This window comes from Streptomyces sp. NPDC091682 (assembly GCF_044756625.1).
GTDB lineage: Bacteria > Actinomycetota > Actinomycetes > Streptomycetales > Streptomycetaceae > Streptomyces.
The window spans coordinates 55,803-98,794 of record NZ_JBIVTH010000026.1; the positions used below are offsets into that span (position 1 = coordinate 55,803).

General features: G+C 72.2%; 33 protein-coding genes and 1 pseudogene (1 of these 34 only partly in view). 19 read left to right on the plus strand and 15 right to left on the minus strand.

The genetic code is table 11. From position 1 onward, the window contains the following. Window positions 1-557, minus strand: the beginning of a protein-coding gene (locus tag ACIQK6_RS37175; protein WP_329101816.1) for an acyl-CoA dehydrogenase family protein. Its footprint begins 601 nt before the window's first position; the window shows 557 of its 1,158 coding nt (coding positions 1-557); it begins with the start codon at window positions 555-557; its stop codon lies beyond the left edge, outside the window. A 314-nt stretch (window positions 558-871) separates the two neighbouring features. On the opposite strand from ACIQK6_RS37175, the gene ACIQK6_RS37180 reads away from it, so the two are divergent. After that, a complete protein-coding gene (locus tag ACIQK6_RS37180; RefSeq protein WP_329101818.1) occupies window positions 872-1,795 on the plus strand; it encodes a hypothetical protein in 924 nt (307 codons plus the stop codon). Here ACIQK6_RS37180 and ACIQK6_RS37185 read toward each other — a convergent pair. Then, a complete protein-coding gene (locus ACIQK6_RS37185) occupies window positions 1,783-3,249 on the minus strand; it encodes a helix-turn-helix domain-containing protein (protein WP_402696876.1) in 1,467 nt (488 codons plus the stop codon). The genes ACIQK6_RS37180 and ACIQK6_RS37185 overlap by 13 nt on opposite strands. Before the next feature lie 116 nt (window positions 3,250-3,365). On the opposite strand from ACIQK6_RS37185, the gene speB reads away from it, so the two are divergent. The 5 genes from speB to ACIQK6_RS37210 all read left to right on the plus strand — a co-directional run bounded on the left by speB (window position 3,366) and on the right by ACIQK6_RS37210 (window position 9,332). Beyond that, window positions 3,366-4,328: an agmatinase gene (speB, locus tag ACIQK6_RS37190; protein ID WP_030013156.1), complete on the plus strand. Its 963-nt coding sequence runs from the start codon at window positions 3,366-3,368 to the stop codon at window positions 4,326-4,328. Window positions 4,329-4,333: 5 nt separating this feature from the next. Then, entirely contained in the window at window positions 4,334-6,001 is a 1,668-nt protein-coding gene (locus ACIQK6_RS37195) for a thiamine pyrophosphate-binding protein (protein WP_402696878.1), read from the plus strand. 64 nt (window positions 6,002-6,065) lie between these two features. Continuing rightward, complete coding sequence (locus tag ACIQK6_RS37200; RefSeq protein WP_329101825.1) at window positions 6,066-6,503, plus strand: hypothetical protein; 438 nt, start codon at window positions 6,066-6,068, stop codon at window positions 6,501-6,503. Window positions 6,504-6,532: 29 nt separating this feature from the next. Continuing rightward, window positions 6,533-8,680: a hypothetical protein gene (locus ACIQK6_RS37205; RefSeq protein WP_402696880.1), complete on the plus strand. Its 2,148-nt coding sequence runs from the start codon at window positions 6,533-6,535 to the stop codon at window positions 8,678-8,680. A gap of 1 nt (window position 8,681) precedes the next feature. Continuing rightward, entirely contained in the window at window positions 8,682-9,332 is a 651-nt protein-coding gene (locus tag ACIQK6_RS37210; protein ID WP_402696882.1) for a hypothetical protein, read from the plus strand. 25 nt (window positions 9,333-9,357) lie between these two features. Here ACIQK6_RS37210 and ACIQK6_RS37215 read toward each other — a convergent pair whose 3' ends face one another. Continuing rightward, window positions 9,358-9,708: a hypothetical protein gene (locus ACIQK6_RS37215; protein ID WP_329101831.1), complete on the minus strand. Its 351-nt coding sequence runs from the start codon at window positions 9,706-9,708 to the stop codon at window positions 9,358-9,360. Between the two features lie 148 nt (window positions 9,709-9,856). Here ACIQK6_RS37215 and ACIQK6_RS37220 point away from each other — a divergent pair, with 148 nt between their 5' ends. Continuing rightward, window positions 9,857-13,720 carry an ABC transporter ATP-binding protein gene (locus ACIQK6_RS37220; protein ID WP_402696884.1) on the plus strand — a complete coding sequence of 1,288 codons (3,864 nt, stop codon included), beginning with the start codon at window positions 9,857-9,859 and terminating at the stop codon, window positions 13,718-13,720. Between the two features lie 43 nt (window positions 13,721-13,763). Here ACIQK6_RS37220 and ACIQK6_RS37225 read toward each other — a convergent pair whose 3' ends face one another. Next, entirely contained in the window at window positions 13,764-14,318 is a 555-nt protein-coding gene (locus ACIQK6_RS37225; protein ID WP_402696886.1) for an EF-hand domain-containing protein, read from the minus strand. 301 nt (window positions 14,319-14,619) lie between these two features. On the opposite strand from ACIQK6_RS37225, the gene ACIQK6_RS37230 reads away from it, so the two are divergent. Together ACIQK6_RS37230 and ACIQK6_RS37235 are read left to right on the plus strand one after the other, a co-directional pair. After that, window positions 14,620-14,964 carry a hypothetical protein gene (locus tag ACIQK6_RS37230; protein WP_402696888.1) on the plus strand — a complete coding sequence of 115 codons (345 nt, stop codon included), beginning with the start codon at window positions 14,620-14,622 and terminating at the stop codon, window positions 14,962-14,964. 84 nt (window positions 14,965-15,048) lie between these two features. Then, window positions 15,049-16,482 carry an aminopeptidase gene (locus ACIQK6_RS37235; protein WP_329101838.1) on the plus strand — a complete coding sequence of 478 codons (1,434 nt, stop codon included), beginning with the start codon at window positions 15,049-15,051 and terminating at the stop codon, window positions 16,480-16,482. 44 nt (window positions 16,483-16,526) lie between these two features. Here the strand turns inward: ACIQK6_RS37235 and ACIQK6_RS37240 are convergent, their stop codons facing one another. Both ACIQK6_RS37240 and ACIQK6_RS37245 read right to left on the minus strand, forming a co-directional pair. Continuing rightward, window positions 16,527-18,278: a glycoside hydrolase family 3 N-terminal domain-containing protein gene (locus ACIQK6_RS37240; RefSeq protein ID WP_402696907.1), complete on the minus strand. Its 1,752-nt coding sequence runs from the start codon at window positions 18,276-18,278 to the stop codon at window positions 16,527-16,529. Window positions 18,279-18,576: 298 nt separating this feature from the next. After that, complete coding sequence (locus ACIQK6_RS37245; protein WP_329101840.1) at window positions 18,577-19,476, minus strand: LysR substrate-binding domain-containing protein; 900 nt, start codon at window positions 19,474-19,476, stop codon at window positions 18,577-18,579. A 100-nt stretch (window positions 19,477-19,576) separates the two neighbouring features. Here ACIQK6_RS37245 and ACIQK6_RS37250 point away from each other — a divergent pair, with 100 nt between their 5' ends. Beyond that, window positions 19,577-20,557, plus strand: a complete 981-nt coding sequence (locus ACIQK6_RS37250; RefSeq protein WP_329101842.1) for an EamA family transporter — start codon at window positions 19,577-19,579, stop codon at window positions 20,555-20,557. Here the strand turns inward: ACIQK6_RS37250 and ACIQK6_RS37255 are convergent. Further along, window positions 20,463-20,975 (minus strand): annotated as a pseudogene (locus tag ACIQK6_RS37255) (GNAT family N-acetyltransferase); the annotation flags it as partial. The gene ACIQK6_RS37250 and the pseudogene ACIQK6_RS37255 overlap by 95 nt on opposite strands. Before the next feature lie 56 nt (window positions 20,976-21,031). Beyond that, the gene (locus ACIQK6_RS37260) at window positions 21,032-21,601 is read right to left on the minus strand and encodes a DUF937 domain-containing protein (protein WP_329101844.1); all 570 of its coding nucleotides are present in this window, start codon (window positions 21,599-21,601) and stop codon (window positions 21,032-21,034) included. A 306-nt stretch (window positions 21,602-21,907) separates the two neighbouring features. Here ACIQK6_RS37260 and ACIQK6_RS37265 point away from each other — a divergent pair, with 306 nt between their 5' ends. Together ACIQK6_RS37265 and ACIQK6_RS37270 are read left to right on the plus strand one after the other, a co-directional pair. Continuing rightward, window positions 21,908-24,166 carry an ATP-dependent RecD-like DNA helicase gene (locus ACIQK6_RS37265; RefSeq protein ID WP_329101846.1) on the plus strand — a complete coding sequence of 753 codons (2,259 nt, stop codon included), beginning with the start codon at window positions 21,908-21,910 and terminating at the stop codon, window positions 24,164-24,166. A 182-nt stretch (window positions 24,167-24,348) separates the two neighbouring features. Further along, window positions 24,349-25,638 carry a citrate synthase gene (locus tag ACIQK6_RS37270; RefSeq protein ID WP_328790364.1) on the plus strand — a complete coding sequence of 430 codons (1,290 nt, stop codon included), beginning with the start codon at window positions 24,349-24,351 and terminating at the stop codon, window positions 25,636-25,638. Between the two features lie 413 nt (window positions 25,639-26,051). On the opposite strand, the gene ACIQK6_RS37275 is transcribed toward ACIQK6_RS37270, so the two are convergent. Further along, the gene (locus ACIQK6_RS37275; RefSeq protein WP_402696891.1) at window positions 26,052-28,340 is read right to left on the minus strand and encodes a heavy metal translocating P-type ATPase; all 2,289 of its coding nucleotides are present in this window, start codon (window positions 28,338-28,340) and stop codon (window positions 26,052-26,054) included. 113 nt (window positions 28,341-28,453) lie between these two features. Beyond that, window positions 28,454-28,687 (minus strand): heavy-metal-associated domain-containing protein, encoded by a 234-nt coding sequence (locus tag ACIQK6_RS37280; protein WP_402696893.1) that lies wholly within the window; start codon window positions 28,685-28,687, stop codon window positions 28,454-28,456. A gap of 182 nt (window positions 28,688-28,869) precedes the next feature. On the opposite strand from ACIQK6_RS37280, the gene ACIQK6_RS37285 reads away from it, so the two are divergent. After that, window positions 28,870-30,000 (plus strand): cation:proton antiporter, encoded by a 1,131-nt coding sequence (locus tag ACIQK6_RS37285; protein ID WP_402696895.1) that lies wholly within the window; start codon window positions 28,870-28,872, stop codon window positions 29,998-30,000. Here ACIQK6_RS37285 and ACIQK6_RS37290 read toward each other — a convergent pair. Then, on the minus strand, window positions 29,978-30,772 hold the full coding sequence (locus ACIQK6_RS37290; protein WP_329101853.1) for a TetR/AcrR family transcriptional regulator: 795 nt from the start codon (window positions 30,770-30,772) through the stop codon (window positions 29,978-29,980). The genes ACIQK6_RS37285 and ACIQK6_RS37290 overlap by 23 nt on opposite strands. 146 nt (window positions 30,773-30,918) lie before the next feature. Here ACIQK6_RS37290 and ACIQK6_RS37295 point away from each other — a divergent pair, with 146 nt between their 5' ends. Beyond that, window positions 30,919-33,159, plus strand: a complete 2,241-nt coding sequence (locus ACIQK6_RS37295) for an MMPL family transporter (RefSeq protein ID WP_402696897.1) — start codon at window positions 30,919-30,921, stop codon at window positions 33,157-33,159. Window positions 33,160-33,250: 91 nt separating this feature from the next. Here ACIQK6_RS37295 and ACIQK6_RS37300 read toward each other — a convergent pair whose 3' ends face one another. From ACIQK6_RS37300 to ACIQK6_RS37310, 3 genes are all read right to left on the minus strand, one after another. Further along, window positions 33,251-33,451: an AlpA family transcriptional regulator gene (locus ACIQK6_RS37300; protein WP_030655426.1), complete on the minus strand. Its 201-nt coding sequence runs from the start codon at window positions 33,449-33,451 to the stop codon at window positions 33,251-33,253. A 232-nt stretch (window positions 33,452-33,683) separates the two neighbouring features. Next, complete coding sequence (locus tag ACIQK6_RS37305; RefSeq protein WP_329101859.1) at window positions 33,684-34,694, minus strand: Gfo/Idh/MocA family oxidoreductase; 1,011 nt, start codon at window positions 34,692-34,694, stop codon at window positions 33,684-33,686. 26 nt (window positions 34,695-34,720) lie between these two features. Next, window positions 34,721-35,635 (minus strand): sugar phosphate isomerase/epimerase family protein, encoded by a 915-nt coding sequence (locus ACIQK6_RS37310; RefSeq protein ID WP_402696900.1) that lies wholly within the window; start codon window positions 35,633-35,635, stop codon window positions 34,721-34,723. 26 nt (window positions 35,636-35,661) lie between these two features. Between ACIQK6_RS37310 and iolC the strand changes: the two genes are divergently transcribed. The 5 genes from iolC (at window position 35,662) to ACIQK6_RS37335 (ending at window position 41,739) form a co-directional block, all read left to right on the plus strand. Beyond that, complete coding sequence (iolC, locus tag ACIQK6_RS37315; RefSeq protein ID WP_329101862.1) at window positions 35,662-36,642, plus strand: 5-dehydro-2-deoxygluconokinase; 981 nt, start codon at window positions 35,662-35,664, stop codon at window positions 36,640-36,642. A gap of 7 nt (window positions 36,643-36,649) precedes the next feature. After that, window positions 36,650-37,516, plus strand: a complete 867-nt coding sequence (gene iolB / locus ACIQK6_RS37320) for a 5-deoxy-glucuronate isomerase (RefSeq protein ID WP_402696902.1) — start codon at window positions 36,650-36,652, stop codon at window positions 37,514-37,516. After that, a complete protein-coding gene (gene iolD / locus ACIQK6_RS37325; protein ID WP_329101866.1) occupies window positions 37,513-39,387 on the plus strand; it encodes a 3D-(3,5/4)-trihydroxycyclohexane-1,2-dione acylhydrolase (decyclizing) in 1,875 nt (624 codons plus the stop codon). Before iolB ends, iolD begins: the two co-directional genes overlap by 4 nt. A 12-nt stretch (window positions 39,388-39,399) precedes the next feature. Beyond that, window positions 39,400-40,899, plus strand: coding sequence for a CoA-acylating methylmalonate-semialdehyde dehydrogenase (locus ACIQK6_RS37330; RefSeq protein ID WP_329101868.1), 1,500 nt, complete (start codon window positions 39,400-39,402; stop codon window positions 40,897-40,899). A gap of 90 nt (window positions 40,900-40,989) precedes the next feature. Next, complete coding sequence (locus tag ACIQK6_RS37335; protein ID WP_329101870.1) at window positions 40,990-41,739, plus strand: hypothetical protein; 750 nt, start codon at window positions 40,990-40,992, stop codon at window positions 41,737-41,739. A gap of 37 nt (window positions 41,740-41,776) precedes the next feature. Here ACIQK6_RS37335 and ACIQK6_RS37340 read toward each other — a convergent pair whose 3' ends face one another. Then, the gene (locus ACIQK6_RS37340) at window positions 41,777-42,844 is read right to left on the minus strand and encodes a WxL protein peptidoglycan domain-containing protein (RefSeq protein WP_329101872.1); all 1,068 of its coding nucleotides are present in this window, start codon (window positions 42,842-42,844) and stop codon (window positions 41,777-41,779) included. Window positions 42,845-42,992: the final 148 nt, after the last annotated feature.

The window sequence follows — 42,992 nt, forward strand, 5'->3', positions numbered from 1 at the left end:
CCGAAGCGGCGGTCCTCGGCCGACGGGGCGGAGGTACGGGCGCAGACGATCACGCGGTCGGCGTGGACGCCACCGGTGATGAAGGTCTTGGAGCCGTTGAGGACGTAGTGCGTGCCGTCCTCGGAGAGCTTGGCGGTGGTCTTCATGCCCGCGACGTCGGAGCCGGTGCCCGGCTCGGTCATCGCGAGGGCCCACATCTCCTCGCCGGAGACGAACTTCGGCAGGAAGCGCTTCTTCTGCTCGATGTCGGCCAGCATCTTGATGTAGGGGAGCGCGAGCAGCACGTGCACGCCGGAGCCGCCGAAGTTGACGCCCGCGCGCGAGGTCTCTTCGTAGAGGACGGCCTCGAACTTGTGGGTGTCCAGGCCCGCGCCGCCGAACTCCTCGGGCACGTTGATCCCAAAGACGCCCAGCTCGCCGAGCTTGTAGTAGAAGTCGCGCGGCGCCTGACCGGCTGCGAACCACTCGTCGTAGACCGGGACGACCTCGGCCTCGATGAAGGCGCGGATGGTCTCGCGGAATGCTTCGTGGTCCTCGTTGAAAACGGTACGGCGCACAGCCGGCTCCCTTCGGTCGCGGCGGTCCGCCGCCATGCCTAAGCGCTTGCTCAGGCTAAGTTACCGGCCAGTCAAACTGGCTGTCCAGAGTGGAGGCGCCAAAGAAAGGGTGGGGTGGCTCACCCCCGGCCCCCCGGCGACGGCCCCGGCGGATGGGGTTCGTCCGCCGCCATGGTGGCCGGAATGCGCTCAAGAATGCCTCGTTCGTGGTCTCACGTACCGATTCGCTCTGCCCTAATCTGCCCGGCATGCCACTTTTCCGGAGAGCGAAAAAGGCCGGCGCGGATGTGGGCGGGGGACCGGAGTCATCGCCGGTGCCACCGTGGTGCGCGTGGTTTAGCCCCGCCGACTGGCACGTCTTTGAGGCACTGCTGAGCGATGTCTTCCTGGACGGGAACACGAGCGGGCCGCCCATGCGCTTCGGGGAGCACCGCCACCTCTCGCTCGCCGCCGAGGGCCGGGCCGGCGCACCGCTGGACCTCGCGGAGATAGCCGAGCTGGTCCGCGCGCTGCCGCACGCGAAGTGGCGGTCGGCCACCGTCTCCTTCCTGAACCAGAAGCAGCGGCTCGCCGAGCGCCGGCGCGAACTGGAACGCGCGGGCTTCGCCGAGGTCCGCAACCTGCTCATGCCGAGGCTGGTGACCGTCGGCGCGGTGACGGAGCGCAACGCGCTGGCGGTCGCCCTCACCGAGGAGCTCGCGGCCGTCGTGGTGATCCAGGTGGGCGGCTCCCTCTCCGCACCCGTCCTGCCGGAGCAGTTCGACTCCTGGCAGGTGGACGGCTCCGAGGTCTGGGCCGCGGCCATGGCCAACCTCGCCGCCGCGCCGGTCTCGCTCCAGTACAACGACGACGAGAACCCGCTGGTGAACGTAGAGGCCGACGGCGGATGGACCTCCACCCACCTGCTGCGGGCCGCCGACCTGATCGACCGCCCGGCCCCGCTCGGCATCCTCGCGATGGTCCCCTTCCACGGTCACCTGATGCTGTGGGCCGTGGAAGGCCCGGAACTGCACACCTGCGTGATCGCCTACGGCCCGCTCGTGCGGCAGATGTGGGAGGACGCCCCGGAGGAGTACCGGCTGAGCTCGCGCCTGCTGTGGATCGGGGAGGACGGGATCGAGTCGATCGGGGTCGAGCCGGCCCCGCCCCGCAGCAAGCAGCCCGGGGTGATCACCGGTTCCGCCCGCTTCCTGCAGATGCTCGCCTCTTTCCGCCCGCCGGACGACTACCCGGGCTGAGCGGGCCCGCGGTCGGTGGTCCGCAGCGCGAACCACAGCTCCATCCGTACGTCCGGGTCGTCCAGGTCCCGGTCCAGCAGCTCTGCGGCGCGGCCGACGCGCTGACGGACGGTGTTGCGGTGGACGCCGAGGGCCGCGGCCGTGCGGTCCCAGTTGCCGTGGTGGGCCAGCCAGCCGCGCAGGGTCTGCCGCAGGGCGGGGGAGAGCGGTTCCAGCAGGGCCTCGGCATGGGCGCGCGCCTCGGCCTCGCCGACCAGGCCCGCGAAGCCGGGGTCGGTGTGGTGCGCCAGCGGGGTACGGGCCGCCTCCGCGCGCTGCAGGGCCCGCGCGGCCTGGGCGCCGGCCGTGGCCAGGGCGTCGGGCACGGACGGCGCGGCCGGTGCGCTCACCCCGAGCCGCCAACCCGGCTGTGCGGCGGGCTCCCGGTCCGTGAGCAGCCGTGCGCCGTCCTCGTGCGGGTCCAGCAGTACGGTGCCCAGCGCGGCCGCGAGGGCCTGCGGGTCCCCGGATCCGCGGGCGTGGACGGCGTACCAGGGCCCGGCCGCCAGGGCCGCGGCCGGATTCCCGTCGAGGAGCAGCCGGGTCAGGGCCGCCGCCTCCGCCCCGGCGGGCCGCTCGGCGGTGAGCAGCGTCAGCAGTACGGCGGCCACCGATGCCACGGTGTGGTCGCCGGGTGCGCGGGTCGGGGTCGCCGTGCCCAGGGCCGCCCGGCCGGCCAGGGCGTAGGCGGCCAGGTGGTGGCCGCCCGCCCGGTCCGTGGCGGTGGCGGGCCCGCCCTCGCGGCCGACCCGGGTCAGCAGCGCGGCCAGGGCCTCCCGCGCCGGAGCCGGCAGCTCCGGGCCGGCAGCCCGGCCGCCCGGCCACAGGGCCACCGACCCGCCCAGGCTCGCCGCGAGCCGGGCCAGCACCGCCGGGACCGGGTCGGGTCGGGCCGCCGCCGCGGCCAGGGCCTGCTGGGCCTCGGTGACCCGGCGCAGCTCTCGGGTCCGGGCCTCCGCCATCAACCGCCCCACCGCGCGGGCGACCGCCGAGAAGGGGGTCCGCGGCGGTACCTCCAGCAGCGGCAGCCCGTGCCGCGCACAGGCCTCGGCCAGCGCGGTCGGGACCTCCTCGTGCACCGGGGCCACGCCGAAGCCGAGGGCCGCCGCCCCGGCCCCGGCCAGCCGGGCCACGTAGCCGTCGGGGTCGTCGGCGGGACCCGCCCCGGCGGTCAGCAGCAGCTCGCCGCCGAGCAGGTACGGGGAGGGGTCGGGCATCTCGGAGGCGTGCACCCCGTGCACCCCGGCCGTGGCCGGCCCGGCCAGGTGGCGCAGGCCCAGTTCCCGATCGCCGAGCAGCGCGGCGAGGGGCACCGGCGGGGTGAGCGGCTCCCCGGCGGGGCCGTTGCCGTACTCCGGATCGCGGGGATCGCGGGGATCGCGGAGATCACGGGGATCACGGGGAGGGCCGGGCATGGATGCTCCGTACATTTCGACTCCATCAGATGGATGGAACGTACACTCCCCACCCCTGGGTCGCCCGCTTACGCTCGAAGTACCGCACACGTCAGGCCAGAGAAAGAGGCACAGCCATGAGCACGCAGCCGCGCGGCCCCGTCGACTCCTCCCGCATCCCGCGCTACGCGGGCCCGGCGACCTTCGCCCGTCTGCCCCGCCTCGACGAGGTCGGCTCCGCCGACGTCGCCGTCGTCGGCGTGCCCTTCGACTCCGGCGTGTCCTACCGCCCCGGCGCCCGCTTCGGCGGCAACGCCATCCGCGAGGCCTCGCGCCTGCTGCGCCCGTACAACCCGGCCCAGGACGCCTCCCCGTTCGCGCTCGCCCAGGTCGCCGACGCCGGTGACATCGCCGTGAACCCCTTCAACATCAACGAGGCCGTCGAGACGGTCGAGGCCGCCGCCGACGAGCTGCTCGGCGCCGGCTCCCGCCTGATGACCCTGGGCGGCGACCACACCATCGCCCTGCCGCTGCTCCGCTCCGTCGCGAAGAAGCACGGCCCGGTCGCGCTGCTCCACTTCGACGCGCACCTGGACACCTGGGACACGTACTTCGGCGCCGAGTACACCCACGGCACCCCGTTCCGCCGCGCCGTCGAGGAGGGCATCCTCGACACCGAGGCGCTCTCCCACGTCGGTACCCGCGGCCCGCTGTACGGCAAGCAGGACCTCGACGACGACGCCAAGATGGGCTTCGGCATCGTCACCTCGGCCGACGTCTACCGCCGCGGCGCCGACGAGGTCGCCGACCAGCTGCGCCAGCGCATCGGCGACCGCCCGCTGTACATCTCCATCGACATCGACGTGCTCGACCCGGCGCACGCGCCCGGCACCGGCACCCCGGAGGCGGGCGGCATGACCTCCCGCGAGCTGCTGGAGATCATCCGCGGTCTGTCCTCCTGCAACCTCGTTTCCGCCGACGTCGTCGAGGTCGCCCCGGCGTACGATCACGCCGAGATCACCTCGGTCGCGGCCTCGCACACCGCGTACGAGCTGACCACGATCATGTCGCGACAGATCGCGCAGGCGAAGGGCAAGTAAGCGAAGTGACGCACGACCACGACCTGGTACTCCGTCCCACCGAAGCCCAGAAGACGGCCGCGCTCGCGCCGCCGCCGGGCCGGACGGGCGGGGACCTGGTCGTGGAAACGCTGCGCTCGCTCGGCGCGAACACCGTCTTCGGCCTGCCCGGCCAGCACGCGCTCGCCCTCTTCGACGCGGTCGGCCGCTCCGACCTGCGCCTCGTGGGGCTGCGTACCGAGAACAACGCGGGCTTCGCGGCCGACGCCTACGGCCGGATCACGGGCGAGGCGGTGCCGCTGCTGCTCTCCACCGGACCGGGCGCGCTGATGGCGCTGCCCGCCCTGGCGGAGGCGGCGGCCGCCTCCGCCCCGGTCCTCGCGATCTCCTCCCAGGTCCCGGTGGCGGGCCTCGGCGGCGGGCGGCGCGGGCACCTGCACGAGCTGCGGGACCAGTCGGCGTCCTTCCGGGACGTGGTGAAGTCCGTCCACACGGTCCGCACCCCCTCCCAGATCCCCTCCGTGATCGCCGAGGCCTGGGAATCGGCCCTGACCGCCCCGCACGGCCCGGTGTTCGTCGAGATCCCCGAGGACGTGCTGCGGGCGGAGACGGTCATCCCGCAGGTCACGGGCGTGGACGCGACCCCGCACGAGCTCGCGCCGCGGCCCGAGCTCACCGCGCTCGCCGCCCACTGGCTGGAGAACGCCACCCGCCCGGTGATCATCGCGGGCGGCGGGGTCGTCCGCTCCGACGCGGCGGGCAAGCTGAAGCAGCTCGCCGAACGGCTGAACGCGCCCGTCGTCACCACCTTCGGCGGCAAGGGCGCCTTCCCCTGGACCCATCCGCTCTCCCTCCAGTCCTGGCTGGAGGACCGCCACATGACGGACTTCCTGGAGGACGCGGACGTCCTGCTGGTGGTCGGCTCGGGCCTCGGCGAGCTCTCGTCGAACTACCACACCTTCTTCCCGACGGGCCGGGTCGTCCAGATCGAGGCGGACCTCGGCAAGCTGGAGTCCAACCACGCCGGCCTCGGCATCCACGCGGACGCCCGCCTCGCGCTGCAGGCCCTGCTGGAGACGGTGTCCGAGCGCGCGGACCCCTCCGCCCCGGAGCGCGTGCGCCTGGTCCTCGCGGACATCGCGGCCCGCCTCGACACCCAGGACGTGGCCCTCGAACAGGAACTCCTCGGCTCGATCCGGGCCGCGCTCCCGGCCCGCTCCCCGTCCTTCTGGGACATGACGATCCTGTCCTACTGGGCCTGGTCCGCCTTCGACCCCAAGCACCCCAACACCATGCACTCGGCCCAGGGTGCGGGCGGCCTCGGCTACGCCTTCCCGGCAGCCCTCGGTGCGTGCGTGGCGGAACCGGACACCCCGGTGCTGGCGGTGTCCGGCGACGGCGGCGCGATGTACTCCGTCGCGGACCTGGCCACGGCGAAGCAGCACGACCTCGACGTCACCTGGCTGATCGTGGACGACGGCGGCTACGGCATCCTGCGCGAGTACGGTTGCGAGGCCGGCACCGAGCTGGCCGGCCCCGACTTCGTGGCCCTGGCCCGGTCCTTCGGAGTTCCGGCCTCCACCACCACCCCGGAGTCCTTGAAGGACGACCTGAAGAACGCCCTCGGCACTCCGGGGCCGTCGGTACTCCTGCTTTCGGCCAAGCTCAAGATGTTCGCCCCGACTCACCTCTAGGCCCCGCCCGGGCGACTCGTAGGGTGTGGAAGATCAGGTCCGAGGTGGGTAACGAGGGGGAACGGTGTCATTCGAGCAGGAATGGGCCCAGCAGAAGCAGGCCACGGCCGCCGACTCGTCGCCGCAGATGCGACTGAACCAGGTCCCCACCGACCCCGGAGGCTCCACGCCGCCCGGGTACGGCGTGCTGGCGACGGCGCCGCCCGAGAAGAAGAAGGCGGCCAACACCATCGAGAACGTCCTGCAGCCCGGCACCACGAAGGCGGCGGACGCGGCCGACGAGCCGACGAAGAGCGCGGTCAAGGCCTTCAGCGGCTGGGACACGGCGACGGGCCTGTCGAAGGCGCACACGCACTGGGACGACCAGGTGAAGCGCCTGATGGCACGGCTGGACTCGGAGAAGACGGGCCTGCGCGGGGCTTCGACGCTCCTGTCCGGAACCGATCAGCTGACGGGCAGCAGCTTCCAGCCGGTGCAGTCCAAGGTCACCGGACTCCGCTAACAGGTCACACGGCTCTACCAGGGGGAGACATGCCGAACTACGCCGAGGTCATGCAGACGGACCTCTCCGCGCTCACCACCGCCGCCGACGGCTGGAAGGCCATGGCGACGCAGCTCAAGACCATGGAGGACGTCTACAAGGACGAGGTCCAGAGCGTCTCCGCGGGCAACGGCTGGCTGGGCTCCAGCCAGCAGGCCGCCGCCACCCAGTCCGCCATGACGCGCCAGGAGTACGGAGCCGCGCAGAAGGAAGCCCTGGCCATGGAGTCGCTGCTCCGCGACGCGCACGCCCGGTTCACGGACCTCAAGGCCCGCGTGGTGTCGGCCGTCGCGGAAGCCAAGGAAGCCGGGATGAAGGTCTCGGAGCACGGCGTCGCGAGCTACGACTTCTCCAAGGCCGACCCGGCCAGCGTGAACGCCATCCGCCACGATCCCGACCTCCCGGAGATCGAGCGGTCCTGGACGAGCCGGATCGGTGACTCGGTCAAGGCGATCACGGAGTTCGACCAGGACGTCAAGACGGCCCTGCTGAACGCGTCGGGGGCCGACGGGACCGCGATGTTCGGCTTCAACTCCAAGCCCGTGAACGACGTCGAAGCCGTGGAGGCGCTGGCCCTCACCCAGAAGATCCGCGACGGCAAGGCCTCGCCGGAGGAGCTGCGGCACTACAACGACGTCCTCAAGCAGAACTCCGGGGACCCGCACTTCGGCGAGGCGTACCTGCACGCGTTGGGTGCGAAGGACACCCTGCTGCTGGCGGACCAGATGAACCTGGCGTCCAACGAGCGTGGCACGTCGGCTGCCGACAAGAAGCTCTACGAGTCGATCAATTCCGGCCTCGCGGGGACGATCGCCTCGGGCACCAAGGACCCGGACAGCTACGCCTACAAGCCGTTCGTCAACGGGCTCAAGGAGCAGGGCCCCGAGCTGGTCGCCAAGGGCCTGCGGCCCACGTACGGCTACCAGGCCCTCGTCACGGTGATGGCGAACGGCAGCGGCTACGGCAAGCAGTTCCTCAACGACCTCGGCGACGGCATGATCGAGGCCGAGAAGTCGAAGCCGCACATGTACGACCACGCATGGGACTCCCAGCGCCCGAACCTGGTCTCCGACCCGCTGGACGGCCTGCTGGGCATCATGGCCAAGGACCCGGAGTCGGCGACGTACTTCCTCGACCCCGAGGCGCCGGGCAACAAGAACGAGCACCTGAAGTACATGCTCAGCGACCGCGACATGCCCGACCCCTGGATCTCGACCGGCGTCGGACAGCCGATCGAGATGGACGGCGACAAGACGGCGGGCCTGGGTGCGGCCATCCAGGCGGCGGCCACGGGCCACACGGACGGCGAGAAGCTGGGCCCGCCGGGACCCCACACCGAGGGCCAGGCGCGCGTGATGCACGAGGCGATCCAGCTGCTCGACGCCGATATGAAGGGCGACGAGTTCAAGGAGGACCTTCAGGGCCTGCAACAGCCGATGGCGAAGGCGCTGGTCGACTACGTGGCCGACACCCACGAGATCCTCGGCGGCCAGAACTCCGACCTGGGCATGATCGGTGGTAGCGACTCGATCCACGGTTCGGGCGACAAGGCCCAGATCGCGGTCGGCCAAGGCAGCCTGATCCGCGTGATGCGCGGCATCGCCGACGACGGCCCGTCCTACGCCCTGCTGGTCGAGGCGGAGCGGGCGTACTCGGCCGAGCAGCTCGCGACCGCCGCCCCGTACAAGGGCGACCTGCACGGTGTGAGCGCTGACTGGGACAACCGTGCCCATGGCATCGGCGCGGCCAGCGGCGCGCTCAACGGCATCGGGGCCGACGTCTACAAGGACAAGGAAGACGACCAGACCCAGTGGGCGGAAGGTACGTCCGAACACACGGCTGCCGTTGCGAACGGGCTCATCGGCGAGATTCCGGTCGTGGGGACGGTCGGTGGCTCACTGATCGACTCGCTCAAGTACGAGTGGGTCGAAGGCGTCAAGGACGAGGCCGAGGAGCAGAGCAAGAAGGAGTCCAGCAAGAACTACGCAGCGGGCGTGGAGGGGACCAACGAAATGTTCGATGTGTGGGGTCGCCAGCGGAATGTCGGCGGTGACCCCGCGTTCACTCACGCCAAGAACGAAGCCGGCGAGGGGTTCACCTCGGGACGGGATGCAGCTCGTGCACACCTCATGCCGTGACGTGATCAAGACCCTCGGACGTTCGGCGGCCGCGCTCGTCTGTGTGGCGGCGCTGGCTTCGTGCGCCTCGGGCGAGTCCGAGGCGGAGGCTGACCTGTGCGGGATCAGCGCCTCTTCGGAGGAAGAAGCGCTCGTGCGGGAGATCCTCGGCACCGCGGACTTCGAGACGAAGACCTACAAGTCCAAGAGCGTGCTGGCGGACAAGGTGAAACGGGCATTGCCGGGCATGCGGCCGGGCAAGAATTCGTACTTCAACGCCGCATGCCGCTACCGGGTGGAAGACGAGCATCGCGCCGTCAGTGCGACCTTCTCCTTCGGCTGGTCCCCTCGGGTGCCCCCCGGGCCCCCTTCCGACGGAGTGTCCTACGAACTGAACGGCGCGAGCGGTGTCACGAGCGGGTCCAACTCCACGCTGCTCGTCCAGTGCGATCTGCCTGGTGAACTCGGAGCGCAGTCGCGGAACGTGTGGTTCTCGGCGGACGCCCATTTCTCATTCACCCCGGCCACCGGGACGGATGTGGTGGACCAGGCGGGTAAGGACCGGCGAATGACCCTCACCTACCTCATGGCCCGCCGGGTCACCGACGCGCTCGGTTGCGAGAACGAGCCGCTGGAGAAGCCCCCCGTGGTGAAGCCGCTGCCCGCCCCCTGACCGCCGCCGCGGCCCGGGGCTCCGGTCACGGCCCGGGCCGCTCGTCGTCGTTCTCGTAGGGGTGGAGCAGGAGGCTGATCACGGCCGCCCCGACCGCAGTCGCCAGCCGGGTTCCCCCGCTGTCGGTCACCAGGCTCACGACCTTCGCCGCGACCAGCGCGATGAGGAAGGCGGTGACGAACGGGACGACGGTACGGGCGGTCCGCTGCACGAAGGTGTGGTCGGTCGGTTGCTCGGGGGTGCTCATGGCCCTGGTCCCTTCGGTCCCGCCGCCCCGGTCGGCGGTCGGCATCGGCTCTGCTTCCAGCATCGGGAGCGCGGCCCGGAACGCCCAGATCCGGAAGGTCGGGACTTGACAGGTGTCGGCAGCTCCCATTCACCTCCGCCGCGCCGCCGCCCCCACCCCGGTCGGACGCGGTCCGCGCGCCCCCGCCGTACGGCAGTGCGATTGTTGCGGCGGGATGAAATCCGCCGGTCGGGGCGTTGCCGCTTCCGGCAGGACTGGACGAACGGGGAGGCTTCACGTGGCGGCGGCAGAGACAGCGACCGGGGAGAAACAGGGCTGGGGCAGGCGGCTGGCGGCCTACACCTGGCGGTACAGGACCAATGTGCTGCTCGCGCTCGGCTCCTCGCTGGCCGGCATGGCCGTCATGGCGGTCGTCCCGCTGGTCACCAAGGTGATCATCGATGACGTCATCGGGGACGAGACCAAGCCCATGGCGCCCTGGGCCGGCATGCTCATAGCCGCGGCCCTGCTGGTGTACGTACTGACCTACATACGCAGGTACTACGGCGGGCGGCTCGCCCTCGACGTGCAGCACGACCTGCGCACCGACATGTACAGCACCATCGCCCGCCTCGACGGGCGGCGGCAGGACGAGCTGAACACCGGCCAGGTCGTCGGTCGCGCCACCAGCGACCTCCAGCTGATCCAGGGCCTGCTCTTCATGCTGCCCATGACGATCGGGAACTTCCTGCTCTTCGGGATGTCCCTCGGGATCATGCTCTGGCTCTCGCCGCTGCTGACCCTCGTTGCCCTGCTCATGGCCCCCGCCCTGTGGTTCATCGCCAAGCGCAGCCGCACGAAGCTGTTCCCCGCCACTTGGTGGGCCCAGGGCCAGGCCGCCGCCGTGGCGACCGTCGTCGACGGGGCCGTGACCGGTGTCCGCGTCGTCAAGGGCTTCGGCCAGGAGGAGCAGGAGACCGGCAAGCTGCGCGAAGCCGGCCGCCGGCTGTTCGCCGGGCGGATGCGGACCATCCGGCTCAACTCGCGCTACACCCCCGCCCTCCAGGCCGTCCCCGCCCTCGCCCAGGTCGCCATGCTGGCCCTCGGTGGCTGGATGGCCACCAACGGTCAGGTCACCCTCGGCACCTTCGTCGCCTTCTCCACCTACCTCGCCCAGCTCGTCGGACCCGTCCGCATGCTGGCCATGGTCCTCACCGTCGGACAGCAGGCCCGGGCCGGCGTGGAGCGCGTGTTCGAGCTCATCGACACCGAGCCCGAGATCCACGAGGGCACCCACGAGCTGCCCGCCGGCGCGCCCGCCACGGTCGAGTTCGACGACGTCCGCTTCGGCTACGACCCCGAGCGGCCCGTCCTCGACGGGTTCTCGCTCTCCGTGGCGCAGGGCGAGACCGTCGCCGTCGTCGGCTCCTCGGGCAGCGGCAAGTCCACCGTCGCGCTCCTGCTGCCCCGGTTCTACGACGCCGACGGCGGCGCCGTCCGCGTCGGCGGCCACGACGTGCGCGAGCTGACGTACGACTCCCTGCGCGGCGCGATAGGCCTGGTCCCCGAGGACTCCTTCCTCTTCTCCGACACCATCCGCGCCAACATCGCCTACGGACACCCCGGCGCCACCGAGGAACAGATCGAGGCCGCCGCCCGCGCAGCCCAGGCCGACGGGTTCGTCCGGGACCTGCCCGCCGGGTACGACACCAAGGTCGGCGAGCAGGGGCTCACCCTCTCCGGCGGCCAGCGCCAGCGCATCGCCCTCGCCCGCGCCATCCTCACCGACCCCCGGCTGCTGCTCCTCGACGACGCCACCTCCGCCGTCGACGCCCGCGTCGAGCACGAGATCCACGAGGCCCTGCGCTCCGTCATGGCGGGCCGGACCACCCTGCTGATCGCCCACCGCCGCTCCACGCTCGCGCTGGCCGACCGGATCGCCGTACTCGACCGCGGGCGGCTCGCCGACATCGGCACGCACGAGCAGCTCGAGGGCCGGTCCGCGCTCTACCGCAGGCTGCTCACCGACCCGGACGCGCTCGGCGCCGCCTCGCCGCGGACCCCGGACGCCCGGGTGATGACCGAGTTCGAGCGCGAGCTCGACCGGGACCTCGAACGCGGCATCGAGCTCGAGGCCGAGATCGACTCGGAGCCCGTCAACGCCAAGCGCCGGGTCGCCGGCGGGGTCACCCCCGAGCTCTGGCGCCGCCAGGACGAGCCCGACACCGCCCCCGGCGTCCCCGTTCCCGGCGCCGCACCCGCCGCGGGCGGCGCGCCCGGAGCCGGGCATTCCATGGCCGGGTCCGTCTCCGGCATGCCCGCCACCCCCGAACTGCTCGCGCAGGTCGCCGCGCTGCCGCCCGCCGACGACCTGCCCGAGGTGGACGAGACCCGCGCCGCGGCCGCCGAGGAGAGCTACGGCCTGCGCCGCCTGCTCCGCGGGTTCTGGGCGCCGCTCGCCATCAGCCTCGGCCTCGTCGCCGCGGACGCGGGGGCCGGACTGCTGCTGCCGATCCTGATCCGGCACGGCATCGACCAGGGCGTGGAGCAGGCCGTGCTCGGCGCCGTATGGGCGGCCGCCGGGCTCGCCCTCGCCGTCGTCGTCGCGCAGTGGGCCGCTCAGTTCGCCGAGACCCGCATGACGGGCCGGACCGGCGAGCGCGTGCTGTACGCCCTGCGCGTCAAGATCTTCGCCCAGCTCCAGCGCCTCGGACTCGACTACTACGAGCGCGAGCTGACCGGCAAGATCATGACCCGGATGACCACCGACGTGGACTCGCTGAGCTCCTTCCTGCAGACCGGGCTCGTCACCGCCGTGGTCTCCGTCTTCACCTTCTTCGGCATCCTCATCGCGCTGCTGGTCCTGGACGTCGAGCTCGCGCTGATCGTCTTCGCGACCCTGCCCGTCCTGGTCGTCGGCACGATCGTGTTCCGCCGTAGGTCGGTCGCCGCCTACGAGCTCGCCCGCGACCGGGTCAGCCTGGTCAACGCCGACCTCCAGGAGTCCGTCTCGGGCCTGCGCATCGTCCAGGCCTTCCGCCGCGAGGGCTCGGGCGCCAAGCGCTTCGCCGAGCGCAGCCACTCGTACCGCGAGGCCCGGGTCCGCGGCCAGTGGCTGATATCCGTCTACTTCCCCTTCGTGCAGCTGCTGTCCTCGGGCGCCGCGGCCGCCGTGCTGATCGTCGGCGCGGGCCGGGTGGAGGCCGGGACGCTCACCACCGGCGCGCTGGTCGCGTACCTGCTCTACATCGACCTGTTCTTCGCGCCCGTCCAGCAGCTCTCCCAGGTCTTCGACGGCTACCAGCAGGCCACGGTCGCCCTCGGCCGCATCCAGGGGCTGCTGCGCGAGCCCACCACCACCCCGCTGCCCGAGCGGCCGCGCGCACTGGAATCCCTGCGCGGGGAGATCACCTTCGAGGACGTCCGCTTCCAGTACGGGACGGCCGAGGAGCGGGGCGAGAAGGGTGAGGCCCTGGCCGGCATCAACCTGCGGATACCCGCCGGGCAGACCGTCGCCTTCGTCGGCGAGACCGGAGCCGGGAAGTCCACCCTGGTCAAGATGGTGGCCCGGTTCTACGACCCGACCTCCGGCCGGGTCACCGCCGACGGCGCGGACATAAGGGAGCTGGACCTGACGGCGTACCGCCACCGGCTGGGTGTCGTCCCCCAGGAGGCCTACCTCTTCCCGGGGACCGTCCGCGACGCCATCGCCTACGGGAGCCCCGCGGCGAGCGACGCCGAGGTGGAGGCCGCCGCCCGCGCGGTCGGCGCCCACGACATGATCGCCACCCTCGACGGCGGCTACCTGCACACCGTCGCCGAGCGCGGCCGCAACCTCTCCGCGGGCCAGCGCCAGCTGATCGCACTGGCCCGGGCCGAGCTGGTCGACCCGGACGTGCTGCTGCTCGACGAGGCCACCGCCGCCCTTGACCTGGCCACCGAAGCCCAGGTCAACCAGGCCACCGACCGGCTCGCGGGCAAGCGCACCACCCTGGTGGTCGCGCACCGGCTGACCACCGCGGCGCGCGCCGACCGGGTCGTGGTCATGGACCGCGGCCGGGTGGTGGAGGACGGCACCCACACCGAACTCCTCGCGCGCGGTGGCCGCTACGCCGAGCTGTGGCGCACCTTCGTCGGCGAGGACGAGCGCGCCGCGGCCTGAGCCGACCGCCCGTCGGAGACCGCCTTTCGGGGACGCCCCGGGATCAGAACTCGCCGAAGAGCAAGTTCCCCGGGGCGTCCTCGTCGGTGCCGGTGTAGTACTCGCGTACCGCGGCGAGCAGTTCGTCGACGGTGAGGCGGCCGTCCCCGTTCGCGTCGATGCGGCGGAAGAGCGCCTCGGTGTCGGCGGGGCTCAGCCGCGTGTCGAACACCTCCTGCGCCCGGTGGAACTCCTGCGGGCTGATGAGCCCGTCTCCGTCGGTGTCGACGATCGTCAGGATCGCGCTCATCATCGGGCGGAACGAGCGGTCGTAGGCGGGCCCGCCCTGTGCGTACAGGCGGGTCATGCCCCGCTTGTACTCCTCGGGCGTGACCTTGCCGTCCCGGTCGACGTCCAGCTCGGTGAACAGGTCCTGCCAGAAGTCGGCGAGGCCGCCCATCACGCGCTCCGCCTTGGGCGAGTCGGTCGGCTCCGCGAGGGCCGTCAGCAGCCGGGAGCCGAGCGCGATGATGTCGTCGGCGTCGATCACGCCGCTCCGGTCGGCGTCCAGGTGCGTGAAGGCGCGCGCCAGCTTGCGGTCGAGCAGGTCGTTCGTCATCTCAGGGCCTTTCACGGCTGCCGCCACCACCGGTGCGGTCACGGCGAGCGGGATATGAATCACCTAGCGTAATCGCCCGCTCGGGTGCGAACTCCCGCTGCCTTCCCGGGGGATGGTGGATGCACCCGTACGAGGGAGGTGGCCGGTGTCGGCGGGTAGGGCCCTTGCGCGCGGCAACCATCCGGAGGGTTCAGACGTCGTACGTGCGTGCGTGCATCGTGCGTACGACCGATCGGGGGACAGGGTGTTGCAGGGGTGGAGGAGGCGCGGCCGCCGGGTCGCGTCCCTGGGGGTGTTCGCAGTGGCGCTGTGGCTCTGCGCGGGCGGACTGTGCACGTCATCGGCGGCGCAGGCCGCGACGGAGGGCTGTGGGGGTCGGTTGGCCCGGACGGTGGCGTTCGAGACGGGTGAGGTGCGGGTCTACAAGAGCCGCAACCAGGCCTGCGCGATGACCGTGGCGCGGATCTCCGGCGAGCGGCGCCGGATGGCGGTGAGCATTCAGCCGCGCGGCGGCGCCCCGGTGCGCGAGGCCGGGCGGTTCGCCCGATATGCCGGGCCCGTCACCGTGGGCGCGATCAACCGCTGCGTGTATGTAAAGGGGAGCGTCGGGGCCGGATCTGCGGATTCCGGCTGGATCCTGTGCTGACGGACAGGCCCAACTGGGTCTGGTCAGTGAAGCGTTGACCCGACTAGGTTCACGGCGACCGAAGTGAACTCAAGGGGAGGGTGAATGCGCAAGACGCTCGGATGGCTGCTGTCGCTCGTGGTGCTCATCGGCACCATGGGTGCGGCCGGCTCCACGGCGCAAGCGGCCACCGCCGCACAGCCGGCGGCCGCCACGGACATCAAGGACCAGATCCTCGGCATTCCCGGGATGAGCCTGATCGAGGAGAAGCCGTACCCCGGCTACCGCTTCTTCGTACTGAACTACGAGCAGCCGGTGGATCACCGGCAGCCGTGGAAGGGCACCTTCAAACAGCGCCTGACCCTGTTGCACAAGGACGTCTCGCGGCCGTCGGTGTTCTACACCTCCGGCTACAACGTCAGCACCAATCCGCGCCGCAGCGAGCCGACGACCATCATCGACGGCAACCAGGTGTCCATGGAGTATCGATTCTTCACTCCCTCCCGGCCCGACCCGGCCAACTGGTCGAACCTGGACATCTGGCAGGCCGCCAGTGACCAGCACCGCATCTTCACCGCCCTGAAGAAGATCTACAAGAAGAACTGGCTGGCCACGGGCGCCAGCAAGGGCGGCATGACGGCGACGTACTACGAGCGCTTCTACCCGCGCGACATGGACGGTGTCGTCGCGTACGTCGCGCCCAACGACGTCGTCAACCACGAGGACTCCGCCTACGACCGGTTCTTCGCCAAGGTCGGCACCAAGGAGTGCCGCGACAAGCTGAACGCCGTCCAGCGCGAGGCACTGGTGCGCCGCGAGCCGCTGGAGGCCAAGTACGCGGTCGCCGCCGCCGAGAACGGCTGGACCTTCACCACCATCGGCGACCTCGACAAGGCCTACGAGGCCGTCGTGCTCGACTACGTGTGGGCCTTCTGGCAGTACAGCCTGCTCGCCGACTGCGCCTCGATCCCGGCCGCCGCCACCGCGAGCGACCAGCAGATCTGGGACACGATCGACGCGATCTCCGGCTTCTCGGCCTACACCGACCAGGGCCTGGAGACGTACACGCCGTACTACTACCAGGCTGGTACCCAGCTCGGCTCCCCGGACATCAAGCAGCCGCACCTGAAGGGCCTGAGCCGCTACGGCTACCAGCCGCCGCGCAACTTCGTGCCCCGCGACATCCCCATGACCTTCCAGCCGGGGGCGATGGCTGACGTGGACAAGTGGGTGCGCGACAACGCCCACCAGATGCTCTTCGTGTACGGGCAGAACGACCCGTGGGGCGCCGAGCAGTTCCGCCTCGGCTACGGGGTGCGCGACAGCTACGTGATGATCGCGCCGGGCGCCAACCACGGGGCGAACGTCGCCAAGCTGATGGACGGCGAGAAGGCCCTCGCCACCTCGAAGATCCTGCAGTGGGCCGGGGTGGCCCCGGCCGCCGCGCTCGCTGACGCGGGGAAGGCCGCGCCGCTGGCGGCGCCGGACGCGCAGCTCGACCAGCGCGACCTGGAGCGCGAGCCGCAGCTGCGGCCGTAACCGGGGATCCGAGACCCGCGGTCCGCGGGCCGGCGCCTGAGGGATCAGCGCGTCAGCCCGTGGCCCAGCGGGTAGCGGCCCGGGACCGGGACGGGGAGGCGGCCGGCCGGCCGCAGCGCCCCCGTGAGCACCCGGGCCGCCGCCCGCATCTCCACGTCCGTCCAGGAGTACGTCGCCAGCTCCGCCGCGCACTGCGACAGCCGGGCCGGGTCGTACGGGTTGCGGACCGCCAGCGAGACGACCGGCACGCCGGAGGCGACGAGGTCCGCGACCAGCGTGCGCTGCGCACTCTCGCCCTCCGGGACGTTGTACGTGCACACCAACACCGCCGCGTGACCGGCCGCAGCGGCCACGGCGCGGGCCGGCGGCACCGCCGTGGCCCGGCAGCCCAATGCGGTCAGCTCCCGGGCCAGTACGACCGTAGGGGGTCCGGTCGTACCCGTGGGGGAGACCGGGTCGGCCCCGGTGACCAGCAGGCGTGGTCCGGCCGTCGCATCGAAGGGCACCAGCCCTCGGGGATTGGCCAGCAGGGTCGTCGTGGCGGCCGCGATCGCGTCGGCGGCGTCGAGGTGCTTCTGGACGCCCACCACGGCCGCCACCTCCCGGCCCGTGGGGTACGCCTCGTCCAACAGTCCCCGCCGGGACTTCAGTTCCAGGATCCGCAGCACCGACTCCTCGAGGCGCGCCTGCGTCAGCTCGCCCGACTCGACGGCCGCCCGCACGCCGCGCTGCGCGAGGCCCAGGTCCGGCGGGTTCAACAGCTGGTCGCAGCCGGCCAGCAGGGCCAGTACCGGGACGCGGTCGTCCCCGTACTTCTGGCGGACCCCGGCCATGTCCAGGGCGTCGGTGACCACCACCCCCTCGAAGCCGAGGCGTTCGCGCAGCAGACCGGTGACGATCGGCCGGGAGAGGGTCGCCGGGTCCCCCGAGGGATCGAGCGCGGGGAAGACGATGTGCGCCGTCATGATGGCGTCCACGCCCGCCTCCACCGCCGCCCGGAAGGGCGGCTCGTCCAACTCCTCCCAGGAGGCCCGGGTGTGCCGCATCACCGGCAGCCCGACGTGGCTGTCGGTCTCGGTGTCCCCGTGGCCCGGGAAGTGCTTGGCGGTCGCGGCCACCCCGGCCCCCTGGTAGCCGCGGACCTGGGCGGCCACCAGCTCCGCCACGGCGTGCGGGTCGGAGCCGAAGGACCGGACGCCGATCACCGGATTGGCCGGGTTGACGTTGACGTCGGCCACCGGTGCGTAGTCCTGCCGGATGCCCATGGCGGCCAGCTCGGAGCCCGCGATGCGCGCGGCCCGCAGGGCGTGGGCGGTGGAGCCGGCCGCACCGAGCGCCATCGCCCCCGGGAGCAGGGTCGCGGGCTTGCCGATCCGGGCGACGGCGCCGTGCTCCTGGTCGGTGGAGAGCAGCAGGGGGATCCGGGGACCGGTGGTGAGGGCGGCCTGCTGGAGGCCGACCGAGAGCGCGGCGATCTGCTGCGGGCCGCGGGTGTTGTGGGCCCAGGCGAAGTAGATGATCCCGCCGAGGTGGTAGCGGGAGACCAGTTCGGCGGCGGTGCGCACCCCGAACGCCGCCAGGTTCTGCTCGGCGTCCGCCGGATCGGGGTCGGTCGCCGAATGCCCGTAGGCCCGTGAGACGAAGAGCTGCCCGACCTTCTCGTCGAGGCTCATCCGGTCCACGAGGGCGCGCAGCCGCGCCCGGCCGGGGCGGCGGCCCGGGGGCCGCGCGTCGTCGGGGGCGTGAGGGGGGCGCACCGCGGCGGAAGCCGCCCCGGCGGCCGTGACGGCGACCATGGCGGCTGCGGCGAGCAGGTTCCGGCGGGAGGCGTGGTACGGCACGCGCCGGACCCTACCGCTGCCGCTCGGACGGGGCCGGGCGTGTCGGCTGCGTGTCGCCCCTCCGGGGCGGGGGGCCTACCGGCCGGGGTCTGCGGGTGGGGTCGGCCGGCCGGGGTCTGCGACCGGGGCCCGGCGGCGCGGGCCGACGGGGCCGGCCGCGCGCCGGGGTGTCGCCTCGGGTGCCGAACGCGGCGGGGCGGCGTGCCGCGCGGGGCGGTTGCGTTCGGCGCCCTGCGGGGACACCCCGTCGGGGCTAGGCAGTCGCCCAGTGCTCCTGAAGGCTCCGTACGGCCTCGGTGATCGCGGGGCGCCGGGCGGCCCCGGTCCGCCACAGGGCGTACAACCGGCGTACGGGGCCCGGCTCCAGCGGTACGGCCACGGCCCCCGACGGCAGCGCGCCGGTGCCCAGCCGGGGTACGACGGCCACCCCGAGCCCGGCCGCGACCAGGGCGACGATGGTGTGGTTCTCCTCCGCGACGTGCGCGATGTCAGGTTCGAACCCGGCGGTGCGCAGGGTCCGCACCAGCCAGTCGTGGCAGACCCGGCCGGGCGGCTGGCAGACCCAGCGTTCGCCGCCGAGGTCGGAGCGCCGGATGACCCGGCGCGTGGTGAAGGGATGCCCGGCCGGTACGACCAGGTCGCAGAGGTCGTCCCCGATCACCGCCTGCTCGATGCCCTCCGGCGCGGGCAGCGGGGCGATGTCCCAGTCGTGGGCCACCGCCAGATCGGTGACCCCCCGGGCCACCAGTTCCACGGACAGGTGCGGGTCCACTTCGGTGAGCCGGACGTCCAGCGCCGGATGCCGGCGGGCCAGGTCGGCCAGCACCTGCGGCAGCAGCCCGCGCGCCGCCGAGGCGAACGCGGCCACCGTCAGCAGCCCGCCGGGCTGCCCCCGCCGCTCTTCCAGGGTGGTCTCGGTGCGCTCCACGATCGCCAGCAACTCCTGCGCGGCGTCGGCCAGATGGCGGGCCTCCTCGGTGAGCGCGACCCCGCGCCCGCGCCGCTCCAGCAGGGTGGTGCGGGTCTCGCGTTCCAGCTTGGAGATCTGCTGGGAGACCGCCGATGGGGTGTAGCCGAGGGCGGCCGCCGCGCCGGCGACCGAGCCGTGGACGGAGACGGCGTGCAGGGCGCGCAGCCGGGCGAGATCGAGCATGCCCCCATCGTGGCACCACCCGTATTCGTAAGCAATGCTTCATCCATCCCGGAAGGAATCCGCGCTGGTGCTACATGGTCGGGCGGTCGATGCTCGAAGCATGCGTCCCGTACACACCGCCCTCGCCGTGCTCGTCGCCGCCGTCTGGGGCTTCAACTTCGTGGTCATCCAGATCGGCCTCGACCACTTCCCGCCCCTGCTCCTGTCCGCCCTGCGCTTCCTCGTCGCCGCCCTGCCCGCCGTGTTCTTCGTCGGGCGGCCCAAGGCCGCCTGGAAGTGGATCGTCGGCGTCGGGATCGCCCTCGGCGTGGCCAAGTTCGGCCTGCTCTTCACCGGCATGGACGCCGGCATGCCGGCCGGGCTGTCCTCGCTCGTGCTCCAGGTCCAGTCCGTCTTCACCGCCGTCCTCGCCGCCGTCGTGCTGCGCGAGCGGCCGGGCCGGGTGCGGATGCTCGGGATGGCCGTGGCGCTCGCCGGGATCGCGGTCGCCGCAGTGGACGGCGGGAGCTCCGGGCCGGTGCTCGGCTTCACGCTGGTCGTGGCGGCCGCCGCCTGCTGGGGCGTGTCCAACGTCCTGACCCGCAAGGCAGCCCCGCCCGACGCCCTGAACTTCATGGTGTGGGTTTGCACGGTTCCGGTCCTGCCGCTGCTCGCGCTCTCGCTGCTGCTGGAGGGCCCCGAGCGGGACCTGGCCGCGCTGCGGGCCCTGGACTGGTCCGGGGCGGCCGTCATCGGATATGTCGCCTGGGTGTCCACCGTCTTCGGGTTCGCCGCCTGGAGCTACCTGCTGCGCCGCTACCCGGCCTCCGCGGTGGCCCCGTTCTCGCTGCTGGTCCCGGTCTTCGGGATGTCCTCCGCGGCCCTGGTCCTCGGGGAGTCCGTCTCGGGACTGCGCTGGCTGGCGGCCGTACTGCTGGTGGGCGGGGTGGCGCTGACCTCGCTGGCCCCGGCGCGCGCCGTGAACCGTACGGGGGTCGGTTCGGGCGTCAGCGCGGGGAGCCCTCCCGCAACGGCAGCCGCCAGTCCTGCCCCGTCAGGCTCGCTCCGTACGAGCGGTGCGGCCGCTCCGCGATCAGGGTGAACCCGGCCTTCAGGTAGAGCTCGCGGGCGTCGGTCAGCACGTCGTTGGTCCACAGCACCAGCTCGCGGTAGCCGACCGAGCGGGCGAAGGCCACGACGGTGTCGACGAGCAGGCTGCCGACGCCGCGGCCGCGGCCCTCGGGGTCGACCAGGAGCAGCCGTAGTCGGGCGGTGCCGGGTGCGCCCTCCTCCCGTACGCACATCACCGAGCCGACGGGCCGGCCGTCCAGCTCCGCGATCCACACCCGTTCCAGGTGGGGGTCGTGGTCCTGGGCGAAGTCCCCGACGATCCGGGCGACCAGGCCCTCGAAGTCGCTGTTCCAGCCGTACTCGGCGGCGTACAGAGCGCCGTGGCGCTGCACGATCCACCCCAGGTCCCCCGGTTCCGGGTCGCGCAGCCGTACGCCTTCAGCCATGGGGCAACTCTAGGGGGAGGGTGCGCCGGTGGGACCCCGAAGGGGCCATTTCTTGCCGCCTATTTCTTGCCACCGCCGAGGATTTCGCCGAGCAGGTCGCCGAGGCCGCCGCTCGTTCCCGAGCCCGCTCCCGGGCTCGCTCCCGCGCCCGCTCCGGGGGTCGCGCCGGCCGCCCCGGTACTGGCCGGCCCGGTGCCGGCCGCCCTGCCGGAGGCACGCTTGGCGAGGACCGCCAGGACGACCGGGATCAGCATCTCGATGACCCTGCTGATGGTGGCCGCGGGGATGCCGGTCCGCTTCGAGACGGCGGCGGCCACGGGCCTGCTCACCTTGGCGAGCACGCCGGCCATCATGCCGCCGCTGAGCAGGCCGCCGAGGCCGCCGAACGTGGCCACGCCCTCCAGCGGTGGTTCGGCCTCGGTCACCTCGACGATGGCCCGGCGCACCTCCACGCCGTCGGCGTCGTCCGCGTCGGCCTTCTGTCGGAGGCCGCCGGTCATGGCGCCGACGGTCTCCGCGACGGTCTCCCGGGCGCCGGAGTCGTCCGTGCCGAGCAAGCCGGCGATCTCGGTCAGCTTGTCGTCGCCGAGTTCGCCCAGCACGTCGTCCTGGAATGAGGATTCGCTCATGCCTGAAACGCTACTTCCGTGCCGTTTTGCCGGCACCTTGAGTAGGCGCTGGGTAACGGAAACGCAAAGCTGTGGCTCCGGATGCAACCCTGCGGGCGCATCGCGGGTCGTATGTTGCGTCGGCGCTTCCGGGGAGGGATCTGGGGGGATCGGGAAGTCCGACACGGGAGGGGTAACCGTGAGGGGGTCCGGCCGCGAGGCGGGACCCCCTTTGCGTCGCCCCGCCGCACCACCCCCTCGCACTGCTCCCTTCGTCGTTGTCCACAGGCCTGACGCGCTGTCGGCGCCGCCCGGTAGTTTCGGGTCATGGCAGCAGCAGACGGGGTTCCGCGGGCGGTGCAACTGGCAGTGGTCGACGGCGTGCTCGAACGCATCACCTACGCCAACGAGGAGAACGGGTACACGGTCGCCCGCGTGGACACCGGCCGGGGCAGCGGCGATCTGCTCACGGTCGTCGGCTCGCTGCTGGGCGCCCAGCCCGGCGAGTCCCTGCGGATGGAGGGCCGCTGGGGCTCCCACCCGCAGTACGGCAAGCAGTTCACCGTGGAGAACTACCAGACCGTGCTCCCGGCGACCATCCAGGGCATCCGCCGCTACCTCGGCTCCGGCCTGATCAAGGGCATCGGCCCGAAGATCGCCGACCGGATCGTGGAGCACTTCGGCACCGACACCCTCGACGTCATCGAGGGCGAGCCGAAGCGCCTGATCGAGGTACCCGGGCTCGGCCCCAAGCGGACGAAGATGATCGGTGCGGCCTGGGAAGAGCAGAAGGCCATCAAGGAGGTCATGGTCTTCCTCCAGGGCGTCGGCGTCTCCACCTCCATCGCCGTGCGCATCTACAAGAAGTACGCCGACGCCTCCATTTCCGTGGTGAAGAACCAGCCCTACCGGCTCGCCGCCGACGTGTGGGGCATCGGCTTCCTCACCGCCGACCGCATCGCCCAGGCCGTCGGCATCCCGCACGACAGCCCCGAACGGGTCAAGGCCGGCCTCCAGTACGCCCTGTCCCAGTCCACCGACCAGGGACACTGCTTCCTGCCCGAGGACCGGCTCATCGCCGACGGGGTCAAGCTGCTCCAGGTGGACACGGGGTTGGTGATCGACTGCCTGGCCGAACTCGCCGCCGACCCGGAAGGGGTCGTACGGGAGCCCGTACCGGATCCGCAGGGCGGGCCGGACCCGCTGACCGCCGTGTACCTGGTGCCCTTCCACCGGGCCGAGCTGTCCCTGGTGGGGCAGGTGCGCCGGCTGCTGCAGGCCGAGGACGACCGGATGCCGGGCTTCCAGGACGTGGACTGGGAGAAGGCCCTGGGCTGGCTCGCCGGACGGACGGGGGCCACGCTCGCCCCCGAGCAGCGGGACGCCGTGAAGCTGGCGCTGACCCGCCGGGTCGCCGTCCTCACGGGCGGGCCCGGCTGCGGGAAGTCCTTCACCGTTCGCTCGATCGTCGAGCTGGCCCGGGCGAAGAAGGCCAAGGTGGTGCTGGCCGCGCCCACCGGCCGGGCGGCGAAGCGGCTGGCCGAGCTCACCGGGGCCGAGGCCTCCACGGTGCACCGGCTGCTGGAGCTCAAACCGGGCGGAGACGCGGCGTACGACCGGGACCGGCCGTTGGACGCCGACCTGGTCGTCGTCGACGAGGCCTCGATGCTGGACCTGCTGCTGGCCAACAAGCTGGTCAAGGCGGTGGCGCCGGGGGCGCACCTGCTGCTGGTCGGCGACGTGGACCAGCTGCCGTCGGTCGGCGCCGGGGAGGTGCTGCGGGACCTGCTGGCCGAGGGCGGCCCGGTGCCCGCGGTGCGGCTGACCCGGATCTTCCGGCAGGCCCAGCAGTCCGGCGTGGTCACCAACGCCCACCGGATCAACACCGGGTTGCCGCCGATCACGGACGGGCTGCCGGACTTCTTCCTGTTCCCGGAGGAGGACACCGAAGCGGCCGGGGTGCTGGCCGTGGACGTGGCCGCACGAAGGATTCCGGCCAGATTCGGGCTCGACCCGCGGCGGGACGTCCAGGTGCTCGCGCCGATGCACCGCGGCCCGGCCGGCGCCGGGAACCTCAACGGACTGCTCCAACAAGCGATGACACCGGCCCGGCCGAACCTGCCGGAGAAGAGGTTCGGCGGCCGGGTCTTCCGGGTGGGCGACAAGGTGACCCAGATCCGGAACAACTACGAGAAGGGCGCCAACGGCGTCTTCAACGGCACGCTCGGCGTGGTCACCGGTCTGGACGTGGACGAACAGCGCCTGACGGTAAGGACGGAGGAGGACGAGGAGATCGTGTACGAATTCGGTGAGCTCGACGAGCTGGCCCACGCGTACGCCGTCACCATTCACCGTTCACAGGGGAGTGAATATCCGGCGGTGGTGATCCCCGTCACCACCGGGGCCTGGATGATGCTCCAGCGCAACCTGCTCTACACGGCGGTGACCAGGGCGAAGAAACTGGTCGTCCTCGTTGGGTCCCGCAAGGCCCTCGGTCAGGCGGTGCGTACCGTTTCCGCAGGCAGGAGGTACACGGCGGTCGCCGCCAGGCTGTCCGGCCGGATACCGGTGGGAAACATCACCTAGATGATCGATCATTTGGGGTTCCCGCACCGGTGCGGAGGGGGCAGGATGAGCAGGTTGGCGGCACTGAGTGCCGCCAGAAGCACCAAAGGCCGACCCCGAGTGCACTCTCCTGCGCCAAATGGGGGAAGGTAGAGGAAGTCAGGGCACCTCGAAGAAGAGGCACTACGTCGGTGAGGGATGACGTGAGCGACAACTCTGTAGTACTCCGGTACGCGGACGGTGAATACACCTACCCGGTGGTCGAAAGCACCGTCGGTGACCAGGGCTTCGACATCTCGAAGCTGCGGGCCCAGACCGGGCTCGTCACCTTGGACAGCGGCTACGGCAACACCGCGGCCTACAAGTCCGCGATCACCTACCTCGACGGTGAGCAGGGCATCCTGCGCTACCGCGGCTACCCGATCGAGCAGCTGGCCGAGCGGTCGTCGTTCATCGAGGTGGCGTACCTGCTGATCAACGGTGAGCTGCCGACCGTCGACCAGCTCGCGTCGTTCCGCAACGAGATCACCCAGCACACGCTGCTCCACGAGGACGTGAAGCGCTTCTACGACGGCTTCCCGCGGGACGCGCACCCGATGGCGATGCTGTCCTCCGTGGTCAGCGCGCTGTCGACGTTCTACCAGGACAGCCACAACCCGTTCGACGAGAAGCAGCGCCACCTCTCGACGATCCGGCTGCTGGCCAAGCTCCCGACGATCGCGGCCTACGCGTACAAGAAGTCGGTCGGCCACCCGGTGGTCTACCCGCGCAACGACCTCGGCTACGTCGAGAACTTCCTGCGCATGACCTTCTCCGTGCCGGCCCAGGAGTACGACCTGGACCCGGTCGTGGTCTCCGCGCTCGACAAGCTGCTGATCCTGCACGCGGACCACGAGCAGAACTGCTCCACCTCCACCGTGCGCCTGGTCGGCTCCTCGCAGGCGAACATGTTCGCCTCGATCTCCGCCGGCATCTCGGCCCTGTGGGGCCCGCTGCACGGCGGCGCCAACCAGTCCGTCCTCGAGATGCTGGAAGGCATCAAGAACGACGGCGGTGACGTCGACGCCTTCATCCGCAAGGTGAAGAACAAGGAGGACGGCGTCCGCCTCATGGGCTTCGGACACCGTGTCTACAAGAGCTTCGACCCCCGGGCGAAGATCATCAAGGCGGCGGCGCACGACGTCCTCTCGGCGCTCGGCAAGAGCGACGAGCTGCTGGACATCGCGCTCAAGCTGGAAGAGCACGCGCTGGCCGACTCGTACTTCGTCGAGCGCAACCTCTACCCGAACGTGGACTTCTACACCGGTCTGATCTACCGGGCGATGGGCTTCCCCACCGAGATGTTCACCGTGCTCTTCGCGCTCGGCCGCCTCCCGGGCTGGATCGCCCAGTGGCAGGAAATGATCAAGGAGCCGGGTTCCCGCATCGGTCGCCCGCGCCAGATCTACACCGGCGAGGTCCTGCGCGACTTCGTTCCCGTGGAAGCCCGCTGACCCGAGGCCTTCCTCCGCGCGGCGTGCGGCCGTGCGGAGCGCACCGCAGGCAATGCGGAGCGCACCGCAGAAAACCCTGAGCATGCGAGAAGCGCCCCGCCGTCGATCCCCCCACGGGTCGACGGTCGGGGCGCTTCCCTTTTCCCCGAAACGGATTCCCCCCACGGGACCCGAGTCGGGGCGTCGGTGTGCCGGGACCCGTTCGTTCGGGAGGGCCGCTCAAAGCCTCCCGCGGGTACGCGTCCCGGCCGGCTGATGCCCACGGAAACCTCCCCAGGTTTCCGAGGAACGTCCCCCAAGACGTTCTTGGCACCGCCCCATTAGACCCATGACGACCCCGGATGGTTACGTTGCGGTCACTGTGATCTGCGTCTCCCGTGAAGGAAGTGTGGGGACCGTGAGGAGGAGGGCCACTAGCGGAAGGACCGCAACCGGAGGCTGTTGGTCACCACGAAGACCGACGAGAAGGCCATGGCGGCCCCCGCGATCATCGGATTGAGCAGACCGGCGGCCGCCAGCGGTAGGGCCGCCACGTTGTACCCGAAGGCCCAGAACAGGTTGCCCTTGATCGTGGCCAGGGTCCGGCGCGAGAGCCGGATCGCGTCCGCCGCGACCCGCAGGTCGCCCCGTACGAGGGTCAGGTCTCCCGCCTCGATGGCCGCGTCCGTGCCGGTGCCCATGGCCAGCCCCAGGTCCGCCTGGGCCAGTGCGGCGGCGTCGTTGACCCCGTCGCCGACCATCGCGACCGTACGGCCCTCGGACTGCAGGCGGCGTACGACGTCCACCTTGTCCTGCGGGAGGACCTCGGCGATCACCTCGTCGATGCCCACCTCGCGGGCCACCGTCGCGGCGACGGCCTTGTTGTCGCCCGTCAGCAGGACCGGGGTGAGGCCCAGTGCCCGCAGCCGGGAGACCGCCTCGGCGCTGGTCTCCTTGACCGCGTCCGCCACGGTCAGGACCCCGCGCGCCGCGCCGTCCCAGGCCACCAGGACGGCGGTGCTGCCCGCGGCCTCGGCGGCCGCCTTGGCCCCGGCCAGTGGGGCCGGCAGCTCGATCGACCAGTCGGCCAGCAGCTGCTCGCGGCCCACCAGGACGGCGTGTCCGTCGACCACGCCCTGGACGCCGAGCCCCGCGACGTTCTCGAAGGACTCCGGAACGGGCAGGGAGCCGGCCCGCTCCGCCGCCCCGGCGGCGACGGCGCGGGCGATCGGGTGCTCCGAGGCGTGCTCCAGGGACCCGGCGAGGCGCAGGAGTTCGTGCTCGTCGACGCCCGCGGCGGGGAAGACGCCGTCGAGGGTCATCCGGCCGGTGGTGACGGTGCCGGTCTTGTCCAGGACGACGGTGTCCACGCGGCGGGTGGATTCCAAGACCTCGGGGCCCTTGATCAGGATGCCGAGTTGCGCGCCCCGCCCGGTGCCGACCATCAGCGCGGTCGGGGTGGCCAGGCCCAGGGCGCACGGGCAGGCGATGATCAGGACGGCCACGGCGGCGGTGAAGGCGGCGGTGGGGTCGTTGGTGATCAGCAGCCAGGTGATCCAGGTGCCGATGGCGAGCACGAGGACGACGGGGACGAAGATCCCGGAGATCTGGTCGGCGAGGCGCTGCACTTCGGCCTTGCCGTTCTGTGCGTCCTCCACCATCTTCGCCATCCGGGCGAGTTGGGTGTCGGCGCCGATCCGGGTGGCTTCGACGACCAGGCGTCCGGAGGTGTTGACGGTGGCTCCGGTGACGGAGTCGCCCACGGCGACGTCGACCGGGACGGACTCGCCGGTCAGCATGGAGGCGTCCACGGCGGAGCTGCCCTCGACGACGGTGCCGTCGGTGGCGATCTTCTCGCCGGGGCGGACGACGAACCGGTCGCCCACCGCGAGCGCGCCCACCGGGATCCGGACCTCACGGCCCGCGCGCAGCACGACGACGTCCTTGGCGCCCAGCTCCAGCAGGGCCTTCAGGGCCGCGCCCGCCTTCCGCTTGGAGCGGGCCTCCAAGTAGCGGCCCAGGAGGATGAAGGAGACGACGCCGGCCGCGACTTCCAGGTAGATGGCGGAGGAGCCGTCGGTGCGGGAGATGCTGAGGTCGAAGCCGTGCCGCATGCCGGGCATGCCGGCGTGGCCGAAGAACAGGGCCCACAGCGACCAGGCGAAGGCGGCCAGCGTGCCGACCGAGACGAGGGTGTCCATGGTGGCGGCGCCGTGCCGGGCGTTGGTCCAGGCGGCCTTGTGGAAGGGGAACCCGCCCCAGACGACGACCGGGGCCGCGAGGGTCAGGGAGAGCCACTGCCAGTTGTCGAACTGGAGGGCGGGGACCATCGCGAGCAGGACGACGGGCAGGGCGAGCGCGACGGAGACCAGCAGGCGCTGCCGCAGTGCGGCGAGCGCCGGGTCGGGGACCTCGGTCCGCACCCCTTCGCTCTCCTCGGGGGCGTCGGCGTCGGCGGCGTCGGCGGCTTCCGGGGCGGGCGGCGGCGGGGGCTCCTCGGCGGTGTAGCCGGTCTTGACGACGGTCGCGATCAGATCGGCGACCTGCACGTCACCGGTGTAGGAGACGCGGGCCTTCTCGGTGGCGTAGTTCACCGTGGCCTCGACGCCGTCCATCCGGTTGAGCTTCTTCTCGATGCGGGCGGCGCAGGAGGCGCAGGTCATCCCGCCGATCGAGAGTTCGACCGCCGTTATCGGTCCGTCGTGCACTGTGCTGCTGCTCATGTTCCGGCTCCAGGGGGATGGCCGGGCCGTACGGGACCAGTATGAGCTGGCCGGCACGGCCCGGCAGGGTGCCGCGGGGCTGCCGCGGGTGCCGTGCGGGTCTTGCGCGCCGCTCAGACCTGTCCGGCGAACTCGTAGCCGGCCTCGTCCACGGCGGCACGGACGTCCTCGTCCGCGAGCGGGGCGGCGGAGACCACGGTGACCTCACCGGTCGCGGCGACGGCCTTGACCGTGCTGACGCCCGGCAGGGCGGAGATCTCGGCGGTCACCGCACCCTCGCAGTGTCCGCAGGTCATGCCGGTCACCCGGTAGACGGTGGTGGTCTGGGTGTCCGTCTCGGCGGTCATGTCGTTCTCCTCTTCAATGGCGTGTGCCGGTCACCGGGAGGGCGGCCGATGGCTCCACCGTGCTCCCGACCCTTCGAGACTATACCCCTGGGGGGTATCAAGGCGAGCATCTGCGGCTCCCAGTCTCTCGATCCTGGTGGGAAAACTGGCCGGTATGGGCGAACTGCGTGTAAATGGCTGATATGGATCACTCGGGAAGCCTCGTCCTGATCATGGCTGCCGCCGTACTGGCCCCCCTGCTCGCGTACGGGGCGGCGCGCTGGATCTCGGCCCCCCTGGTGATCTTCGAAATCTTGCTCGGCATCCTGATCGGACCGGACGTGCTCGGCTGGGCCGCGACGGGTGAGGTGATCGACGTGCTGAGCCGGCTCGGGCTGGCCATGCTGATCTTCCTCGCCGGGGGCGGCGGCTTCGGTCGGGGCGTGTACGTGGGCACCGCGCTCACCAGTACGGCGCTGGGCGCCATCCTGCCCATCCTCAGGGACACCGGGGACCTTCAGGGCCGGTTCGGGGCCGTGATGATGGCGATGGGCGCGGTGGGCGAGTTCGGGCCGATCATCGCCATGTCGCTGCTGCTGAGCGGGCGGGCGCCGGCCGGCTCGGCGGCGCTGCTGGCGGCCTTCGCGCTGCTGACGGCGGGGGCGCTGCTCTGGGCACTGCGGCCCAAGCCGCCCTGGCTCTCCCGGGGCATCGCCAAGACCCTGCACAGCAGCGCGCAGTTCGCCGTGCGCTTGGTCCTCCTGCTGCTGGTGGCGATGCTGGCGCTGTCCGAGGTGCTCGGTCTCGACATGCTGCTCGGCGCCTTTGCGGCCGGACTGATCACCAGGCTGGTCCTGCAGGGGGCCGCGCCGGAGAGCGGCCCGGTGGTGCTGTCGAAGGTGGAGGCCATGGGTTTTGGCTTCCTGGTGCCGCTGTTCTTCGTGGTCACGGGGATCGAGTTCGACTTGGAGGCGCTGTTGTCGGGCGGGCGGGAACTGGCGCTGCTGCCGGTGTTCCTGGTGCTGTTCCTCGTGGTGCGCGGGCTGCCGATCCGGCTACTGGCGCCGCGCGACCTGGGGCGGGACGAACGGTCGGCCCTGGTGCTGTTCGGGTCCACCGCGCTGCCGCTGGTGGTGGCCATCACGACGCTGGGCGTGGAGGACGGGATGATGACGTCGGGCGAGGCGGCGGCGCTGGTGGGGGCCGGGATGGTGTCCGTCCTGGTGTTCCCGCTGCTGGGGCTGCGGCTGCTGGCCCGCGCGCGGGGCCCGGAGGGCGCCGAGGTGGTGCGGGCCGGCCGGGCCGGACGGGTCAGTGAAGGGGAGTCTTGGTGAGCATCGGCTCCAAGTAGCGCAGCAGGACGGTCTTGAGCTCGGCGGTGTACGCGGCGCGCTCGTCGCCCTCGTGGGCCAGGATCAGGTCGAGGGACGACTTGAAGATGCCCAAGATCATGTTCGAGATGAGGGCGAGCTCGTCGGGCGTGGTGGTGGGGCAGCGGTCGCGCAGCACGGCCTCGATCCGGGTGAGCAGTCCTTCGTGCAGTTCCTCGTGCTCCTGGGCGATGCCGGGCACGCCGGTGCCGTGCATGAGCGCCCAGAAGGCCGGGTTCTCACAGTTGAAGGCGATGACCGGGTCGAGGACGGCGTCGAGCAGCTCGGGCAGGGGGCGCTGGAGGTTCTCGGCGCGGAAGGCCTGTCCGTGCGCCTCGTGCGCGCGCTGGAGCAGTTGGCCGCCGAGCTCCATCGCGATGGCCTCTTTGTTGGGGAAGTACTGGTAGAGGGTGCCCGGCGACACGCCCGCCTCGCGCGCGATGGCGTTGGTGCTGGCCGAGGCGTAGCCGGTGCGGCAGAACACCCCGGCGGCGGCGGCCAGTAGCTGGGAGATCCGGCGCTCGCCGCGGGCCTGGCGGCGGCGCGGGGTGGGGGTGGTGGCACCCGTGTCGGCGGCGGACGTCGCGGCGCCGGTCGTTGCGGCGCCGGTCGTTGCGGCGGCGGCCTTCGCGTCGGCGGCCTTCGCGGCGGCGCTGCCCTTCAGGTCGGCGCTGCCCTTCGGGTCGGCGGCGTCGATGGTGGAGCTCTTGATCCCCTTTTCGGTGTTTTTGCCCATGCGTGTCCCCGGCATGTCCAATCCCCTGCTTCCCGTGGGCGATTGACAAACGCGAGTGATCGCTCGCATTCTTGAGAAACGCGAGCGACTGCTCGTGTTTGCCAGTCTATGTGGCCTGGCAATCACGGTGAAGGGGACACCGAGTCATGTCCGAAGTCAAGAAACCGCCGTCCTCCGGGGCGGACGCGGGGTGGACCCGGTTCGTCACGGCCCGGCCGCGGCTCACGCTGCTGCTGGCCCTGCTGGTCACGGCCCTGTCCGTGGTCGCGGGCGGCGGCGTCGCCGACCGGCTGGGAAGTGGCGGCTGGGAGGACCCGGGCGCCCAGTCCACCTACGCCACGCGGGCCCTGGAACGGGAGTTCCCGCACTCCGAGCCCAATCTGCTCCTGCTCGTCGACGCCGCGGCGGGCACCACCGGGGTCGACGACCCCGCCGTGGCCGCCGAAGCCGAACGGCTCACGACCGCACTCGCCGCCGAACGGGGGGTCGTCGGCGTCGGTTCGTACTGGCGCACCCAGCTGCCCACGCTGCGCTCCGAGGACGGCCGGCAGGCGCTCATCGTCGGCCGCGTCCAGGGCGACGAGAAGACGGCCACCGCCGCACTGGAACGCATGGCACCGCGCTTCGAGGGCGAGCGCGGCCCGGTGCGGGTGTCCCTCGGCGGCCCGGCCGCGGTGCAGCGCGAGGTCACCGAGACCATCCAGGAAGACCTGCTGCGCGCCGAGCTGATCGCCCTGCCGGTCACCCTCGTCCTGCTCGTCCTCGTCTTCGGCAGCGCGGTCGCAGCTCTGCTCCCCCTCGCCGTCGGCATCGTGGCCATCCTCGGCACCAATGCCGTACTGCGCGGACTCACCGAGTTCACGGACGTCTCCGTCTTCGCCCAGAACCTGACCACCGCGCTCGGCCTCGGACTCGCCATCGACTACGCCCTGTTCATCGTCCGCCGGTTCCGCGAGGAACTCGCCGCCGGGCGCGATCCGGTCGGAGCGGTCGGGGCCACCCTGCGCACCGCCGGGCGCACCGTGCTCTTCTCGGCGCTCGCCGTCGCGGTCTCGCTCTCGGCCATGCTCTTCTTCCCCATGTACTTCCTGCGCTCCTTCGCCTACGCCGGTGTCGCGGTCGTACTGCTCGCGGCCGCGGCCGCGCTGATCCTGCTGCCGGCCGCCCTGGTGCTCCTCGGCGAGCGGGTCAACGCCCTGGACCTGCGCCGGCTGTGGCGGCGGCGGGGTCGGCCGGAGACGGCCGCGACCGGGCCCGCGGAGACGGGCCGGGGCTGGGGGCGGGCGGCCGCTCTCGTGATGCGGCGCGCCCCGGTCTTCGCCGTGGCCACCACCGTGGGCCTGCTGCTCCTCGGGTTGCCCTTCGCGGGAGTCAAGTTCGGCACGGTCGACGACCGGCAGCTCCCGAAGGACGCCCCCTCGCACGTGGTGCAGGAGCAGATCCGCGACGGCTTCCCGAACAGCCCCGGTGGCGGTATCACCGTGCTCGCCGAGGGAGCCCCCAGCACCGAGCGCCTCGCGGCCTACCGGGACCGACTGGCCGCCCTGCCCGGGGTGACCCGGGTCGACGGGCCGATCGGCTCCGCGGCGGGAAGCGAGTACACCACCTTCTCGGTGTCCGTCGAGGGCGAGGCCGTGGGGCAGACTGCTCGGGACCTGGTCGACGAGGTCCGCGCCGTGGACGCCGGCTTCAAGACCTCGGTGACCGGACAGGCGGCCGTCCTCGTCGACGCGCAGAAGGCCATCGCCGGCGCACTGCCCGCGGCGGCGGCCCTCGTGGTCCTCGCCACGCTGCTGCTGGTGTTCCTGCTCACCGGGAGCCTGCTGATCCCGCTCCAGGCGGTGCTGCTCAACGCCCTCAGCCTGACCGCGATGTTCGGGGCGGTGGTGTGGGTGTTCCAGGAGGGCAACCTCTCCGGGCTCCTCTCCTTCACCGCCACCGGCGACATCGAGACCACCCTGCCGGTGCTGATGTTCTGCATCGCCTTCGGGCTCTCCATGGACTACGGGGTGTTCCTCATATCCCGCATCAAGGAGGAGTACGACCGGACCGGGGACCACGAGAGCGCCGTCCGGACGGGGCTGGCCCGCACCGGCGGGCTGATCACCGCGGCGGCCCTGATCCTGGCGGTGGTGATGGTGGCCATCGGCACCTCCCGGGTGACCAACACCAAGATGCTGGGGCTCGGGATCGCGCTGGCGGTCCTCATGGACGCCATGGTCGTCCGCAGCCTCCTGGTCCCGGCGGTGATGAAGCTGACCGGACGGGCCACCTGGTGGGCCCCCGCCCCGCTGCGTCGCCTGCACGAGAGGTTCGGCCTGAGCGAGGGCGAGTCCGCGCCCCCGACACCGGAGCCGGAGCGGATACCCGTGGGGGCCGGCGCCTAGGAGGTGCGCCCCGGCCCCGGGGAACGGTTCGCCGGGGCCGTGGGGGCGGGTGAGGCGATCCGGCGGATCCCCTCACCCGCCCCCGCCGGATTCAGTCCTCGCGGCGGCCCCGGTTCCCGGGCCGGCGGGCCACCCAGGCGCGCACGGTTTCGGCGTACCAGTAGGGCTTGCCCCCCTCCACATGGTCGGGCGGGGGCAGCAGCCCGTGTTTGCGATAGGAGCGCACGGTGTCCGGCTGGACCCGGATGTGGGCAGCGATCTCCTTGTATGACCACAGCTGTCGGTCGCTCATGCTGGACACCTCCTTGTCCACGTCGCGGGGCCGGCCGGGAGGCCGTCGGGGAGCCGACGCGTGGACGCTGACGATCACTCGGGTTGTGCCCGGGGAACGATGCTGAGTGATGACAGGGGAGGGGCTGTTGACTTCCTGTGACGGAAGACCTGCGAAATGCGGACATGCGTCACAGAAGGGTGACCCTTGTGACAAGAGGGTCACAGGGGTCGAACGAGGAGTTGGTAGGGCGTCAGCGGTACAGGGCTGGGCGTTCCGTCAGCTCCACGACGGCCCGTACACCGGTGCGCGCAGCCGCGAGGCCCGCCTCGGAGACGGCGGCCGCCGCGTAGCCGTCCCACGCGTCGGGCCCCGCCACGCGGCCGTGCGCCGCCGCGGCCACCCAGCTCCGCAGCTGGCGGTCGTAGGCATCGGCGAAGCGCACCGTGAAGTCCTGGTCGATGGCGCCGCCCCACCGGCCCGCCGACTGCACCACCATCGCGTGTCCGTCGCCGATCCGGGCACTGCCCGCCTCGCCGACCGCCTCGCACTGCACCTGGTAGCCGAAACCGCAGTTGACGAAGATCTCCACGTCGACGACGGCCCCGCCGGAGGTCTCCAGCAACACCAACCGGGGATCGCTCAGCCCTTCGGGAGCGGCCGCCGTGGGCCGCGGCGAGAGCACGCTGACGGCGGTGATCTCCTGCCCCAGCAGCCAGCGGGCCGCGTCCACCTCGTGCACCACCGAGTCGCTGATCAGCATGTCGCTGGTGAAGAACGACGGCGAGGAAGCATTGCGGTGCCGGCAGTGCAGGAAGAGCGGGCGCCCGATCCCACCCGCGTCCAGCAGCTCCTTCAGCCGGGCGTACTCGGCGTCGTACCGCCGCATGAACCCCACCTGCACCAGGCGCCGCCCCAGACGCTGTTCGGCCTCCATGACGCGCAGCGCCCCCGCCGGGTCCGGAGTCAGGGGCTTCTCGCACAGCACCGGCAGCTCCCGCTCCAGCGCGTGCAAGATCGCCTCCTCGTGGGCGGGTCCGGGCGAGGCGATCAGCACGGCCCGGACCCCGGGTGCGGCTATCGCGGCCGCCGGGTCGGTGTGCGCCGTCGCCCCGTCCAGGGTGGACGCGACCTCCTTGACCCGGTCCCCGTCCGGGTCGGCCACGGCCACCACACGGGCCCCGCCCACCGTCCGCCCGATCCGGCGGACGTGGTCGGCGCCCATCTTCCCGGTGCCGATGACGGCGATGCCGAGCGTGCTCATGTCGTACTCCTCTTCCTTCCGAAGGGTCAGCGGGCGCCGCAGGAGCGGAGGTAGGCGCGGGTGCGCCGGGCGATCGGCAGCGGCCGGTCGGGCGGACACGGGTACATGTCCTGCTCCACGATGGCGAACAGGTCCACGTCCAACCGCTGGGCCGCCGCGAGCACCGGTTCCAGCGCGGGCACCCCCGAGGGCGGTTCGCACATCACCCCACGGCCCACGGCCGGCCCGAAAGGCAGCCCCTCGGCGACGACTTCGGCCAGGATCCGCGGATCCACCTGCTTGAGGTGGAGGTAGCCGATTCGCTCGCCGAAGGTCTCCACGGCCTGCACGCTGTCCCCGCCGCAGTACGCGTAGTGGCCCGTGTCCAGGCAGAGGGAGACGAGAGCGGGGTCGGTGGCGTCCAGGAAGCGGGCCACGTTCGCCGGGGTGTCGATGTGGGTGTCGGCGTGCGGGTGGACGACGATCCGCAGCCCGTACCGGTCCTGGACCTCCCGGCCGAGGCGCTCGGTCTGCGAGGTCAGTTCACGCCATTGGGCGGGGGACAGGGTGCGGTCCTCCAGCACCTCCCCGGTCTTGTCGTCCCGCCAGAAGGAGGGGATGACCACGAGATGGGCCGCGCCCAAGGCCCGGGCCAGCGCGGCGATCCGCGACACGTGCTCCCAGGTGTCCTCCCACACGGCGGGCCCGTGATGGAGTCCGGTGAAGACGGTTCCGGCCGAGACGCGCAGCCCGCGCTTGGCCGTTTCCTCGGCGAGGCGGGCGGGATCGGTGGGCAGATAGCCGTAGGGGCCGAGTTCGATCCACTCGTACCCGGCGTCGGCGACCTCGTCGAGGAAGCGTTCCCACGGGGTCTGCCGGGGGTCGTCGGGAAACCAGACACCCCAGGAGTCCGGAGCCGAGCCGATGCGGATACGGGTCAACGCGGGCGGGGAGGACGTCATAACGGCCACCTTAGGGTGGAGGACCAATGGGAGGACTGACTGTGACCGGCACCGGCGATCCGCTCGCGCTCGACCTGATCACGATGGGCCGGATCGGGGTGGATCTCTACCCGTTGACGACGGGCGTACCACTGGCCGAGGCGGAGACCTTCGGCAAGTTCCTGGGCGGCTCCCCGACCAACGTGGCCGTCGCGGCGGCCCGGCTGGGACGCCGGGTGGCGGTGATCACCCGCACCGGCGCGGACCCCTTCGGCGCGTATCTGCGCTCCGAACTGCGGGGGTTCGGGGTGGACGACCGGTGGGTCGCCGAGATCGCCGGGCTGCCGACCCCCGTCACCTTCTGCGAGATCTTCCCGCCCGACCACTTCCCGCTGTACTTCTACCGGCTGCCGAAGGCTCCGGACCTGGAGATCGCGGCGGACGAGGTGGACCTGGCGGCGGTACGGGCGGCCCGCGTGTTCTGGATGACGGGTACGGGCCTGAGCGAGGAGCCCTCGCGGGCGGCGACGCTGGCGGCGCTGGAGGCCCGCGCGCGGACCGGGACGACGGTCTTCGACCTGGACTGGCGGCCGATGCTGTGGCGGGAGGAACCAGGGCCGTACTACGAACGGGCGCTGAGGTCGGCGACGGTGGCCGTGGGGAACGCGGAGGAGTGCGAGATCGCCACGGGCGCCTCGGACCCGCACGCGGCGGCGCGGGCGCTGCTCGCGGCGGGTGTGGAACTGGCGGTGGTCAAGCGCGGCCCGAAGGGCGTGCTGGCGGTCCACCGCGACGGCACGGTGGCGGAGGTCGCACCGGTGCCGGTGGAGGTGGTCAACGGGCTGGGCGCGGGGGACGCGTTCGGCGGGGCGTTGTGCCACGGGCTGCTGGCGGGGTGGGAACTGGAGCGGGTGGTGCGGTACGCGAACGCGGCCGGGGCGATCGTCGCCTCGAGGCTGGCGTGTTCGAGCGCGATGCCGTTCTCTCACGAGGTGGAGGAGGTGCTGGGGCGTGCCGGTGGTGTCTGAGTGGGGGATGGAATGGACGAGGCTGGTGGTCCTCGACCTGGCCCCGGGAGAGGTGTACGCACACCCGTGCGGGGAGTCGGAGTGGATCGTGCTCCCCCTGTCGGGCGCCTGCGAGGTCCACTGCCGGGCCCTGCCGAATCAACCCCCGCCGGCGTTCGAGGCGCGGGGTGCGGGGCAGAGCCCCGAGGGCGGACCGGAGGTGTTCCAATTGCGCGGGCGGACCGGGGTGTTCAGCGGCGTCACCGACTTCGCCTACCTGCCGCGGGACGCGGACGCGGAGATCCGGTCGGCCGCCGGCGGACGCTTCGCCCTCGCCGGAGCCCCGTGCGAGACGCGGCTCTTCGCCCGGTACGGACCCGCCGACCAGGTCCCCGTAGAGCTCCGCGGCGCCGGCCAGTGCTCCCGCCAGGTCAACAACTTCGCCGCCGCGGACACCTTCCCCGCCGACCGCCTCATCGCCGTCGAGGTGCTCACCCCCGGCGGGAACTGGTCCTCGTACCCGCCGCACAAGCACGACGAGCACCACCCCGGCGAGGAGTCCCGCCTGGAGGAGATCTACTACTTCGAGATCGCCCCGCACGGTGACACCCCCGGGCTCGGCTACCAGCGCGTCACCCCCTCCCCGGCCGGGAAGACCGACATCCTCACCGAGGTGCGGACCGGGGACGCGGTGCTGATCCCCGACGGCTGGCACGGGCCGTCCATGGCCGCCCCCGGGCACGACATGTACTACCTGAACGTGATGGCCGGACCGGGCCGGACCCGCGAGTGGCTGATCCGGGACCACCCCGACCACGGCTGGATCCGCGGCAGCTGGGACGGCCAGGACGTCGACCCCCGGCTGCCCTTCTCCCGAACGGAGGACCACCGGTGAGGCTCACCGTCGCGCAGGCGCTCGTCCGGTTCCTGTCCCGCCAGTACACCGAGCGCGACGGACACCGCCGCCGGCTGATCGCCGCCACCTGGGGGATCTTCGGGCACGGGAACGTCGCCGGCATCGGCCAGGCCCTCCTGGAGACCGGGCCGCACGGCATGCCCTTCCTCCAGGGCCGCAACGAGCAGGCCATGGTCCACGCCGCCGTCGGGTACGCCCGCCAGAGCGGCCGCCTCTCCGCGCACGCCGTCACCACCTCCATCGGCCCCGGCGCCACCAACCTCGTCACCGGCGCCGCCCTCGCCACCATCAACCGGATCCCGGTGCTCCTGCTGCCCGGCGACACCTTCGCCACCCGGCCCGCCGACCCCGTGCTCCAGCAGCTGGAGGTCCCCTACGCCGGGGACGTCTCCGTCAACGACACCCTGCGCCCCGTGTCCCGCCACTTCGACCGCATCACCCGCCCCGAGGCCCTGATCCCGGCCGCCCTCCAAGCCGTACGGGTGCTCACCGACCCCGTACAGACCGGCGCCGTCACCCTCGCCCTGCCGCAGGACGTGCAGGCACAGGCGTACGACTGGCCCGAGGAGTTCTTCGCGGAGCGCGTGTGGGGCGTGCGCCGACCCCGTCCCGACCGGCACGAACTGGCCCGCGCCGCCGAGGCCGTACGGGGCTCCGCGCGCCCGCTGATCGTCGCCGGCGGCGGGATCCGGCACAGCGCGGCCGGCGCGGCCCTGGCCGCCTTCGCCGAGGCCACGGGGATCCCGGTCGCCGTCACCCAGGCGGGCAAGGGCGTCCTGCCGCACGGGCACCCCGCCGACGTCGGCGGGATCGGCCACACCGGCACCTCCACCGCCGCCGCGCTCGCCCGGGAGGCCGACCTCGTCATCGCCGCCGGGACCCGGCTGACCGATTTCACCACCGCCTCCGCGACCCTCTTCCAGAACCCGGTCGTCCGGTTCGTCGGCCTCAACCTGGACCCGTACGACGCCCACAAACTCGCCGCCCTGCCCCTGGTCGCCGATGCCCGCGAGGGCCTCGACGAGCTGCGGGTCGCGGTCGCCGGCCACCGCACGGACCCGGCGTACGGGGCGCGGTACGCGGCGGAGCGGGCGCGCTGGGAGAGCCGCGTCGAGCTGGCCCACGCCGTCCCGGACGCGGACGAGGACGCCCCGCCCACCCAGGCCCAGGTGCTCGGGCTGCTCGACGCCCTGGTCGACGGCACCGACATCCTGATCAACGCGGCCGGCTCCCTCCCCGGCGACCTGCACAAGCTGTGGCGGGCCCGGTCGCAGGACCAGTACCACGTGGAGTACGGATACTCCTGCATGGGCTACGAGATCCCCGCGGCGATCGGAGTGGCGCTGGCCGCGCCCGGCCGGCCGGTGTGGGCGCTGGTCGGCGACGGGACGTACCTGATGAATCCGACCGAGATCGTCACGGCCGTCCAGGAGGGCGTCCCGATCAAGGTGGTGATCCTCGACAACCACGGCTACGCCTCCATCGGCGGCCTGTCGGGCGCGGTGGGCGGTGAGGGCTTCGGTACCGCGTACCGCTTCCGGGCGCCCGACTCCGGGTACACGGGGGACCCCCTTCCGGTGGACCTCGCGGCCAACGCGGCCTCCCTCGGGATGGCCGTGATCCGCGCCCGCACCACGCGTGACCTGCGCGAAGCCCTAGCCGAGGCCCGCGTGGCGACCCGCCCCACATGTGTCTACGTACAGACCCGAACGCCCGACACTGTGTCGGGCCCACCCCCGGCACAGGCGTGGTGGGATGTTCCTGTGGCCGAGACCGCGACCCGCAAGGCCGCTGCCACGGCCCGTGAAGAGTACGACCGGCAAGCCGCGCAGCGACGTCGCCATCTGTGAAGGAGCAAGGCAATGAAGACCGTCAACCACTGGATCGGTGGCAAGACCGTCGAGGGCGCGTCGGGCAACTACGGCCCGGTCACCGACCCGGCCACCGGCGAGGTCACCACGCAGGTCGCGCTCGCCTCGGCCGACGAGGTCGACGCGGCCGTACAGGTCGCCCGGGAGGCCTTCCTCAGCTGGGGCCAGTCCTCGCTGGCCGCCCGCACCAAGGTGCTGTTCGCCTACCGCGCCCTGCTCGACGCCAACCGTGACGAGATCGCCGCGCTGATCACCGCCGAGCACGGCAAGGTCCACTCGGACGCGCTGGGCGAGGTCGCCCGCGGCCTGGAGATCGTCGAGCTGGCCTGCGGCATCACCACGCAGCTCAAGGGCGAGCTGTCCACCTCCGTCTCCAGCCGGGTGGACGTCTCCTCGATCCGCCAGCCGCTGGGCGTCGTCGCGGGCATCACCCCGTTCAACTTCCCGGCGATGGTCCCGATGTGGATGTTCCCGCTGGCCGTGGCCTGCGGAAACACCTTCATCCTCAAGCCGAGCGAGAAGGACCCGTCGGCCGCCAACAAGCTCGCTGAGCTGGCGACCGAGGCCGGCCTCCCGGCGGGCGTGCTCAACGTGGTCCACGGCGACAAGGTGGCCGTCGACGCGCTGCTCGCCCACCCCGGCATCGCGGCCGTCTCCTTCGTCGGCTCGACCCCGATCGCCCGCCACATCCACACCACCGCCTCGGCCAACGGCAAGCGCGTCCAGGCCCTGGGCGGCGCCAAGAACCACATGCTGGTGCTGCCGGACGCCGACCTGGACGCCGCCGCCGACGCGGCCGTGTCCGCGGCCTACGGTTCGGCCGGTGAGCGCTGCATGGCGATCTCCGCCGTCGTGGCCGTCGGCGCGATCGGCGACGAGCTCGTCGAGAAGATCCGCGAGCGCGCCGAGAAGATCAAGATCGGCCCCGGCAACGACCCGGCCTCCGAGATGGGCCCGCTGATCACCGCCGCCCACCGCGACAAGGTCGCCTCCTACGTCAAGGGCGCGGCCGACCAGGGCGCGGAGGTCGTCCTCGACGGCACCGGCTTCACGGTCGAGGGCAACGAGAACGGCCACTGGATCGGCCTGTCCCTGCTGGACCGCGTGAAGACCGACTCCGACGCCTACCGCGACGAGATCTTCGGCCCGGTCCTGTGCGTGCTGCGCGCCGAGACCTACGAGGAGGGCGTGGCCCTCATCAACGCCTCGCCGTTCGGCAACGGCACCGCGATCTTCACCCGTGACGGCGGCGCCGCCCGCCGCTTCCAGCTGGAGATCGAGGCCGGCATGGTCGGCGTCAACGTCCCGATCCCGGTGCCGGTGGGCTACCACTCCTTCGGCGGCTGGAAGGACTCGCTCTTCGGCGACCACCACATCTACGGCAACGACGGCATCCACTTCTACACCCGCGGCAAGGTCGTCACGACCCGCTGGCCGGACCCCTCCGAGGGCCACATCGGCGTGGACCTGGGCTTCCCCCGCAACCACTGACCCGCCCCGCACCCGGCACCTCTAGCAGCCCCCGGCCACCTCCCACCGGCCGGGGGCTGCTGCCGTTCCCTCCCGTCTACGCTGACCCGTATGGCAGAACTCCCACATTTCAGCGTGCTGTTGACCCGGCTGGCGGAGCGCCGCGGGCTGGGCGTCGACGGCCTGGCCCGGCTATCCGCCGTCCCGAAGGCCGAGCTGCGGGCCGTCTGCGACGGAGCGGCGCCGGAGCCGGCGCTGCTGCTCCGGCTCGCACCCGCGCTCCAGCTGCACGCCGAGGACCTGTTCGTCATCGCCTCCGTGGCCCTGCCGCAGGAGATGACGCCCCTCGACCCGGACGCCGGGGGAGGGGCGGCCGTTCTCGCCCTGCACACGATGGGCCTGCCGCGGCAGGAGCAGGAACGGTTGCGCCGGCTGGCGGCGGCACTGCCGCAGCAGGACCGCACCCGGCCGACCCGGGAACCACGCCCGTGGGAGCAGTATCCGCCGGGTCCCGGCGGACTGCTCATGCGCCTGCTCGCCAACCGGAACCTGGGGTGGTCGGCCGGAGCGAAGGTGTTCCTGTCCCTGACCGGCCGGTACTGGTCCGCCGCCACGTACGGGCAGGTGGGCCGTGGCCTGATGGAAGTGAGTCCCGATCTCCAGGCCGACTACGCGACCGTGCTCGGCTTCCGCGCCGACGACCTCGCCGTACTGACCGGCATCGGCCTGCCCGACGGACACCGTCCGCCGCCGCGGGCCGCCGTCGAGGTGGCCGGCCTCGTCCGGGACGTCCGGCGCCTGAGCCAGGAGCAGGTGCGGGAGCTGTCCGACACCGCGCAGCGGGGGCTGCGCGTGCCGTGACCCGGCCGGCGCCCTCGTCCGCGGGCATCCGTACCGGTCAGGGCGTCCGGGCCAGGTCCGGTACGGGGTGCGGCTGCTCGCCCGCCGCGCGGCGACGGCGGCGCAGCGCCCACACCGCGGCGCCCGCGCCCGCCAGCACCAGGAGCAGGCCCACGGCCGGCCAGGGCACGGCGATGAAGTCGGTCCCGGACTCCGAGACCAGATCGGGGTGGGCCGCCGCGCCCGCCCTCACCTTGACGGTCACCCAGTCCGACTGGGGGGCGTCCGGCCACGGTTCGGTCAGCTCGATCCGCTGCCCGGGCAGCAGGGACAGCTTCAGCTCGCGGGCCGGCCGGTTCAGCACCTCGCGCCCGAACAGCCCCTCGGCGGACACCGTCACCCTGGGCTCGACGACCACGTTGCCCCGGTTGACCAGCGCGTACGAGACCGTGGCGCGGGCGTCGCGCACCCAGGGCAGCAGCGGAGCCGAGCGGCTGACCCGTACGGCCTCCACGCTCAGCCCGGCCGTGACCGGCCCCGGCACCCGGAAGTACAGCCGGGCGCCCACCGAGCGCTTCACCCCGACCTGGACCTTGCCCTCCTGCTGCACGCCCTCCACGGCGGTGCCCAGGGCGACGATCCCGCCGACGTGGTCACCGGGCGTCGCGTCCGCCGGGACCCGCACGGTGAACGGGATGTCCTTGCGGCCCTTGGCGGGCACGGTGACGGTGCTCGCGGTCTCCGGCGCCAGCGCGACCCACGCGCCGACGTCCTTCGGCTTCGTCTCCACCGGCAGCAGCGCGAAGGCGCCGCCCGCCGGGGTGTTCACGGCATCGGTGGCGAAGACCTGGAACGTCAGCTCCTTGTCGGAGGAGTTCACGATCGTCACGCTGTCGCTCAGCGTGCTCCCGGCCGCGCCCTGGTGGAAGAAGTACGCGCGGTCGGTCATCGCCGCACCGGCCGCAGGCGTCGGGAACACCCCCCACGTGCCGTTGTCCGCGGCGCGCGCCGCGGTGGCTGGCAGCAGGCCCGCGCCGCCGCCGAGCAGCAGGCCGAGGAGCAGACCGTACAGGAGGGTGCAGGTGCGGCCACGGGTGCGGCTGAGGCTGCGGGTGCGGGTGCGCATGGGCGGTCTCCAGTGGGCGCGGACAGGGGAAAGGGGTGGTGGGGGGGGGGGGGGGCGCCCCCCCCCGGGGGGGGGGGCCCGGGGGCGGGGGGGGAAGCGAAGGTGAGGGCCCGGGGGTGGGTGTCAGCGCCCCCGAACGGCGCGGGGT

What these genes read in the sequence shown, in the direction of transcription:
- ACIQK6_RS37330 (WP_329101868.1), top strand. Translation starts at nt 39,400, where the DNA reads ATGAAGACCGTCAACCACTGGATCGGTGGCAAGACCGTCGAGGGCGCG.
- ACIQK6_RS37295 (WP_402696897.1), top strand. Translation starts at nt 30,919, where the DNA reads ATGTCCGAAGTCAAGAAACCGCCGTCCTCCGGGGCGGACGCGGGGTGG.
- iolC (WP_329101862.1), top strand. Translation starts at nt 35,662, where the DNA reads ATGGGAGGACTGACTGTGACCGGCACCGGCGATCCGCTCGCGCTCGAC.
- ACIQK6_RS37285 (WP_402696895.1), top strand. Translation starts at nt 28,870, where the DNA reads ATGGATCACTCGGGAAGCCTCGTCCTGATCATGGCTGCCGCCGTACTG.
- ACIQK6_RS37280 (WP_402696893.1), bottom strand. Translation starts at nt 28,687, where the DNA reads ATGACCGCCGAGACGGACACCCAGACCACCACCGTCTACCGGGTGACC.
- ACIQK6_RS37245 (WP_329101840.1), bottom strand. Translation starts at nt 19,476, where the DNA reads ATGCTCGATCTCGCCCGGCTGCGCGCCCTGCACGCCGTCTCCGTCCAC.
- ACIQK6_RS37205 (WP_402696880.1), top strand. Translation starts at nt 6,533, where the DNA reads ATGCCGAACTACGCCGAGGTCATGCAGACGGACCTCTCCGCGCTCACC.
- ACIQK6_RS37275 (WP_402696891.1), bottom strand. Translation starts at nt 28,340, where the DNA reads ATGAGCAGCAGCACAGTGCACGACGGACCGATAACGGCGGTCGAACTC.
- ACIQK6_RS37215 (WP_329101831.1), bottom strand. Translation starts at nt 9,708, where the DNA reads ATGGGAGCTGCCGACACCTGTCAAGTCCCGACCTTCCGGATCTGGGCG.
- ACIQK6_RS37235 (WP_329101838.1), top strand. Translation starts at nt 15,049, where the DNA reads ATGCGCAAGACGCTCGGATGGCTGCTGTCGCTCGTGGTGCTCATCGGC.
- ACIQK6_RS37340 (WP_329101872.1), bottom strand. Translation starts at nt 42,844, where the DNA reads ATGCGCACCCGCACCCGCAGCCTCAGCCGCACCCGTGGCCGCACCTGC.
- iolB (WP_402696902.1), top strand. Translation starts at nt 36,650, where the DNA reads ATGGAATGGACGAGGCTGGTGGTCCTCGACCTGGCCCCGGGAGAGGTG.
- ACIQK6_RS37335 (WP_329101870.1), top strand. Translation starts at nt 40,990, where the DNA reads ATGGCAGAACTCCCACATTTCAGCGTGCTGTTGACCCGGCTGGCGGAG.
- ACIQK6_RS37310 (WP_402696900.1), bottom strand. Translation starts at nt 35,635, where the DNA reads ATGACGTCCTCCCCGCCCGCGTTGACCCGTATCCGCATCGGCTCGGCT.
- ACIQK6_RS37265 (WP_329101846.1), top strand. Translation starts at nt 21,908, where the DNA reads ATGGCAGCAGCAGACGGGGTTCCGCGGGCGGTGCAACTGGCAGTGGTC.
- ACIQK6_RS37225 (WP_402696886.1), bottom strand. Translation starts at nt 14,318, where the DNA reads ATGACGAACGACCTGCTCGACCGCAAGCTGGCGCGCGCCTTCACGCAC.
- ACIQK6_RS37300 (WP_030655426.1), bottom strand. Translation starts at nt 33,451, where the DNA reads ATGAGCGACCGACAGCTGTGGTCATACAAGGAGATCGCTGCCCACATC.
- ACIQK6_RS37250 (WP_329101842.1), top strand. Translation starts at nt 19,577, where the DNA reads ATGCGTCCCGTACACACCGCCCTCGCCGTGCTCGTCGCCGCCGTCTGG.
- ACIQK6_RS37185 (WP_402696876.1), bottom strand. Translation starts at nt 3,249, where the DNA reads ATGCCCGGCCCTCCCCGTGATCCCCGTGATCTCCGCGATCCCCGCGAT.
- ACIQK6_RS37290 (WP_329101853.1), bottom strand. Translation starts at nt 30,772, where the DNA reads ATGGGCAAAAACACCGAAAAGGGGATCAAGAGCTCCACCATCGACGCC.
- ACIQK6_RS37240 (WP_402696907.1), bottom strand. Translation starts at nt 18,278, where the DNA reads ATGGTCGCCGTCACGGCCGCCGGGGCGGCTTCCGCCGCGGTGCGCCCC.
- speB (WP_030013156.1), top strand. Translation starts at nt 3,366, where the DNA reads ATGAGCACGCAGCCGCGCGGCCCCGTCGACTCCTCCCGCATCCCGCGC.
- ACIQK6_RS37260 (WP_329101844.1), bottom strand. Translation starts at nt 21,601, where the DNA reads ATGAGCGAATCCTCATTCCAGGACGACGTGCTGGGCGAACTCGGCGAC.
- ACIQK6_RS37305 (WP_329101859.1), bottom strand. Translation starts at nt 34,694, where the DNA reads ATGAGCACGCTCGGCATCGCCGTCATCGGCACCGGGAAGATGGGCGCC.